Source organism: Janthinobacterium lividum (assembly GCF_034424625.1).
Taxonomy (GTDB): domain Bacteria; phylum Pseudomonadota; class Gammaproteobacteria; order Burkholderiales; family Burkholderiaceae_D; genus Janthinobacterium; species Janthinobacterium lividum.
This window is the reverse complement of record NZ_CP139976.1, coordinates 515,527-570,469: the sequence shown is the minus strand read 5'-3', so window position 1 is coordinate 570,469 and position 54,943 is coordinate 515,527. Positions and strand designations below refer to the sequence as shown.

Here is a 54,943-nt window from a genome sequence, read left to right as displayed (position 1 = left end):
ACCGCCAAAGTCGGCGAAAAAGTCGCTTTCCTGGTTGAAGGCAAGCAAGCCGGTATCTTCGAAGCACGCAACATTCCTGCTGATCAACTCGATCCGCTGCTGGGAATCGGCTGCCCGAACATCATCTACCCTTACCTGCGCGCCAACATCGCCGACGTGATCACCCGTGCCGGCTTCCCGCCAGTGCACCTGGCCGAGATCAACTTCGAAGTGTTCTACCAACAACGTCTGCAAGCTATTGCTGACGCCGCTGCCGCAGCTCCAGCAGCCAGCGAAACGCACTAAGCTCTTGCAAGACCCCGCCGGCCGTCAAGGCTGGCCTGACACGGCGGCCTGGCCGCCGTGTTTCGTTAAGGTTCAAAAATATCATGTTGAAAAGTGCGCTCTTGAGCAAGTTCCGCTGGATGGCCGGCGCCGTACTGCTGCTGGCGACCGCCGCCAGCCACGCCGTCGATTTCAAAACGGTGGGCGCGGCTCCCGTGATCCTGTACGACGCGCCATCCTCCAAGGGCGGCAAGCTGTACGTGGCGCCACGCGGCATGCCGCTGGAAGTCGTGCTCAGCTACGGCGAATGGGTCAAGGTACGCGACGCCAGCGGCGAAATGGCCTGGACGGAAGCCAAGGGCCTGTCGGCCAAGCGCAACGTCGTGGCACGCGCCGCGAACCTCAAGGTTCGCGCCAGCCCCGACGACACCGCCTCCGCCATCATCCTCGTCGACAAGGGCGTGCTGCTGGAAATGAGCGAGCAACCGACCTCCGGCTGGGTCAAGGTGCGCCACAAGGATGGCCAGAGCGGCTACGTCAAGACCAGCGAAGTGTGGGGCATGTAAGCACCACACCCGTTCCCCCTGCCCCATTGAGGTTGCATGCAAGTTTCTCCTGAAGTCACTCCCGATATCATTCCCACCGCCCGCAAGATCACCATCCTGGGCGCTGGCGCCTGGGGCACGGCCGTGGCGATGGCCCTGGCCGGCCGCCACGACGTGCTGCTGTGGGGCCGCAATGGCGAAGCCATGGCCGCCATGGCCGCCAGCGGTGAAAACAGCTATTTGCCAGGCTTCCCTTTGCCGCCGCAACTGCGCATCGGTGCCGATTTCGACGCCGCCGTCGCGCATGCCGACGGTGAACACGGCCTCTTGATCGCCGCCTGCCCCGTGGCAGGCTTGCGGCCCATGCTGCATCAATTGAAAGACAAGGCCATCGGCAACCTGGTGTGGCTGTGCAAAGGGTTTGAAGGCGGCACGGGCTTGCTGCCGCACCAGATCGTGCAGGAAGTGTTGGGCGACAATATCCCGGGCGGCGCCCTGTCCGGCCCTTCGTTCGCGCAGGAAGTGGCGCGCGGCTTGCCGTGCGCGCTGACCATCGCCTCGCACAGCGCCGCCTTGCGCGGCGCCGTCGTCTCGGCCTTGCATGGCGGCACCATCCGCGTGTATGCGAGCGAAGACCTGGTGGGCGTGGAAGTGGGCGGCGCCGTCAAGAACGTGCTGGCGATCGCCACCGGCGTGGCCGACGGCCTGGGCCTGGGCTTGAATGCGCGCGCCGCGCTGATCACGCGCGGCCTGGCGGAAATCACGCGCCTGGGCACGGCCCTGGGCGGCCAGACGGAAACGTTCATGGGCTTGACGGGCATGGGCGACTTGATTTTGACGTGCACGGGCGACCTGTCGCGCAACCGCCGCGTCGGCCTGGGCCTGGCGCAAGGCAAGGCGCTGGCCACCATCGTGGCCGAACTCGGTCATGTGGCAGAAGGCGTGCCCTGCGCCAAGGCCGTGCGCGAACTGGCGCGCCGCATGGGCGTCGACATGCCGATCACCAACGCGGTGGCCGGCGTGCTGTTCGACGGCGATCTGCCGCACGTGATGGTGCAGCAACTGCTGTCGCGCGATCCGCGCGCCGAGGCGGCTTGACAGGACTAGCGTCCCGCCTTGTGCATGAGTATGGTCAGCAACAATAAACTGTCTTCGCGCGCTTCCAGGGCGTGCGCCTGGCCGCCGAGCAGGTACAGCATCTGCCCCGGCCCCAGCAGCTGCACGCCGCCATGCGCCGTCACCGCCACCTGCCTCTGCAGGCACAGCAGGGTGATTTCACCGAGCACATGATGCTCGGGCATGGTCTTGCCCTTGGGCATGCACATGCGGATCAATTCCAGTTCGTCCGTCTTGGCCAGCGCAATGGCGGAAAACTGCGACAGGTCGTCGCCGTCCCTGCGCAGCACCTCGATCACCTGTCCTGAACTTGCGTGCTCCAGTGCCATCATGTGCTCCTTCCGCAATTACTCGGTGACTTCCTCCGGCTCTTTCGCGCCGCGCATCCACTCGACCAGCGGCCATGCATCCTTCAAGCCTTCCGCCAGGGTCGGCAGCAGTTTCTCGGGCTCGTTGACGGGCAGCGGCACTTCGGTCCAGACAAAAAAGCTTTTCAGCTTGATGAATTCGATATGTTCGGCATCCGCCTCGAAACCCTTGGGCGGGCGCTGCAATTTGCCCTCGTTCTGGATGGTGCCGAAGCGGGCCTTCAAGCGCTTATTCTTCAGCACTTTGGAGAAACCTGGCGCGTCGTTGACCATGTGTTCGCGCAGCGCCTTCAGGCGGCCCGGTGGCGGCATGTATTCGCCGGCGCCGAACAGCAGGTTGCCCTGGCCATCGATCTGCAGATAATACGTGGGGCCGCCCGCCTTGCTGGGACGGCGCATGTCGTTCGGCGCGATGGCGGCCGAAAAACGCGTCTTGTACGGGCTCTTGTCGTGCGCGAAACGCACGTCGCGGTTGATGCGGAACATCGCCTTCTTCGGATTGCAGTACTTCACGGCCGGGTCAAACTTGCCCAGCTCACCGATCAGGCTGGTGACCAGGGCGAGGAATTCCTCGCGCAGGATGTCGTAGCGGGGCTTGTTCATGACAAACCAGGGACGGTTGTTGTTGTCGCTCAGTTCACGTAAAAATTGGGTCAAATCACGCACATGCATGTGTCAAATTCCGATCAGCAACTATTTGGAAAGCTCTTTCGGGATGGGGCGCTTGCCCACCATCACGTCGAGCGCCGCTTCGCGATTCTTGCGCAGCACCGTCATTTTAGCTTTTCCGCCGGGCGGCAGTTGGGCGATCAGGTTCAGCATTTCCGTCGTGTCGCCCACGGGCTTGCCGTCCACCGTCAGCAGGATGTCGCCGGGCACGATGCCCGCCTTGTCGGCCGGCCCGTTGCGCACCACGCCGGCGATGATGGCGCCGCTGGTGCGCTGCAAGTTGAAGCTTTGCGCCAGCTCGGGGGTGATGTCCTGCGTTTCCACGCCGATCCAGCCACGCACCACGTGGCCATCCTTGATGATGGCTTCCATCACCGTTTTGGCCGTCGAGACGGGAATGGCGAAGCCGATGCCGACGGAACCGCCGCTTTGCGAGTAGATCGCCGTATTGATGCCGATCAGATTGCCGCGCGTATCGACCAGGGCGCCGCCCGAATTGCCGAAGTTGATGGCAGCATCCGTCTGGATGAAGTTTTCAAAGCTGTTGATGTGCAGGTTGTTGCGGCCCAGGGCCGAGATGATGCCCATGGTCACCGTCTGGCCCACGCCGAACGGGTTGCCGATGGCCAGCACCACGTCGCCCACGCGCGCCAGTTCCGACTGGCCCAGCACGATGACGGGCAGCTTGTCGAGGTCGATCTTGATGACAGCCAGGTCCGTTTCCGGGTCCAGGCCCACGACCTTGGCGGGCGCCTTGCGGCCATCGGTGAGCACGACTTCGATTTCGTCGGCGCCTTCGACCACGTGGTTATTCGTCAGAACATAGCCTTCATGGCTGACGATGACGCCCGAGCCGAGGCTGTTTTTCAAGTCCTCGCCATCCTCGCCGTCCGGGTCGCGGTCGCCGAAGAAACGTTTGAAGAAGGGATCGCGCGCCAGCGGATGGGCGCCGCGCTTGGGTACTTGCAGGGTGAGGATATTGACGACGGCGGGCATGGCGCGCGCCGCCGCGTCGCGGTAGGAACCGGGCGCCAGGCTGCTGGACGCCGTTTCCACCACGGGCACCGGTTTCGCAGGAGAGCCCAGCTGCTGTACCCGGCTGGCCGGGCGCAGCGCGCCGTACACAAAGTACAGCGCCAACGCGATCGTCACGGTTTGCGCAAACAATAACCAGAATCGTCGCATACAGTTCTCTGCCCAGGTCAGCCGGCCCGTGCCGGAACGACTTATTTTGCCAGATTGTTGCTGTTGCGTGCGTTCTGCTGCAGGGAGTCGCGGATTTCACGCAGCAGCACGATGTCTTCCGGCGTGGCCGGTGCCGGCGCCGGCGCGACCGGTTCGCTGCGGCGGGCCTTGTTCATCAGGCGCACCATCTGGAAGATGATGAAAGCCAGAATGACAAAATTGAGCAAAATGGTCAGGAAGTTACCGTAGGCCAGTACGGCGCCCGCCTTTTTCGCTTCCACCAGGGTCATCGTTGTCGCCTGGCCATTCAGGGGCAGATAGTAATTGGCGAAATCGAGGCCGCCGAAAATGCGGCCGATGGGCGGCATGATCACGTCTTGCACCAGGGAATCGACAATCTTGCCGAAGGCGCCGCCGATAATGACACCGACCGCCAGATCGACGACATTGCCTTTCATTGCAAATTCTTTAAATTCCTTCATCATTGCCATGAATTTCTCCTTCGGATAGATATAAAAACATGCCGATCATACTATTGATTCCTGGGGACACCAACTTGTGGTTGCCAGCAGGACCAATTCCGGCACAGCCGTGCGCATCTAGTTCGAAAGAACTAGCCACCTCCTGCAAAAGTATATAAATTATGGTACAAGCAACGTTTTTGTTTTATTCGTTGTTTGCTTCACTTATAATTTGCGGTTGCCAGAAGTGGCTTTTTCACTTCCGGATAATCAACAAGAAACTGGCACGGGCTGCGCCATTGGCCGAAGTTCCGCAGGGATGTTGCCACTTTACCGTACAAAGATGCGGGTTGCGGCAAACAGTGGGAAAGAGCTTCGGCGACGGGTTTTTCGCGGCTGCCACTCATAATAAAGATTCGCATTTTGACTGATTGGGGTTTGCATGAGTAACGAAAAGCAGGTCGATTCAGGCCGTCGCGGCTTGCTCGTCGCCACGTGCGCGGCGGGCAGTGTAGTTGGATTGGCAACCGCGGGAGCCTTGGTAAGCACCTTCCAGCCGTCGGAGCGCGCGAAAGCGGCTGGCGCGCCGGTCGAAGTAGACATCACCACCTTGCAACCCGGCGAAATGCGCACCGTCGAATGGCGCGGCAAGCCGGTCTGGATCCTCAAGCGCACGCCGGAAATGATCGCGTCGCTCAAGCAAACCGATGGCAAGGTCGCCGATGCCAATTCACAACGCAATCCCGCCGAATTCACGCCGCCGTACTGCATGAACGAGGCGCGCTCGATCAAGCCTGAAATTCTCGTCGCCGTCGGCATCTGCACCCACCTGGGCTGCTCCCCTTCCTCGAAATTTACCCCCGGCCCGCAACCGTCGCTGCCCGATGACTGGGAAGGCGGCTTCCTGTGCCCTTGCCACGGCTCCACCTTCGACATGGCAGGCCGCGTGTTCAAGAACAAGCCGGCGCCGGACAACCTGCAAGTGCCGCGCCATATGTACCTGAGCGACACTAAATTGCTGATAGGTAAAGACGAGAAAGGCGAGGCTTGATCATGGCTGCTTTCAAAGAAACGAAGTTCCCGGCAGACGCTCCCGTCGCCGAAAAAGCGCTGGGCTGGGTCGATGACCGCTTTCCCCTGACCAAGCTGTGGAACGATCAATGGGGCAAATACTACGCCCCGAAAAACTTCAACTTCTGGTACATCTTCGGTTCGCTGGCCATGCTGGTGCTGGTGCTGCAGATCGTCACCGGCATCTTCCTGACCATGCACTACAAACCGGATGCGGCCCTGGCCTTCAATTCCGTCGAGTACATCATGCGCGAAGTACCGTGGGGCTGGCTGGTGCGCTACATGCACTCGACGGGCGCCTCCGCCTTCTTCATCATCGTCTACCTGCACATGACGCGCGGCCTGCTGTACGGCTCGTACCGCAAGCCACGTGAACTGATCTGGCTGTTCGGTTTCGCCATCTTCCTGTGCCTGATGGCCGAAGCGTTCTTCGGTTACCTGTTGCCATGGGGCCAGATGTCATACTGGGGCGCACAAGTGATCGTCAACCTGTTCGGCGCCATCCCGCTGATCGGCCCTGACCTGTCGCTGTGGATCCGCGGCGATTACGTCGTTTCCGACGCCACCCTGAACCGCTTCTTCGCCTTCCACGTGATCGCCATCCCGCTGGTACTGCTGGGCTTGGTCGCAGCGCACTTGATCGCCCTGCATGAAGTGGGCTCCAGCAACCCGGACGGCATCGAAGTGAAGGAAAACCTGGGCGCCGACGGCCACCCCCTCGATTCGATCCCTTCGCATCCTTACTACACCGTGCATGACCTGTTCGGCGTATCGATCTTCCTCGTCATTTTCAGCGCCGTCGTCTTCTTCGCGCCGGAAATGGGCGGCTACTTCCTGGAATACAACAACTTCCTGCCGGGCGACTCGCTGAAGACCCCGCTGCACATCGCGCCAACCTGGTACTTCACGCCGTTCTACTCGGTGCTGCGCGCCACCACGGCCGACTTCATGTACGTCCTGATGGGTGTCGTGGCTGCCTACGTGGTGTTCATCTGGCTCAAGTCGCGCCTGTCGACGACCGTCAAATCCATCATCGCCGGCATCGCCATCGTCGCCATCATCGGCATGCTGCCGCAGGTGCTCGATGCGAAATTCTGGGGTGTGGTGTTCTTCGGCGGTTCCGTCGTGATCCTGGCCTTCCTGCCATGGTTAGACCATTCGCCCGTGAAATCGATCCGCTACCGTCCGACCTGGCACAAATACATCTATGCCATCTTCGGCCTGTCGTTCCTGATCCTCGGCTACCTCGGGACCCAGGCGCCAACGGATGCGAAGACCATCGTGTCGCAAGTGTGCACCCTGATTTACTTCAGCTTCTTCCTGTTGATGCCATGGTGGAGTGCAATGGGCCAGTTCAAGACCGTGCCGTCGCGTGTGACGTTTCACCCGCACTAAGCCGCTCTCACGCCACGCTCAAAGGACATACATCATATGAAGATTGCAAAAAAACTGCTCGCCATCCTGGCCCTCGTGCCTGCCATGGCTCTCGCCAGCGAAGGCGGCTTTCCGCTGGACAAGGCGCCTGACCGCCAGACCAACATGGCAGCGCTGCAACATGGCGCCAAATTGTTCGTCAATTATTGCCTGAATTGCCACGCCGCCGTGTCGATGCGCTACAACCGCCTGCGCGACCTGGGCTTGACGGAAATCCAGATCAAGGAGAATCTGTTGTTCTCCGGTGATAAAGTAGGCGACCTGATGACGACGGCCCTGGCACCGCAGGACGCCAAGGCCTTCTTTGGCGTCGTACCGCCGGATTTGTCGGTAATTTCGCGCGCGAAATCATCTTCCGCTGGCACAGGCGGCGACTACCTGTATACTTACCTGCGTACGTTCTATAAAGACGACACTCGTCCGACCGGCTGGAACAACATGGTCGTGCCGAATGTTGCCATGCCGCATGTATTATGGGAATTGCAAGGTGTCCAGACTGCCAAGTTCGTGGAAGAGAATGATCCGCACGAAGCTGGCAAGAAGATCCACAAATTTGCCGGCTTCGAGCAGGTCAAGCCAGGTACGTTGAACAAGATCGAGTATGACAATGCGGTAGCCGACCTGGTCGGCTACATGGAGTGGATGGCCGAACCGGCACAGCAAACACGCAAGCGCCTGGGCGTGTGGGTGCTGCTGTTCCTGTCGGTCTTTGCTCTGCTGGCATGGCGCCTTAACGCGTCGTTCTGGAAGGAAGTCAAATAAGTGAGGCGCCGGCCATAGGCCGGTTTATGCCTGTTTCTGCGTTGTCCGCATGAGTGGACAAGCGACCTGGGGTGAGCCGTTCGCGGCTTCACCCCCTTTGTTTCTAAGGAACTATAAAAAATGATGGTTCTCTATTCGGGTACAACCTGCCCATTTTCGCAACGCTGCCGCCTGGTCCTGTTTGAAAAAGGCATGGACTTCGAAGTGCGCGACGTCGACCTGTTCAACAAACCGGAAGACATTTCGACCATGAATCCGTACGGCCAGGTGCCTATCCTGGTTGAGCGCGAACTGATCCTGTATGAATCGAACATCATCAACGAGTACATCGATGAGCGCTTCCCGCATCCGCAACTGATGCCGGCCGATCCGCTGATGCGTGCCCGCGCGCGCCTGATGCTGTTCAATTTCGAAAAAGAACTGTTCGTGCACGTGCACGTGCTGGAAAGCGAACGCGCCAAGAGCAACGACAAGGCCCACGACAAGGCACGCGCGGAAATCCGCGACCGCCTGACGACCCTGGCGCCGCTGTTCCTGAAAAACAAGTACATGCTGGGCGACGAATTCTCGATGCTCGACGTGGCTGTCGCGCCGCTGCTGTGGCGCCTGGACCACTACGGCATCGAACTGTCGAAGACGGCCGCACCGCTGATGAAATACGCCGAACGCATCTTCTCGCGTCCAGCGTATATCGAGGCATTGACCCCTTCCGAAAAGGTCATGCGCCGTTAAGATATCCCCATAAAGCTACTGCGCAGCCCGCTCTCGACTTGGCGTTACTCGCCGTACTAAAGTACGGCTGCGTTACTGAAGCCGATATCGGGCTTGCTCGCTACGCTTTCTGGGGCATCTTGGGCCAATTGTCATTCTTTGTTCTTTTATTGATAGTTGTCCCATCGTTTCATTGAAATACCGGTGCGCCCGCCTTGCGGGGGCGCTCCCGCCTCATAGTGCCTACCATGTCTGAAATCTCAACCAAACCTTATATGCTGCGCGCCATCTACGAGTGGTGCACCGACAGCGGCTACACGCCGTATCTCGCGGTCAAAGTCGATTCGCGCACCACGGTACCGATGGAATACGTGAAAAAGGGCGAAATCGTGCTCAATATCAGCTTCGGCGCCACCAGCGGCCTGAAGATGGACAACGACGCCATCCGCTTCCACGCCCGCTTTGGCGGCGTCTCGCGCGAAATCTACGTACCGGTCGACAACGTGATGGCCATCTACGCCAACGAAAACGGCCAGGGCATGGCCTTCGAGCCCGTGCTGGGCAATGATGACCCGGACGCGCAACCGACGGACAGCCCGGCCTCGGCCGACGTCCCGCCACCGGTGCTCGCCCCCGCCGCCAGCGGTCCCACCCTGTCGTCCGTGCCGACCGGCTCCCCCGAACAACGCGACAACGCCACGCCCGGCGACGACGAGCCACCAAAAAAAGGCGGCCGCCCGACCCTGACACGCATTAAATAGCGTATAATTCGCAACGCGCAGTTTTTGCCGACTTAGCTCATTTGGTAGAGCAGTTGATTTGTAATCATCAGGTGGCCAGTTCGAAACCGGCAGTCGGCACCAGAATTCAGTAGGAAATCAAAGGGTTACCCGCTTCGGCTGGTAGCCCTTTTTTCTTTTCCCACGCCCGCGGAAGCCATCCGGAACACTGGCACGCATCGCCATCCAGGTTGACGCGTTGCTGCACCGCGCAATGACGTCCGGCACATTTAGGCGCAAGATGAGCACGTGCTTGCGCAATGCAGGCTCCCGATGTCTGGCTTGCCTACCTGGGGAAACATCATGTCCGCACACACTTACAAGCTGATCGAACTGGTTGGCACATCGACCGAGAGCAGCGATCAGGCGATACGCGATGCCGTTGCCAAGGCGGCGCTCACGGTCAAGCATATGGACTGGTATGAAGTGACCGAGTCGCGGGGACATATCGTCGACGGCAAGGTGGCGCACTTCCAGGTCACGCTCAAGGTCGGCTTCCGGCTCGAGTAAACGGATCGAGTAAGGCAGGCGGCGCATTCACCGCCGCGCGACCGCTCCCCGGCTTTCCAGCCACTCCCGGCCGCCGGCCTCCAGCGCGGTGTCGATGACCTTTTCCGGCAGGCTGTAGACGGTCGCCCAGCTGGCCCGACCATCCTGCGTGTTGGCGGGAAAACTGTGCGTCTCGATGGGCCAGTGATATTTGCGTTTCAATGCCTTGACGATGGCGGCCAGGGAGACGCGGCCTTGCAGCGGCTCGGCGCCGGACTGGTCGCGGTTCGACAGCAGCACGGCCAGGACCTGGCCGCGGCCCGTGCGCGCGCCGGGGAAAGTGGGGGTTTTGTTTGCCATGGCCTATTTTACCGGGCAATGATCGGACGAGATACGATGTGCCGCACCTTTGATATGGCGCAAGCGCCGCAGCGGTTTTGCGGCCACGATGGGTATTTCGCCAGGCGTGCCGGCGCCCCTCTGCCAGCCTGGGCCTATCATCATGGGGCACAGGAGCCTATCATGCACAGCCTGAACATCCACGCCATGCAATGGCAGCCCGTTGCCGATATTTCCGCCGTCGATCCGCTGCTGCCCGAGGATCTCGCCTGCTTTCGCGAACTGCGCGATGTGCTGCAACGCTATGGCGCGCTCGACCGCTTCGGCATTTCCCTGATCCACCGCCATTTCGACATCGCCAACGATGAGGAGCTGATGGAGTACACGGATGCGGCAGCACGCACCCTGACGGTAAAACCTGTCAAGAAAAGCGACATCGACTGGCAGCATACGACGATTACCAACTGGAAATTGACGGAGGGCGAGGAAGTGGCGCGCATCGGATGCGGCTGCGCACGCAATTCCGGTGGCCACCTCGGCTATCACCGGGGCACCTGAGGCTGGCTGGCGCCGCCCGCCAAGCGGCGTCGGCCTTTCTTACACTTTGCTTCCGCCAGCTCAGTCCGCTTTGCGCAAGCAATTGATTTCACGTGATTTTTTTGTGTGGCACGCAAGCTGCTTATCCCTGTCTACGAGATGAATCCAGGCAAGTCATCCTGGATTCTTTGTCCCCCGGATTTTTCGAGACTGACCACGATAAGAGGCTGCGATGAACGTCGATCACACACGAAGCAAGACCCTGGGCTGGCTGGGCGCACTGGCGGCGGCAAGCCTGCTGGCCAGCGGCCAGGCGCAGGCCGGCGCGTACGGCCTGGCCGTCAATGAGTTGAACAATTTCCGCATCACCACCAGCGCCGGCGCGCTGTCGCTGGCCGGCGCGAATCGCAATGCCAGCGACAGCGCGTTTTTCGAAGGCGGCGTAGCCGTCAATCCGCGTGCCGTCAATACAGGACCGGCCGCCAACGCCGACGTACTGCAAGTGTGCTCGGGTGGAGGCTGCAGCGGCTTGCCGCAAAACAATTACGCCCCCAGCCCCAGTTCCACCCTGGAGTTCGCCCGCGGCGATGCACATGCCTTCGGCAACATGCTCAATGGCGGCGCCACGGTGCGCGCCGTGGCGGAAGCCCAGCGCAACACGGTCGGTGCCGCCACATCCACGGCCGGCGACACGCTCACCGGCTCCGTCAACCTGACCCTGTCGAGCGCCGGCTTCATCACCTTCAGCTTCATGGGACGGCGCGACCTGCGCACCAGCGTGACGACCATGGGCGACAAGTCGAACGTGTCGATCATGGATATCTTCAATATCTCCTGCAACAGCGCCAGCCCCGTCGGCTGCCTGTCGAACGCGAATGCCGATGGCGTGATCTTCCAGTTCGCACCCGATGGCGATGCCAACAATGGCAGCGACGTCAACGGCAACCATACGGTCGGCAGCCTGGATCCGTTCAGCCTGAACATGACGGCCGGCACCAACGACCCCGCTACCGGGCGCGCCTTCACGAATGGCTTTGCGATGTTTTCCCTGACCTCGAATTTCGCCCTGCCGGCCGGCAGCTATACCTTGAACTTTTCCAAGTCCACGCGCACCGACATCGTCGTCATCGATCCCCTGGCCGTGCCGGAACCGGGCACCCTGTTCCTGCTGGGCATGGGACTGGCGGCCCTGGCTTTTACGCGGCGCCGCCAACCACAATCATCAGCAGCATGAAATAAAACGGCGCCTCATGGGCGCCGTTTCTTTTGCATCAACAGAGGCGTGTTAACCGAGCCGCGCCAGCGCCTGGCGCGCCAGCTGCAACTGCTGCAGATAATAGCGGTGCAGCATGGACGGATCGCTCAGGTCGCGCCCCAGTACCAGGCGCAGCTCGCTGACAGGACAATCGGCGGCCTGGGTCTGCACCTGGGTTTGTACCTGCATCCCCAACTGGCGGGCCAGCTGGCGCGCCGCCTGCTCCTGCGCGGGCCGGTATTCGACGCGCGTGCGCGCCACCTGGAAGCTGGTTTCATTGGCCAGGCGCACCACCTGCACGGGAGCGCCGGCCAGGCTGCGCGCCAGTGCGGCGGCCAGGCCAGGCACGCCATTGCCATTCACAATTTCCAGGCGCGGACGGGGTATGGCAACGGCAACGGGCACGCTGCGCACGGCTGCCGGCACACGCTGCAAGCGGGCCATGCCGTCGGTTTGCGTGATCTCGATGCGCGCCATGGCGGGCACATCCGGCACCGGCGCGGCCACGGGTACACCCTGCGGTGGCGCCGCGTTGCGCAAGACGGCCATGTCGCGCCGCAAATCGTGCTCCTGCAAGCTGGCCGCCTGGCGCCGCATGACGGCCGCGCGCGCGTGTTGCCCCAGCCGTTCGAGCACCTGCGCCAGATGCTGCCAGGCCAGCGCATTGAGCGGGTCGAGCAGACACGCCTGTTCCAGCGCGGGCAAGGCTTGCGCATCGCGTCCACTCAGATAATAAGCATGACCGAGATTGCTGAACAGATACGCCTGTTGCGGCTGCGGCGTGCCCGCCTCCTGCGTCAAGGCCAGCCAATGGGCAATCGCCGCATCGTGCTCGCCCCGCTGCGCGTGCAGCACGGCCAGGCCGTTGCGCGCATTCACATGGCGCGGCGCGGCGCGCAGGGCTTGCTCGTAGGCCGCTTGCGCGGCAGGCAGGTCGCCCGCATCAAAATACTGGCGTCCCGCGACATAGGCCGCATCGGCAGCGGCAGCGGGCGGCGCCGGCAGCCGCGGCGCGTGCGCCGTGTGGCTGGCGCACGCACCCAGGCCCAGACAGGCACAGGCGGCGGCCAGGCGGGAAATCGTCAAGCGCATGGTAGCTCCTTTCAGCGGCTGGCCATGGCCGGCACGAGCACGCGATACACTTCGATCACGGCCGGCCCCATGAGCACCAGCATGAGGGTGGGAAAAACGCAAAAGATCAGCGGGAACAGCAGTTTCAGGGCAATCTTCGCTGCCGCCTCCTCGGCCAGCAGGCTGCGCTTGCCGCGCAGGTTTTCCGAATGCACGCGCAGCGAATCGCCCATGCTGGTGCCGAAGCGTTCCGATTGAATCAACATGGCGACCAAGGTATCGACGTCTTCCACGCCGCTGCGCAGGGCCAGGTTGCGCAGCGCCTTTTCCTTGGAAAAGCCGGCGCGCATTTCCATCAGCACCAGCTGCAACTCCTGTGCCAGCACCACGCTCTTGATATGGATTTCGCCCGACACCTTCACCAGCGCGCGCTCCAGGCTCAAGCCCGCTTCCACGCACACGGTCAGCAAGTCGAGCGCATCCGGGATGTTTTCAAAGATGTCGCGCTGCCGCCGCTTGGCCGTGCTGGCCAGCACCAGGTTCGGCAGGTAATAGCCGATGGTGGCGCTGACGCACAGCAGCAGCAATAGCACGCTGCGCAGCTGCGCCGCCATGGCGCTGGCCGCATACAGACCCAGCACGGTGGGAAACAGCAGGGCCAGCACGCTTTTCGCGGCGAAGTACAGGGCCGGCGCGCTGGCCTGGCGCCAGCCCGCGTTCATGAAGCGCGTGCGCAGCGGCGAGCGCTCCCAGCCCTCTTCCGGCAGCGACAGCTTGCTGAACGGCTGCGCCACGCGCGCCACGCGCTCCACCCAGCCGTTTTCCGCCACTGCCTCGCTGGCGGCCGGCGCCATGGAACCGAACAGGCGCTGGCGCAAGGCACCGGGAAAGAAGATCAGCCATGCCAGCAGGGCCAGCGCCACCACCACGGCGAAGACAATCAACAGAAACAGCAGTTGCGAGCCAGTCATGGCATTTCCTCCGGTTGATCGACTGACAAAACGTTCAGGGCTAGGCGTGTCGCCGAAGGCAGTACGACAGTACGACAAGGCGACGCAACAACGCCATGGACTTTTTTCAGACGATCTCTTAGATGCGGATGCGGATCACGTTGCGCATCCACACGACACCCAGCGCCACCATGCCGGCCGCGTACCACAGCAGTTTGATGCCGCTGGGATCCGTCCACAGCAAGCTGATGTATTGCGGATTGACCAGCGCCATGACGCCGATCATCACCACCGGCATCAAGCCCAGCACCCAGGCCGACATGCGCCCCTCGGCCGACAGCACGCGCACCTGTCCCAGCAGTTTCAAGCGGGCACGGATGATGCGCGCGATGCTGACCAGCACTTCGGCCAGGTTCCCGCCCGATTCACGCTGCACCAGCACGGCGATGACGAGGTAGCGCAAGTCCGTCAACGGGATGCGCGCGGCCAGGTTTTGCAGCGCCTCGTTCATCGGCACGCCGTAATTGATCTCTTCGTGCGCCATCTTGAATTCGCCGCTGATCGGCTCATTGAGTTCATCGCCCACCATCTGCAGCACATTCGAAAACGAGTGTCCGGCGCGCAGCGCGCGGGCCAGGAAATCGGCCGCTTCCGGCAATTGCGCCTCGATCTTTTTCAGCCGCGCGGCGCGCGCGCGCAGCACGACCATGCACGGCCCGCCGCCTGCCACGCCCAGCAGCAGCAAAGCGCCAGGCAGCGGCATGGGCCAGATGGCCAGCCACAGCAGCGCCACCAGCAGCAAGCCGCCCGCGCCGCCCAGGAACTGCGCCACCGACCAGGACAAGCCCGATTGCAGCAGCAGGTGGTCGAGCCGTGCCGCCTGCGGCAGGCGCCGCAGCAAACGCTCGAGGCCGGGCGAGCGCGCATAGCGGCGCTGCTTGAGGATCGAGACCCGCTCGCCGCCCGCCTCGCCGCGCGCCGCCATCAGCCGCAAGCGCCGGTTGATGCGCCGCGCCGCGCTGCCGTGCGTGCCCGACCACCACAGCCAGGCGCCCTCCACCATCAGGATGCAGGCGGCGAACAGCAGCACGGCAAAGCCGTAGAACACCAGGTCCATGATTCCCCTCCTTATTCGTAGATGCGGTCGGGATCGAAGACAGTGTCCGGCACGGGCGCGCCAAACATGCGCAGGCGCTCCGTGAAGCGGGGCCGCACGCCCGTGGCGCAAAAGTGACCGAGCACCTTGCCGGCGGCATCGACGCCCGTCTGCTCGAAGCGGAAGATTTCATGCATGGCGATGATGTCGCCTTCCATACCCGTCACTTCCTGCAGGCTGACCAGCTTGCGCGCGCCATCCGTCAGGCGCGACACCTGCATCACCACCGTCACGGCCGAACAGATCTGCTGGCGCGTGGCGCGCGGCGTCAGGTTCACGCTGGCCATGCCGACCATGTTTTCCAGCCGCGCCAGCGCGTCGCGCGCCGTGTTCGAGTGGATGGTCGCCAGCGATCCTTCATGGCCCGTGTTCATCGCCTGCAGCATGTCGAGCGCCTCGGCGCCGCGCACCTCGCCCAGGATGATGCGGTCGGGCCGCATGCGCAGCGCGTTGCGCACCAGCGCGCGCTGGCTCACTTCTCCCTTGCCCTCGATATTCGGCGGGCGCGTTTCCAGGCGCACCACGTGCGGCTGGCGCAGCGCCAGTTCGGCCGCATCCTCGATGGTGACGATACGCTCGCTGCCGGGAATGAAGCCGGACAGCACGTTGAGCAGGGTCGTCTTGCCGCTGCCCGTGCCGCCCGAAATCAGGATGTTGACCTTGGCCTGCCCCAGCGCCTGCAGCACCTGCACCATGGGCGGCGTCAGGCTTTTGTAGTCGAGCAGGTTAGCGATCGTCAGCGGCTGCACGGCAAAGCGCCGGATCGACAGGATCGGGCCATCGACGGCCAGCGGCGGAATGATGGCATTGACCCTGGAACCGTCCGGCAGGCGCGCGTCGACCATCGGACTCGATTCGTCGACCCGCCGTCCCACGCGCGAGACGATCTTTTCGATGATCTTCATCAGGTGCGCATTGTCGTGGAAGGTCACGTCCGTCAACTGCAGCCGCCCGCCCCGCTCCACATACACCTTGTCGCAGGTATTGACGAGGATGTCGGACACGCTGGCATCGGCCAGCAACGGTTCCAGCGGGCCGAAGCCCAGCATCTCGTGCTGGATGTCGAGCACCAGGCTATGCCGCTCGTGCTGGTTCAGCACGATGCGCTCTTCCTCGATCACGCGCTGCACCAGCAGCGCCAGCTCGTGCTTGAACTGCTCGGCCGTCAGGCGCTTCAGGCGTTCCAGGTCGATACGGTCGAGTATCGTCTGGTGCATGGTTTTTTTCAGTTCCTGGTAGGCGTGCAGCGCCAGCGCACCTTGTGCGTTGGTGGCGGGGCGCACCGTTTCATTTGCCGCCAGGCGTTCGCGTAAAGTCATCTCGGCTCCCATGATGGCTCCCGGCGGGAGCCTTGACATCTCTTCCTGTCCTAAGCCTCGCTGCGGCTGAACAGGCGGTCGAACAGGCCGCGGCTTTCCGTCACGCGGCGCGCCGTCACCAGTTCCACCAGTTCGGCCAGGCTGCGCGCCACGGCGCTGGTGCGCGACAGCTGCAGCAGCGGGATGCCCTGGTTGACGGAATCGGTGGCGGCGATGTAATCGTTGGGCACCGTGTGCACCACTTCCGCGCCCAGCGCCTGCTCCAGGTCCGCCAGGCGCAGGCGGCCGCCCTTTTCATAGCGGTTGACGATCAGGCGCAGGCGCTCGCCCGGATAGCCGAGCGAGCGGAAGATGTCGAGCAGGCGGCGCCCGTCGCGGATGTCGGGCAAAGCCAGCTGCAGCACCGGATAGATGGCGTCGGCGTTGTCGAGCGCGCGCAGCGACAGCGCGTCGATCTGGCGCCCCACGTCGAGCACGATATAGTCGTAGTGCTGGCGCGCCACGGCCAGGATGCGGTCCATGTGCTCGGGCTGCATGTCGACCTTGTGCGCGGGATCGTCGGCCGCCGCCAGCACGCCGAAGTTCGGCGTCACGTGCACCAGGCACGAGGCGAGAAAGGCGCCGTCCATGCGCGCGATCTGCGCGCAGATATCGGACAAGGTCATGGCCGGCTTCTGGTCCGAGACATACAGGGTGGCGTCGCCGAACTGGCCGTGCAGGTCGATCAAGAGCACCTTGCAGCCGGCCAGTGTCGCCATCGCATAGGAAAAATTCGTCGACAAGAAGGTGGCGCCGCTGCCGCCCTTGCACGAGATGAAGGCGAGCACTTTGCCATCGCGCATCTGCGTCACGCCGGCCTGGATATCGACCCTGTCCATCGCCTCGTGAAAGGCCTTGTGCACCAGCGGCAGCTGCAGCACTTCGCGCATGCCGGCGCGCATGGCGCGTATCAGGACATCCTGCTGCTGGCCGCGCGTGAGCAGCATCAGCACGGCCAGCGGATACTGGCGCGCCAGGCGCTCGAGCAGGTCGGCTTCGTCGGCATCGATGCCGCTGGCGTCGACGATCACCAGTTCCGGCGCTTCGGCCAGCATGCGCTCGACGGCGTCGCGCAGGCCGCTGCGCCGCTCCAGCAGCCGCAGCACGGGCATGCGGGCCGCGCCTTGCGCCGCGATTTCATCGTGCAAGCTGGCGTCGCGGGTAATCACCAAGGCTTTCATCGCCCCTCCTTCATTCAAGGCAACACATTCGGCTGCGCCAGCGGAGCGGCGCTCATGGACAAAAACCGGGATTGTCCGGATAGCCCAGCGACTCGGCCACCGCCATGGTGGTCCCGCTGGGCAAACGTATGGCGCCTGCGCCGGAAGGAAACATCACCCCCAGCAGCGGCAGGATGGGCCGGTAGGGCACACCCTCGCAGCGCGCGCCGAGACCCGGCAGGCACAGGCGCGCGCGTACGAAGCGGATGCAGCTGGCGCCATGCGGATCGTCCAGGCAATTGATGCGGTTGCGTTGCGGGCAGCCCGGCAGCACCGTCACCGGCACTGCCGCCAGCGCGGCGCCGCCGCTGCTCTCCGACAAATAATCGATGCGCACATGCGCGTCGCCGATGCCGCCGCCCAGCGGAAGCGTGCCCGGCGTGGCGCGCAGCACGGCTTGCGTGCGCACGGCTTGCAAGGCGCCGGCATTGCTGAAATCGGTGACAGCGGCAGCGCGCGCCGCGCGCCGGGTGATCTCATGCACCATGTTCCACACGTACACGGCGCGCGCCATTTCCAGCATGGCAAACAGGAACAAAAAGAACAGCAGCGCCAGCATGGCGAATTCGACGGCGAAGACGCCGCCCTGGCGTTGCCGGCGGGAGGGCAGGTTAATTAACATAGCGCAATGTCGCATTGGCGCGCAGGGGAATCGGCTCCAGCTGCGGCAGCCACTTGCGGGTCAGCTCAGGCAGGAAATCCACCGGCATGTCCACGGTGACCTTGATGCGCACCTGCAGCGGCGCCGTCGCATAGCTGCCGCAGCCATAGGAATCGTCGGCATACACGCAGTCCACGTTGACCCTGGCGGCCTCCATGTCGGGCCAGCTTTCCGCCATCGCATCGACCACCATCTGCCGGGCCAGGGCGGCGCCCTGGTTCGCCGTGCCGATGCTGCCCATCTGCGGCAGCGGCATGGTCGCCATGTAGCGCGCCGCATCGTGCACGCTTTTTTGCAGGGCCGTGTACACCAGCAGCGCGCGGCCGAACAGCAGCACGAAGGGCAGCAGTCCCATGAAAAACAGCAGGATCAGCGCCAGCTCGATGGCGGCGACACCGCCCTGGCGGCCTGGCGCACGGCAGGCCGACTTCATTGCAGCAGCTCCGCCGGGCCGATCAGCGATCCCTCGGCTGCCAGGCCGGTAAATTCGGCGCTCAGCACGCCATTGCTGGCCGGCGCCGTCATGAAGAAGCGGCCGATGCCCAGCACCTGGGCCAGCACGTCGCTGCCGGCCGGCACGGGACAGGCGAGCAGCGCAATGTGCAGCAAACGCCGCTGCGCCAGGCCCGCGTTGCCGGTCGGCGCCGTCTGGTACGCCAGCGTCAGGTACGGCGACTTGTCGGTCGGATAGCTGGATTTGGCGGCCGGGGCGGCCGGCGTGGCCGGGTACAGCTTGGGCCAGTCGGTGGTGGCAAACGGCAGATAACCGCCCGCCGGCTTCGGGTTGCTGTACCTGGCCGCCCTGGAAAATGACCACAGCGGCCCGTAGCTGCCGACCGCCGGCGGCGTCGCATTCGACTCCGGATCGGCCACGGACAGCAGCGGATTGCCCGTGCTCAGCGCACTGGGCGCATCGGGCGCATTCGTCATCCACCAGTTCGCCGCCGTGTTCGGATAGGCGCGGATGTTCGTGTCGGACGGCGCCACCACCGGATGGCAGCCGCTGCCCGGATACTGGTTGAAGCGCGCATTGAAGGCCGTCCACAGCGCGGCGGGAAAAGGCCGGTGCACATGCACCTGGGCGCTGCCGATGCGCGGATACAGCACCGTGCCGCTGCAGACAAACGGCAGCACGTTCGATTCGCTGACCTGCTGCGACGGTCCCACCACGCCCGGCCGGCCCAGCGGATTGAGCACGAAATGTTCGGCCGCCGGGCCGTGCGGATTGAGCTTCAACAAGTTATACGCCACGCCGCGGCGAAAGCCATATTCGAGCAGTTCGACGGCCGGCAGCAGTGCCGCATTCGTGCGCGGGCTGGCGGCACTGGCCGACAGCGCGCAGACAGCCAGCGGCATCAGATTCAAGCTGCTGCGCCCCGCCACGGCGCGCGCGCCCGTGTCCAGGGTGCGCAGCGCCGGCGACCAGGCGCCGAGGAACGCCGTCGCCACCCGCCCCAGCGAGGGATCATTGGCCTGCGTATCGACGCGCACGAACAGCGCCGTGGCGGCGTCGGGCACGGCGCCCGCCGCATGCCATTCGCTGGCGGGCGCGTCGGGAGCACTGGCGAAGCGGATGCTGGCGTCCGACAAGGTCGCGCCTTCCATGCGGCGGCGCCATGCGCTGCGGTCGGCCGCACTGCTCTTGGCTTTCGTCACGGCGGCAAGCAAGCCCTCGGGCGTGCCCACCAGCTCCGCCGCCGCCGCCATCGCCGCGTTGTCGGCCAGGTTCTGCAGTTCCGTCTTGCGGCCGATGACTTGCCCCACGTCCAGCGCCAGGCCGATAAAGCCCAGCACCACGATGAGCAGGATGGAAAAGGCGATCAGCATCGCCCCGCGCTGGCGCCGGCGTCTATTTGCCATTGCCGCCTCCCAGCATGAATTGCACCGGCTGCGGCGCCTGGGCATTCGGTTCGGCAAACGAGGCGCGGTAGCGCTGCATGACGGCGTGCGCGCTGGGGCCGTCGAGGCCGTCTGCCGGCGTGCGATTGCCCGCACCGGCCGGATCGCGCACCTGCTGCGCCATGGACAGGCGCACGGCGTCGCCGAAGCGGCGGTCCAGCTGCGGCGTGCTGCCGTGCGCGCAGGCGGCCAGCTGCAAGGCCAGGGCCAGGGCGGCCAGGCACCGCAGCGACGTCAAGAGCGAGTTCGGCATGGCGTATCTCCCCGTCTCATTTCAACTCGAAACCGTTGGCCGCGCGCGGTGGCGGCACGGACGGCGGCGCCGAGGGCACAGGCCCTTCCATCTTGCCGCCCAACATCAAGTCCATGCGCGACGGCGGCGCCAGCTGCGCCGTCGGCAGCACGGCATCGGCCGGCAACGGTTTGACCAGGTGTGCGGTAATGACGAACAATAATTCCGTGCGGTCGTGCTGGAAATCCGTGCTGCGAAACAGCGCGCCGAGGATCGGTACTTCGCTCAGCCAGGGCAAGCCCGTGATGTTGCTCACCTGATTGTTCTTGATCAAGCCGCCGATGGCATAGCTCTGGCCGTCGTACAGCTGCACCGTGGTCGAGGCGCGCCGCGTGGTGATGACGGGCAAAATCGAGCGCCCGCTGACGCCGGCGGCGGAAATACCCACCCCCTCGCGCGACAGTTCCGACACTTCCGGCGCCACCTTCAGATTGATGCGCCCGCCCGACAGCACGGTCGGCGTAAAACGCAGGCCGACACCGTATTCGCGCTCTTCCAGCGTGATCTTGTTGTTGTCCTGGCCGACGGGAATGAAGATCTTGCCGCCGGCGAGAAAACTGCCCTCTTGCCCGCTGATCGCCATCACCGTCGGTTCGGCCAGGATGCGCACCAGGCCATCCTGTTTCTGCGCCTCGATGGTCAGCTGCTGGCCATTCGACTTGCGCACGTCGAGCAAGCCGTTGGCCGTGCCGCTCAAGAAATTCGACAGCAAGGTGGTGGCCCAGCTGCCGGAAGCAAAGCGCAGGGTGGCGCCCACTTCCAGCCGTTCCAGCAGCGACTTCGACACTTCCGCGATCTGCACGGCCAGCATCACTTGCTGCGGCGCACTGACGTCGAGCATGTTGATGATGCGGCTGTTCGCGCTGCCCGCGCCGCCAGCGGGCGCCGTGGCGGCGGGCGGCATGGCGGCGCCATCGGCGGGCTTGGGCAGCGCCAGCGGCACCGTGGCACGGCGCACGTACGCATGCGCCAGCTCGACGGCGCGCAGCACGGCGCCCGCGTCCTGCACCGTGCCCGACAGCACCAGGGTGTCGGCCACGGCCGTGACGCGGATGGCTTTTTCGTCCGGCATCAGCGCCGCCAGGGTTGCCTGCAAGCCGGCCGGGTCCATGCTGACGCTGACGTTCACCACGCTGCACACGCCGCTGCGTCCCTGGATGATCATGTTCGTGCTGCCCACGTCGACGCCGACCACATACAAGGTGTCGGGCGCCACCAGCATGGCTTGCACCACGGCAGGATTGCCGACGCTGCGGGCCAGCACCGCCTCGGGCAGGCGCAGCATGCTCGACTTGCCCACCTGCAACTGCAGGTTGCCGGGCGAGGCCGCTTCACCGCCGCAGCGCGGGCCAGGATCGGCCGCCGCGCCGGCAAGCGGCGACAGCAGGCAGCACAGTATCAGCAGGGCGCGGTTCATGAGCGTGTCCATGGTTGGCTAAAAACATTCGCGCGACTGGCGCGTTCCATCGATGAGGCCGCTGCACTGGCGCGTTGGCTCCGGCGGCGCCTTGGCCACGCGCACCGGACGCGGCGCTGCGGCCAGCACGGGTGCGGCGGCAGGAGCGGGCTCGTTCGCTTCGTGCGGCCCGCCCAGCAGGGTCAGCTTGGTGGCGCCCGCCGTCACGCCCGGCTGCGGGTCGACCTGGTTGCGCAGCACCAGCGACAGGCTGCCCACGCTGCGCGCCAGGTCCAGGTTTTCCGCCTGTTCCGGCGTCACTTCCAGGGTCACCGCATTGACCACGCGCGGCTTGGTCTCGTCGCGCCCCACTTCCTGCGCCACGGCCAGCACGAGGATGCGTTCGAGCACGATCTTGGAAATGTTGCGGCTTTGCGGAAAGGCGCGGTCGCCAGAATCCTGCTGCGTGCTCACGATGATGTCGACATAGTTGCCCGGCAAGGCGAAGCCGGCCACGCCGATCACATCGTTGACGCGCACGGTAATGGCGCGCCGCCCTTCCGTGATCAGGGCCGACAGGCCGCCCAGGGTGCCGGCCGGCGCCAGCTTGGCTTCGCTCAGCGGTTCGCCGCGCAGCACGCTGGTTTTCAGCACCCGTCCCGCCAGTTTTGCCGGGTCTTGCAGCGCGCCTTGCGGCAAGCTTTCCGCCGGCCACTCTGCCAGGCGCAGCATCTCGGGCGCCAGGCGCTGGCCCAGGTTGACATCGCTGGCGGCGACGACGATCTTGCCCTTGCCGGCCGGCGTCTGGCGCAACAGCCAGTGCGAGGCCAGCAGCACGGCCAACAGACCCAGCACGACCGCCAGGCCCATCATCAGGAGGGCGCGCCGGTTTTTCATACGATACGCTCGCACAGGCTGGCGGCCGGCATATCGCAGCTGGCAAACAGGCTGCCCCAGGCCTGTTCCAGGGCGCCCACCGTCAGGCGCGCTTCGCAGCCGGCAAAGCCGGCGAAGTCGCCTATGCGCGCCAGCAATTCCTGCGGATAACTGGCCAGCAGGGGCCGTCCCTGCGCGCCATGCAGGTGCAGCAGATGGTTCAGGGCCAGCTCGTCGATGGCCATGCCGGCCAGCCGGCATTGCTGGCGGAACAGCGCGCGATAGGCGCTCTCGGCCAGCGGCCCCACGTGCACCTTGTAGCCGATGCGGCGCAGCAAGGCGGCGTCAAACAGCTCGCCCGGCGGCACGTTCGTGGCCAGCACGAGGGCATTGTCGAACGGCACGCTGATCTGTACGCCGCCGGGCAAGCCCAGCTGGTCGCTGCCGTGCGCCAGCGGCTGCATCAGCCGCGTCAGCAATTCCGGCGCGCCCAGGCGCTGGCGGCCCAGGTCGTCGATGATCAGCATGCCATTGTTGGCGCGCACATGGGGCGGCGCATGGTAGCAGCCGCCGCTGGCGTCGAGCCGCAGTTCCAGCATGCCGGCGTCGAGCTCGGCGCCCACGTGGATCACGGGACGCTGGCACAGTACCCAGCGGATGTCCGTGCTGCGCCGCTCCAGCGCCTGGCGCGCATGGCTGACATGCTGCGGTGCGGGCGGCAAGTGCTGGGCCGGATCGTACAACTGGATGATGTCGTGGCCGACGATGACGGCGTACGGCACGGCGACCAGCCCGTGCAGCAATTGTCCCAGCTGCAGCGCCAGGGTCGACTTGCCGCTGCCGGGCGGACCGTACAGCAGCAGCGAGCGCCCCGAATGCAGGGCCGCGCCGACCACGTCGAGCATGCCCGGCCCCGCGTGGGCGCCACCCAGCACGGCAGCCAGGTCATCGCTGCCGACGCGCTGTTCCTGCGCCAGCCACGACTGGCGCGCCACCATGGCGCGGTACGCGTCCAGGGTAACGGGCGCGGCGCCGATATACGCGCAGCGCTCGAGGAAGGCGCTGGCGCGCTGCTTGCCGGCGCTCGTCAGCTGGTACTGCACGTCGATATCGGATTCCCCGCGCCAGGCCACTTCGGCCATCTGTTCCGTCACCATGAAATCGAGCACTTCGCGCAAGACATTGATCGACAGGCGCAAGCGCGTCGTCAGTGCGGACAGGTGCGTCTTGCCGCTCACAAACATCAGCTTGGCGATCAGTTCAACCACCAGGGGCCGCTCCAGTCCCGTTTCACGCAAGCTCTTCGGCTGCGGCGGCAAGGGCGGCATCAGGTTCGCATCGGCAGGGCGCGGCGCACTCTCGGTGCTCATGGAATAGTCGACCTCGGTCATGCTGCGCCTCCTAGCCGGTTAAGACTGCATTCAACAGAATTCATTCTAGCGAGCGGGGACCGGTGCCCATTGATCAAGAGCAATGAATACCAATCAGAAATAATGCCGCCCTTGCACCAGCAGGCAGCCCAGGGCAATGGCCAGTCCGTAGGGCATGTTGCCCACGCTGGCGCCGCTGCCCAGTGCGTTTGGCGCCAGGGGAATGCCGGCCATGCGCGCGATCATCGGCCACAGCAGTTGGCGCAGATTGCCGAGGCAGGCGCGCCACTTGCCCTGCCAGGTGATCATCAGCACGGCCATCAGGCCGCCCAGGACAAACGTGGCGAAACAGATCTGCAGCACGGGCCAGGGACCGGCAAAGGCGCCCGCCATGGCGATCAGCTTGACGTCGCCGGCAGCCATGCCGCGCAGCACGTACAGCGGTAGAAACAGGAAAAAGCCCGTGGCCATGCCGCCCAGCCACAGCGGCAGCACGTTTTGCGGCCACAGCCACATGTGCAGCACCAGGGCGGCAAGGATGCCGGACAACACCACACCATTCGGTATCTTGCGGCGGATCAAATCACTGACGGCGGCCCCCGTCACGAAGCACAGCAACAGCAGGTCGAATACGGCATAGGCAGGCATGCGACACCTCCTGAAAAAAACCCGCCACTGGCCGGCCAGCGGCGGGCACCCGCTTAGGGCGTCAACACCAGGTTCGACGAAATGTCGGTGAGGACGGCCAGCAAGTTGGTCTTGATCAGCAAGAAACCGGCCGTGATGGCGGTAGCCATCAACGCCGCAATCAAGCCGTATTCGATTGCCGTAATGCCATCCTCATCCTTGACAAACTGCTGTACTGCCGACAGGAAGGTATGCATGACAAGCTCCCAAAAGTGAATCACAAGTCCCTGGCGCAATCGGGTGTGAAACATTGCCCATTCCTGCTAATATGTTTCCTGCCGTAAATTTCTGCGCCATTGCATTGACTATAAAGCGTCCACGTTTTGGCAAATTGACGCGCCACAAGTTTCCATATGGAAATTATCAAACCCTGTTGAAATGCCGGCTGGCGCAAACAAATGTTGCGATCCGGATTGAAAGCCTTCGTCAGGGCAAGTTTTTTGCAATGCAGTGCATGAATCTCATGTATTTACATGAAATATTGCATACGTTAATTGCCTATTAGGCAAAAAGACATTATCCTGCTTAGCTCTTCTTTGGAAAGGCCTCTCGCCCGGCGGTAAAGAGCGTCATGCCACCAAATAAATCTTGGCTTCTTGTAGACGGACGCGAACATGCTCTTGCTTGATGCAATGCTGGTATGACGACACTTGTGTGACTACTTTCCAGAGATCGACAATGGATTCCCTACTGAAACACATGGTGGACATGACCGGGCACCGCGACCACACGATGCTCGACATCTCCGTGATCTCGGCCGTCCAGGAACTCGCTGCCGCGTCGCAGACCCGTGTGCTGGCCCTGACCACCGTGCGTGGCCAGGTGTTTGTGCGGTCGCGGGCCATCATCGTGGCGGGCAGCGTGGCCCGCATGGAAGAGCATTACGACCCGACTCTGCCAGGCGAACCGCTGTCGGACTACCCGGCCCTGGCCGCCTGCATCAAGCGCCATGAAGCAAGCGCCGACACCCTGTGCGCCGACGGCCGCCACCTGCTGTGGCTGCCCATCTGGATCGGCGACCAGGTCACCACCTGCCTGGAAATCACCAACCCCACGCCGTACACGGGCGCCACCATCCAGGTGATCGGCGGCATCGTCAGCGTGTACCGCAATTTCCAGAACCTGCTCGACTACAGCGAACGCGATTCGCTCACCGGCTTGTTGAACCGCAAGACCTTCGACGACCAGCTGGCGAAAATCCTGCAAAGCCGCGGCGAACCGGAGGCGGAAAAGCCGCTTCCCGTCGATGCAGAACGGCGCCACCATACGGACACGGAACGGCAATGGCTGGCCGTGATCGACGTCGATCATTTCAAACTGGTCAATGATAAATTTGGCCACCTGTATGGCGATGAAGTGCTGATCCTGATCGCCAACCAGCTGCAATCGTCGTTCCGCTCGCAAGACCGCATCTTCCGCTTCGGCGGCGAGGAATTCGTCGTGCTGCTGCGCTCGATCACCCTGGAAAATGCGCAGAAAATCATCGACCGCTTCCGCACCAATGTCGAAGCGCACGACTTCCCGCAAGTGGGCAGAGTGACCGTCAGCGTGGGCTTCGTCAGCATCAACGCCTACGAGGCGCCCGTCATCATCCTCGGCCGCGCCGACCAAGCCTTGTATTACGCCAAGAGCCATGGCCGCAACCTGGCTTGCCATTACGACGAGCTCGTCGCCAAGGGCTTGCTGACCACCATCACCTCGAACGATACGGCGGAGTTCTTCTAAGCATCCGCGAGGGAAAGAAATCGCATGGGATCGACCTGCCACTTGGCGGCCGACTCGTGGCCGACGATCTTGTCGCCGCCGCCGAAACCGAAGCCGCGCGACAGGTCGACCGTTTCCGGCTTGATGTAGGTCTTGCTCTTCGTACTGAAAAACACATTCACTTTCGGCGCCAGCAGATTGCTTTCGTGCGCCTCGATGACGACGGCCAGGCGGCCCGATTCCAGCATCACCATGGTGCCGACCGGATAGATGCCCACGCAGCGCATGAAATCCTGGGCGAACACGGGGTTGAAATGGAATTTGCTCCACTCATAGATCTTGCGCAGGGCTTCGGCGGCGGCGATGCCCTTGTGATAGCTGCGGTCGGACGTCAGCGCGTCATACACGTCGACGATGGCGGCCATCTGCGCCAGTTCGCTGATGGCGTCGCCGGCCAGCTGGTCCGGGTAGCCGCTGCCATCGCGCCGTTCGTGGTGGTGCAGGGCAATGTCGAGGGGAATCGCGCCCACCTCGGGCGACTGGCGCAGGATGTCGTAGCCGTCGCGCGGATGGCGCTTGATCAGGGCAAATTCTTCCGGCGTGAGGGGGCCCGGCTTGTTGAGCACGCTGTCGGGCACCAGGGCCTTGCCCGTGTCGTGCAGCAAGCCACCGAGGCCAGCCTGGTGCGTGGTGGCCGCATCGATGCCGCGCGAGCGGCAAAACGCCACCAGCAGCGCGCACACGCTGACGGAATGCAAAAAGGTGTAGTCATCCTTGGTCTTGATGCGCAACAAGCCGACGAGGGCACCGGGATTGCGCAGGATCGATTCGGTGATGTCCTGCACCGTGTGCTGCACGCGGTCCAGCTCGACAGCCTTGCCCAGGCGCACATCAGCCATCACCGTGCGCACCAGGCTGGCCGCCTGCCGCCGCACTTGCGTGGCGCGCGCCAGTTCCATGCCCAGCGACACGCGCGTGACCACTTGCGGCGCCGCGGCGATCTGCACCAGTTCGCGCTCGGTGGTGGCCTGTGCCTGCGCCACGGTAGGCGCATCCTGCACGTCGAGGCCCTTGCCGCTGTCGATCACCACGTCGTGGATGCCGGCTTGCATGATCTTGCGGATTTCATCGTCGCTGCGCAACAGGAAACGGTTGCGCACGAATGGATGCGTCATCCAGTCGCAGCTGAGGTCATGAATGTACATGCCCACTTTTAATTGAGACGAATCAACTTTCTTGAGCATGCTGTCATCCCACAAATACGCGGCTGGAGCACCGAAGGCGCTAGAATGAGTATAACAAAATTGTTATTCTGCTGGCCGCGTTCGGCGCTGCGGCGCAACACCGTGTTTTTTCCGCTCAACGCACCGCTTCTGGGACCCATGGAACTGCGCCAATTACGCTACTTTGTTGCCATCGTCGACCACGGCTCGCTGTCGCGCGCGGCCCTGATCCTGCACGTGGCCCAGCCGGCCCTGACACAGCAGCTGCGCCAGCTGGAAGAGGAACTGGGCGTGCAGCTGCTGCACCGCTCGGCCCAGGGCGTGCTCAGCACGGATGCGGGCAAGGTGTTTTACGAACATGCGCAAGCGATCCTGAAACAGGTGGCCGACGCCCGCTCGGCCGTCACGCAAAGCGCCACGCGGCCGTCCGGCAATGTCACCCTGGGCTTGCCGCACAGCATCTCCGGTGCCCTGGCCCTGCCCCTGCTGCTGGCCGCGCGCGAACGCTATCCCGAAATCACCCTGCAATTGACGGAAGAAATCACGGGCAACCTCAATGAACAGCTCAAATCGGGCCGCATCAACCTGGCCGTGCTGTTCGACGATGGCCAGCTCACGCCGTTTGCCTGCAGCCCGCTGGTGGAAGAAGAGATGCGTTTCATCTGCCGCAGCGATTCGCCATTCGCCCCCGCCGGCCATGCCGTGTCGTTCCAGCAAGCCTTGAGCGCCACCCTGATCCTTCCCGGCCTGCAGCATGGCGTGCGCCCGCGCATCGACAGCCGCGCGCGCGAACTGGGCCTGGAAACGGCCAACGTGATCGAGATCAACTCGATCGCCATCCTGAAATCGGCCATCCTGGCCGGCATGGGAGCCACCATCCTGCCCGCCGCCCCCCTGCTGGCCGAGCTGGACAGCGGCGCCATGCGCAGCTACGCCATCCACAGCCCCGTGCTGTCGCGCACAGTGGCCCTGTGCGCCTCGAAAAACATTCCCCTCACCAATGCGGGCAACGCCGTGAAAAACCTCGTGCTGCAAGTGGCCGCCGAACTGTGCGGCAGCGGGCGCTGGGTGGGGGCGAATGTACTCTCGCCCATGGCATAAGTATTTCTTATACCCCCATCGGCAAAGCGTATTTGCCCCCTTTCCTGACTCGTTCTACACTGACCACATTAACTATTTTAAATTTAAAATGGTTATGTGCCGCCCACACGCGGCCATCCCGTCTGCACAGTGCGCGCCTTACCGGGCGCGCCACTTGTACAGCCGTCATCTGAAACACCCTTTTGGAGACAGCCATGTCCGTGACCACGGAAAACGGCTCCGCAGCGTTCGCTAGAAACGCCGGTGCCGCGCCATCTACGCCCCCCGACACTTCCCGTTTGACCACCGTCAGCCTCGACGACAAATACACGGCCACTTCCGGCGCCATCTTCCTGTCCGGCATCCAGGCCCTCGTGCGCCTGCCCATGATGCAGCGCCTGCGCGACCAGGCCGCCGGCCTCAACACGGCCGGCTTCATTTCCGGCTACCGGGGCTCGCCCCTGGGCGGCCTCGACGAAAACCTGTGGAAAGCCAAGAAACAGCTGGAAGCGCACCACGTGCAATTCGTCCCCGGCGTCAACGAAGACTTGGCCGCCACGGCCGTCTGGGGTTCGCAGCAAGTCGACCTGATCGGCCCGGCCAAGTACGACGGCGTGTTTGCCATGTGGTACGGCAAGGGCCCCGGCGTGGACCGCTGCGGCGATGTCTTCAAGCACATGAACCACGCGGGCACCTCCAAATTGGGCGGCGTGCTGCTGGTGGCCGGCGACGACCATGGCGCGTATTCCTCGACCCTGCCGCACCAGTCCGACCACCTGTTCTCCGCCTCGATGATTCCCGTCCTGTATCCGTGCAACGTGCAGGAATACCTGGACCTGGGCATCCACGGCTGGGCCATGTCGCGCTTTTCCGGCTGCACCGTGGCTTTCAAGGCGCTGGCCGACACGGTCGAATCGTCGGCTTCCATCGATGCCGATCCATTCCGCGTGGAAGTCAAGATTCCGCAGGACTTCGTCATGCCCGAAGGCGGCTTGAACGCGCGCCTGTCGAGCATCCCGCTGGGCCAGCAGGCGCGCAACCAGGAAGCGCTGATGCAGGATTACAAGATCTACGCGGCCCTGGCTTACGCGCGCGAAAACAAGCTCAACCACACCACCATCGACAGCCCGAACGCCAAGCTGGGCATCATTGCCTCCGGCAAATCCTATCTGGACGTGCTGGAAGCGCTGGAAGAGCTGGGCATCGACGAGCAGATGGCGGCCGACGTCGGCATGCGCCTGTTCAAGGTGGCCATGCCGTGGCCGCTGGAGCCGGACAGCGTGCGCGAATTCGCGCAAGGCCTCGATGAAATTCTCGTCGTCGAAGAAAAACGGCAGATCGTCGAATACCAGCTCAAGGAACAGCTGTACAACTGGCGCGACGACGTGCGCCCGCGTGTCATCGGCAAATTCGACGAAAAGGGCGAGTGGGTGGCGCCGCGCGGCGAATGGCTGCTCACCTCGAAGGCGGATTTTTCCGTCTCGCAAGTGGCGCGTGTCATCGCCAGCCGCATCGCGCGCCTGATTTCCGATCCCGTCACCTGCGACCTGATCAAGGCGAGATTAAGTTTCCTCGACGCCAAGGATGCGGTATTGAAGAAAGCCGTGAACACGCCGTTCCGCCCCGCCTTCTACTGCTCCGGCTGCCCACATAACACGTCGACCAAGGTGCCGGACGGCAGCCTGGCCCTGGCCGGCATCGGCTGCCACGTGATGGCCACGTCGATCTACCCGGAAATGAACAAGCTGACCACGCACATGGGCGGCGAAGGCGCGCCGTGGATCGGACAAGCCGCGTTTTCCGAGCTGCCGCACGTGTTCCAGAACCTGGGCGACGGCACCTACTTTCATTCCGGCTACCTGGCCATCCGCGCCGCGCAGGCCGCCAAGGTCAACATCACCTACAAGATTCTGTACAACGACGCCGTCGCCATGACGGGCGGCCAGCCCGTGGACGGGTTGATCACCGTGCCCATGATGGCGCAGCAAGTGGCGGCCGAAGGCATCGCGCGCATCGCGCTGGTGACGGAAGACCTGTCGCGCTACAGCGACCGCAGCAACCTGCCCGCCCACGTAACCTTGCACGACCGCAAGGATATGGATGCCGTGCAGCGCGAATTGCGCGAAGTGCAAGGCGTATCCGTGCTGATCTACGACCAGACGTGCGCGGCCGAGAAACGCCGGCGCAGGAAAAAGGGCGAATACCCTGACCTGGCCAAACGCATGGTCATCAACGACGCGGTCTGCGAAGGCTGCGGCGACTGCGGCGTGCAATCGAACTGCGTGTCGATCCTGCCGAAGGAAACGGAATTTGGCCGCAAGCGCACCATCGACCAATCCTCGTGCAACAAGGATTATTCGTGCGCCAAGGGTTTCTGCCCCAGCTTCGTCACGGTCGAGGGCGGCAGCCTGAAAAAGACCAAGACGGGTGCCAGCAAAGCGGGCGAGACGGACAACTTCGGCCCGCTGCCGGAACCGGTCCTGCCCGCCTGCGACGCGCCGTACAATATCCTGATCAACGGCATCGGCGGCACGGGCGTCATCACCGTGGGCGCCCTGATGGGCATGGCGGCCCACCTGGAAGGCAAGGGCGCGTCCGTGCTGGACATGACGGGCATGTCGCAAAAGAACGGTTCCGTCACCTCGCACGTGAAAATCGCCAGGTCTCCCGCGCACATCCGCGCCCAGCGCATCGCCACGGGCGAAGCGGACCTGATTTTAGGCTGCGACATGCTGACGGCCGGCGCGCAGGACGCCGTGTCGAAAATGCGTCCGGGCCGCAGCCTGGCCGTCGTCAACCTGCATGAGCAGCCGCCAGGCACGTTTGCGCAAAATGCCGACTGGCAATATCCAACGGCGGAAGTGCGCCAGCTGATCGAGGAATCCGTCGGCGGCGCCGAGGCAGCCGACTTTATCGATGCTACAAAACTGGCCACCGCGCTGATGGGCGACTCGATCGCCGCCAACCTGTTCATGCTCGGCTACGCCTGGCAAAAGGGGCGTATCCCGTTGACGGAAGCGGCCTTGCTGCGCGCCATCGAATTGAATGGCGTGGGCATCGAATCGAACAAGAAAAGTTTCCTGTGGGGCCGCCGCGCCGCCGTCGACGTGCGCCGTGTCACGCAGATCGCCACGCCCACGCAAGCGATCATCGTGCAAATGCCGCAAAGCCTCGATAGCGTCATCAAGAAGCGCGTGGAGTTCCTCACGGCCTACCAGAACGCCGCATATGCGGATGGTTATGTGACTCTGCTCAAGCAGGTACGCGACCGCGAAAACACCCTGGGATTGGGCCAGAAGCTGTCGATGGCTATTGCCAAGAGCTATTTCAAATTGCTGGCCTACAAGGACGAGTATGAAGTGGCGCGCCTGTACACGGATGGCCGTTTCGTGGAGCAATTGCAGCAGCAGTTCGAGGGGAATTTCTCCGTGAAATTCAACCTGGCGCCGCCGCTGTTCGCGAAAAAAGATGCGAAAGGCCACCTCGTGAAAGCGGAGTTCGGTTCCTGGATGTGGCGCGCCTTCAAGCTGCTGGCGAAAGCCAAGGGGCTGCGCGGCGGTACCTTCGACGTCTTCGGTTATACGGCCGAGCGCAAGATGGAACGCGCGCTGATCGTCGAATACCGCGAACTGCTGGCGGGACTGCTGGTCAACCTGACGGCGGAGAACCTGGCCACCTGCGTGGAACTGGCGTCGCTGCCCGAGAAAATCCGCGGCTTCGGCCACGTCAAGGAAGCGGCCGTTGCCACGTATCGCCAGGACAAGGCGAGATTGCTGGCCAAGCTGGCGGACGGCAGCAAGCACGCGGCATAAGCCGGTCAGCTGGGCTTGACATGACAACGCAGAGCCTCGGCTCTGCGTTTTTTTTCATTCAGGACAGCGCCCCACCGTCGCCCCCGGCAACAGCACCGGTTGCCAGATTTCCTGCAGCCGTTCCGGCGGCGTGCCGGCCAGCAGGGATTGCAGCATCTCCACCATCTTGGCGCCGGCGCGGCGCAGGTCGGGCTGGTCGATGGTGGTGACGTTGATGCCGATCAAGGTATCTTCCACATTACCCCAGACAATGACGGAGATTTCCTTGCCGATCTCGATGCCCGCATCCATCAGTGCGCGCACCACGCCCACGCCGGACAAGTGGTTGTCGACGATGACGGCCGTGGGACGGGGCGAGCAGGCCAGCAATTGCTGCATGGCCTGGTAACCGCTGCGGCGATCAAAAGTATTGTCGAGCAGATAGGCGGGATCGACCGGCAAGCCCGCTTGCGCCATGCAGCGGATAAAGCTTTCCTTGCGTTCATACGCGAAGTGCAGATCCAGCGGTGCGCTCAGCAGGGCAATGCGCTGGTGGCCGTGTGCCGCCAGGAAAGACACGGCCAGGTCGATACCCGTATCGTTGTCGTAGTCAAAATACGCATACGGCGCATCGATGCGCGTGCGGCCGTTCGCCACAAAAGGAAAGCCGACCTTCGTCAGGTAGGCGATGCGCTCGTCGACCACCTTGGTGCGGCCCACCACCAGGCCATCGACCTGGCGTCCGCGCACCATGGTTTCATACGAGGGCTGTTCGTTCTGCGGCGAAACGGGAGCGATGATCAAACTCATCTTCGATGCTTCCACGGCGTCCGACATGCCATTCACCACGGAAAGAAAGACGCTGTCGCCCAGGTCGCTCGGCAGCAGGGGATAGATCATGCCCAGCACATTCGTGCGGCCGACGGCCAGGCTGCGCGCCAGCGGGTTGGGCCGGTAGCCGACTTTCTTGGCGGCGGCCAGGACGATTTCACGGGTGCGGGAATTGACTTCCGGATAGCCGTTCAACGCCCTGCTGACTGTCGTTTTCGACATGCCGAGGGCAATTGCGAGGCTCTTGAGATTCATGTTAACTACCTGTCTGTATGGCAAAAGAAACCAACTCTGACCGTCAATTATAGCCCAGAGCGCCAAACAGGCCGCGCATTAGCGTGCGCAGACATGGTATAAAAACAACAATACATTGACTATTTAAAAAGCAACGTTTTGAATGCGAGCACTTCCACCCTCTCCGTAGCGCCACATCGGCGCTAGCAGTCAAGACAAGGTAAGAAGCGACAGCGGGTACTCACTTTGATTAGTGCGGCAGCAACTTAAGGATGCCGGCTTGGGCATGCAAGGCGCGCACGTTAGCATTATCAAGAAAACATAATTTACTGGAACTGTGCGAGAATTTGTCCTACTCTTGATGCAGGTAAAGATTACCGCCTGGCATGTTCGAACAATGATGCCTGGCGCAGCACATCCGCCCGGGCTTCCCCCATCCCTGCACGCCTGGACATACTTTCAAAGGTGAACAATGTGGTCACGCTAACGTCCGTCAACAACTTGCAAGCCTCGCTGGCCACGGCGCAACGCCGGGTCGAGCAAGGCCAGAATCAGGTACAGCGCGACAGTGAACAGCTGGCGCAAAGCCGCCAGTTGCTGGCACGGGAACAGGAATCGCTGAGCCAGACGCAACGCAACAGCCAGCAAGCCCAGGCAGATGCTCCCACCGCCATCAAGGCGCCGCAGCTGGACCACGCGATCAAGCTGGCCGTGCCGCAGCAAGCGGTCCCCGCCGCGCCGAAAAGCACGCCCCAGCTGAACAGCTATGGTCAGACCCTGGGACGCCTGATCGACGTGACGGCGTAAATTACCGAATCATCTCCTCTTCCAGCATCGCCAGCCACCACTTATTGCCCTTCTTCGGCTGCGCCAGGTCAACTGCCTCACCCATCTGCGGCGTGGCCAGGTTCACGCCCTGCTTGGCCGCCAGCCCCGTGATGCGGTCAAACGGTTCATGCCAGGCGTGCAGCCCCAGGTCGAAGGTGCCGTTATGCACGGGCATCAGCCACTTGCCGCGCAAGTCCAGGTGGGCTTGCAAGGTCTGTTCCGGCTGCATGTGCACGTCCGGCCACAGCTTGTCATACGCGCCCGTCTCGATCATGGTCACGTCGAACGGGCCGTACTTGTCGCCGATCTGCTTGAAACCGTCGAAATAGCCGGAGTCGCCGCTGAAAAACACGCGCACGTCCGGTGCGTCGATGACCCACGATGCCCACAGGGTGTGATTGCCGTCAAACAAGCCACGTCCCGAAAAATGCTGCGATGGCGTGGCGACAAGTTTCACGCCAGCAATCGTCGCGCCCTGCCACCAGTCGAATTGCTGCACCTTGTCTTTCGGCACGCCCCATTCGACCAAGGTGTCACCCACGCCCAGCGGCGTGACGAAGTGTTCCGTCTTGGCGGCCAGTTGCAGCACGGCTGCATGGTCGAGGTGGTCGTAATGATCGTGCGACAGGATGACGGCCTTGATCGGCGGCAAGTCAGCGATGCTGATGGGCGGCTGATGGAAACGTTTTGGTCCTGCCCACTGCACCGGCGAGGCGCGCTCGGAAAACACGGGATCGGTGAGGAAAAATTCATTGTTCAGTTTCAGCAACAGGGTCGAATGGCCGAGGCGAAACAGGCTGTTGTCGGGTGCGGCCAGCAGTTGCGCCCGGGTCAAGGCTTGCACGGGCACAGCCGCGGCCGGCACCGTGCTGTCGGGTTTGTCAAAGAAAAATGTCCACATCAGCTTGAGCGTCGCTGCCGTGCCCAGCTTGTGCATCTGCACGGGATTGCGGAACTTGCCTTCGTGACGTTGGGGCGATTCTATCGGTGCGGCAGGCGCGGCGCGCAAGGTGCAAGAACTCATGATGATCAGGACTCCCAGAAAGAAGAGACGACGTGCGACCCGGTGCAAGTGCATATGCGGCCCGGCAAAGAATTAACAAGGATTAAATTACACTACACAGTGTAGTTCCTATTTCTGGCAAAGTAAACCAAGAGGTGTAAAATATTGTTTTCAAAGGAGATTTCCCGCCATGGCCGCACCGCAACGCCTCACCGACCGCAAGCGCGTCGCCATCGTCGATGCCGCCATCGCCGAGTTTCGCGAGCACGGTTTTGATGCGACCAGCATGGACAGGATCGCCGCCACGGCTGCTGTATCCAAGCGCACCGTGTACAACCATTTCCCCAGCAAGGACGAGCTGTTCGCGGAAATCCTGCAGCGCATGTGGGAAAGCAGCATGGCCCAGCCTGCCGTGCCCTATGTTGCCGACCAGCCCTTGCGGCCCCAGGTGCTGGCCCTGGTCGAGCAGAAAATGGACTTGCTGTGCGATCCGGCCTTCATCGACCTGGCGCGCGTGATCTTTGGCGAAACCATCCACTCTCCCGAGCGGGCGCAAGCGATGGTGACGCGCCTGAATGAAAAGGAAACGGGCTTGAATATCTGGATCCGCGCGGCGCAGCAAGACGGGCGCATCAAGGCGGGCGAGACGCTGGAAGTGGCGCACCTGCTGATGTCGCCTTTAAAAACCTTTGCCTTCTGGCCGCAGATCACCCTCGGTGAGCCTCTGCTGGGTCCGGCACGCCGGCGCGAGGTGACGGCACTGGCCGTCGATATCTTCCTGTGCTACTACGGCGTGGCAAAACAGACGGCATAAACGGGCGGCAAGTGGGCAGAGATGGTCTGCCAATGCTCGCCCCCGTCGCCGGAAAACCAGGCGCCGCCCGTCGTCGACGCCATCAACAGACTGCGCCCATCGTCGGCCAGCGCCAGCCCGTGACGGTAGACCAGGTCATAGCAATGCTGCTGCGGCAATCCCGCGCGCAACACCTCGAAAGTTTTTCCGCCATCGCGCGTGCGCGTGACGGCCAGCGCGCCATCGATGGGAATGCGCAGCACATCCGCCTGCGCCGGCACGAACCAGGCCGTGTCGCCATCGCGCGGATGCACGGCCACGGCAAAGCCGAAATGCGACAGCGGCGCCGTCGTCACTTCCTGCCAGTGCCAGCCGGCATCGTGCGAGCGCCAGATGCCGTTATGGTGCTGGCACCACAGCGCGTCCGGCGTGCCGGCGCTGCGCACGATGCGGTGCGGATCTTGCACGGCTTCGTTTTCATCGAGCTCGGGCGGCATGTAGTCGGCCCGCATGCCCGTCGCGCTCAAGGCCCAGCTGGCGCCGCCGTCCAACGTTTGCCACACGCCGCCGCAGGACACGCCGACCAGCACGGTATGGCTGTCGCGCGGGTCGACGCAAATGCTGTGGATGCCGGGCACGTCATAGCCGCCGCCAAACCACTGCGCCCGCTGCGGCACGTGCCACAAGGATTCCACCAGCTGCCAGCTGTCGCCGCGGTCGCTGGAACGGAACAGGCCGCCAGGCAGGGTGCCCGCCCACAAGACGCCCGGCTGGTCAGGGCCGCCGGCCGCCAGCGACCAGATCTGCTGCAAGGTCCAGTCCACGGTATCGGTGCTGTCTTCCGGCTTGGCGGGATAGGCGGGCACGGCGACTTCCTGCCACGCGCTGGCGCCCCCGTCGCGTCGGTGCAGCTTGGCGCCGAAGTGCCCCAGGTTCAGGGCCGCATACAAGGTGCCGTCGCGGCCATCGTGCAGCAGCATGGAGACGGGGTCGCCGGCAAACTGCACCAGTGCCAGCTGCCAGGCGCCGGCCGCATCGACATCGAACTGGAACAAGCCCTTGCGGGTGCCGAGATACGCGCGTTGTGCCATGCCTTGTCCCATGATTAACCTCCGGAAAGTGCCTGCAAGATATACACCTGGCTGTCGGGCAGCAAGGCGTCGTCCAGCACGCGCCGCTCGCGGCAGCGGGCGCCATCGATGAAGATCACCACATTCGGGCGCAGGGCGCCCTGCTCGTCGAGCACGTAACCGCGCAGGCGCGGCTGCCGGGCAAAGGCGGCATCGAGGGCGGCGCGCAGCCGTGGCGCGGCCACCTCCACCGTAGGAACGTCCAGGTAGCGTGCCAGTTGTTGCGTAAAATGCAAATGCGCCATGCTGCCCTTCGACGTCGTCGGCCTCGACTCATTCTAGTCCCCTTTGCGGCCAATACAATTAAAATAGCGGCAAGCACACAAGGAGGCCAGGCATGACGATTACCCCGGAAGAACTAGCGGTGCTGATGCAGGAAGTGGAAGTGGCCGATCCCATCGATTTTGCCGACCTGCCCTTCGACGAGCAGGAATTGCGCGGGCTGATCGCCAACCACCTGTGCGAGATGGCCGACGCGATGGAAAGTTTCAGCCCGGAAGACCGCAACCTGGCCCTGCTGGCCGTGGCGGCCAAGCTGGTGCTGGAAAATCTGGTCTTGCACGTGCAGCTGCTGCGCCGCCACGGCTTGCCCGTCAGCGACAGCGTGGACGCCCTGCTGCAGAGGCTGAAGGGCGGCAAGCCGTCGTGAATTAATTGCCCGTGCGCACGGCGCGCGCCTGGATGGTGACATCGCTGTCCGCCACGGCCACGCAGGGCAGGATGTAGCCGTCGAGCCGTTCATCGGGGCTGATGCCGGGCCAGTCCACCGTGTAGCGTATCTTTCCCTCGGGCATGTGGCAGATGCACGTGCGGCACGTGCCGTTGCGGCAGGAACTGAGCAGGCGGATACCGGCCAGTTCGGCGGCAGCCAGCACGGTGGTGCCCGCCTCGGCCGGGAATTGCCAGCCTTGCGGGACGATGGTGATGGTAAAGGTGGTGATAATAAAGGGCGCACTCATGCGCGCAGTGTAACAGTCAGCTTGCCAAGGTTGTCCAGCTCGCGCCATCCGCATGGCTGCGCAGCACGGCTTCCGCAAAGGCCAGGCCCGCCACGCCATCGGTGACAGTCGGCAGCCAGCCCGCTTCCTTGGGCACGGGCAAGCCCGCCTGCAAGGCGCGAATGCGCAAGGCCGCATCCAGGTACAGCTGGGCGAACGCTTCCAGATAACCCTCCGGATGGCCGGCCGGCACCCGCGTGGCGTGGCGCGCGGCGGCGCTGTCGACCCGGCCCGGGCGCAGCAGCTGGCGGTTGCCGCCCTGCGGCGTAAACCACAGTGCATTCGGTTGTTCCTGGTCAAAGTCCAGCTGTGCCTTGCTGCCGAACAGGCGCAAGCGCACCGTGTTTTCGCAACCGGTCGCCACCTGGCTGGCCCACAGGGTGCCTTTCGCCCCGTTGGCGTAGCGCAGCATGACCTGCACGTGGTCGTCCAAGGTGCGGTGTGGTACAAAGGTCGACAGCTCCGCCAGCACGGCATGCGGCGTCAGTCCGCTGACGAATTGCGCCAGGTGATACGCATGCAGCCCCACGTCGAGCAGGACGCCGCCCGGCCCCGCCTTCTGCGGATCGTTATGCCAGTTGCCCTCGTTCATGCCGCCGGCAGCAATCGAATCGGCCAGCCAGTCCTGCGAATATTCCACCTGCACGAGGCGCAATTCGCCGATGTCGCCCGCCTCGACCATGGCTTTCGCATGGCGCAGCAGCGGGTAGCCGCTATAGGTGTGCGTGAGCGCAAACAGCAGGTTTTTCCGCTCGGCCAGCGCCGCCAGCGCCTGGCCTTCCGCCAGAGATATTCCCAGCGGCTTGTCGCAGATCACATGGATGCCTGCTTCCATGAACGCCGTGGCGACGGGCGCGTGCAAGTGATTCGGCGTGACGATGGCCACGGCCTCGATGCCGTCCGCGCGCGCGGCCTCCATCTGCGCCATGGCGCGGTAATCGCTGTAGCAGCGTTCGGGCGCCAGGTGCAGCGCGGCGCCGCTTGCACGCGCGCGATCCGGGTCGGACGACAAGGCGCCCGCCACCAGCTCGTACTGGTCGTCGATGCGCGCCGCGATGCGGTGCACGGCGCCGATGAACGCGCCCTGCCCGCCCCCCACCATGCCCAGTCGTAAGCGTCGCTGCATGTCGTCTCCTTATTTCAAGCCAAGCAAGTGATGAATTTGATCCTGGTCAACCGCACTGCCCGCGAAATCGTCGAACGCGTGTTCGGCCACGTGGATGATGTGCTCGCGGATGAATCGCGCGCCCTCGACCGCGCCATCTTCCGGGTGTTTCAGACAGCATTCCCATTCCAGCACGGCCCAGCCCGGAAAGTCGTACTGCGCCATCTTGGAAAAGATCGCCTTGAAGTCGATCTGCCCGTCGCCCAGCGAGCGGAAGCGCCCGGCCCGGTCTTGCCAGTCGCCATAGCCGCCATACACGCCCTGGCGCCCGTTCGGCCGGAACTCCGCGTCCTTGACATGGAAGGCCTTGATGCGCGCATGATAAATATCGATGAACGCCAGGTAATCGAGCTGCTGCAGCACGAAGTGGCTGGGATCGTACAAGATGGACGCGCGCGGGTGATCGTTGACGGCGGCCAGGAAGCGTTCGAACGTCACGCCATCGTGCAAGTCCTCGCCCGGATGCAGTTCATAACAGAGGTCCACGCCCGCTGCATCGAACGCGTCGAGGATGGGCAGCCAGCGTTTCGCCAGTTCCGCGAACGCCGTCTCCACCAGGCCGGCGGGGCGCTGCGGCCATGGATACAGATACGGCCAGGCCAGCGCGCCGGAAAACGTCACGTGCGCCTGCAATCCCAGGCGTTGCGAGGCGGTGGCCGCCCACAGCAATTGCTGCGTGGCCCAGGCCGTGCGGGCGGCGGGATCGCCGCGCACGTGCTCGGGCGCAAAGCCATCGAACAGGGCGTCGTAAGCGGGATGCACGGCGATCAGCTGGCCCTGCAAATGCGTCGACAATTCCGTCACCTGCAAGCCGTGGCGCGCCAGCAAGGCCTTCACGTCGTCGCAATACTGCTGGCTGCTGGCCGCCTGTTCCAGGTCAAACAATCGCGGCGCCGTCGGCAGCTGCAAGCCCTTGTAACCGAGGCCGGCCGCCCATTGCGCCAGGTGCTCGAGCGAGTCGAACGGCGGCTCGTCGCCGAGAAACTGGGCCAGGAAAATGGCCGGACCCTGGATGGTTTTCATGGAAATTCCTTAAAATCAAATTGGAAGGTCGGTCCCTGCGGGAGCGGAAGGCGCCCCATTGGGACGCCTTCCCCCGTCAGGGTACGACCCCAATCCTTGTTTTGGGATGTCGTTAAAAAGGCGAGTTCGGAAAGTAGAACTGCTTGGCGTTCTCGCGCGTGATCAGCACCGACGGGATGATGGTGTTGGCCGGCAATTTATCACCTTTCAGGCGCGCTTCCGTCGTCAGCTTGATGGCGTCGTACATGAACTTCGGCGAGTACGACACGTCGGCCACGATCAGCGGGTCGGAGCCATCCATGATCTTTTTCACGGCGCCCTTCGCGCCCGCGCCGCCGAACACTTGCTTGATGTCCGTGCGCTTGGCTTGCGCGATGGCTTTTTGCACGCCGATGGCCATGTCGTCATCGGCGGCCCAGACGGCGTCGATATGCTTGAAGCGGGTCAGGTAATCCTGCATGACCTTGAAGGCATCGTCGCGGTTCCAGTTGCCGTACTTGGCATCGAGCACCTTGATCTCGGGATGGCCTTTCATGACGGCACTAAATGCATCGTAGCGCTCGTTGTCCAGGGTGGTCGGCATGCCGCGCAGCACGACGATATTGCCCTTGCCATTCAGGCTCTTCGCCAGGTATTCGGCCGGCAGCTTGCCGAAAGCCGTGTTGTCGCCCGCGATGTACGCATCCTGCGACTGCGTGTTCGTCAAGCCGCGGTCGACCACGGTCACGTACACGCCCTTGTTTTTGACTTGCGCCACGGGCTGCGTCAGCGAGGCCGATTCGATGGGGAAGATCACCAGGGTATTGATCTTGTTCACCGTCAACATGTCCTGCAGCTGGTTCGCCTGCTCGGGCGCCGTGGCGGCCGTCTTGACGATGATTTTCAGGCCAGGATGGGCTTTTTCCAGCTCCGCCTTGGCCTGGTTCGCCCACCACACGATGCCCGACGTGAAACTGTGCGTGGCTGTGGGAATGGCCACGCCCACCACCAGCTTCTCGGCCGCCTGCGCCGGTCCCATCGGCAGCGCCCATGCCTGCATCACCAGCACTGCCATCCCTGCTACCCGTATAAAGCTCTTCATGCTGCTCTCCTCCAAGGTTGTGGGCGCCCGTTGGCCGCCCTTTCAGAACGCCGCTCTTGTTTTATTTGCGGCCTCGCTGCAGGAAGGCGACGGCGATGATCACCACGCCTTGCACTGCGGCATTCAGGTAGACACTGATGATGCTGGTCAAATTCAGGATATTGCTGATCACGGACAAGAGGATGGCGCCGATCACGGTGCCGACGATACGTCCCTCGCCTCCCTTCAGCGCCGTGCCGCCCACGACAACGGCGGCAATGGCTTCGAGTTCCCACAGCAAGCCCGTGGTCGGCGTGGCCGAACCCAGGCGCGGCACGTACAGCACCGTGGCGATGCCCACGCAGACGCCCAGCAGCATGTAGGTGGCGATCTTGACTCTATCAACATTGATGGCCGCATAGCGCGCCACTTGCTCGTTGGAACCGATCGCCTGCACGTGGCGGCCAAACGTCGTGCGGTTGAGGATGATGGCGCCGGCCGCCGCGACGAACAGGAAAATCCAGATCGGTATCGGCGCGCCCAGCACGCTCGTGTAGTACACGGGGCTGTACAGCTCGGACAGGGTGGCGTCCAGGGTCAGCGCGCCGCCATCGGCCAGGTACGTCAATACGGCGCGGAAGATGCCGAGGGTGCCCAGCGTCACGATGAACGGCTCGATATTGCCCTTGCTGATGAGCAAGCCATGCATCAGGCCAAAGCCCGCGCCAAGGATCAGCGCCATGGCGATGCCCAGCACCAGCATGGTGATCGGCGCCAGATTTCCTCCCGCACCTTGCGCCAGCGCATTCATGAAATAGATCATGCAGCCGGCGATCAGGGCCGCCATCGAGCCAACGGACAGGTCGATGCCGCCAGAGATAATCACGAAAGTCATGCCGACGGCGATGATGCCGATGAAGGCCGTGCGCGTGAGCACGTTCATCAAGTTGTCCAAGGTGGCGAAATCGCCATTGAGCAAGGTGCCCGCGATGCACAGGGCCAGCAGGCCCAGCACAGGGCCAAAGCCCTTGATGCGCGCGCCGAATCGAGCAATAGGGGATACGGTGGTATCAGTGCGTGCCGGTTGCATGGGCAATCAACTCCTCTTCAGTCAGGTGGTCAGCAGACAGGGTGGCTTGCAAGGTGCCGGCGCGCATCACGGCGACTCTGTGGCACAGGCCAATCAATTCGATCAGTTCGGATGAAATCACGATCACGGCGCGCCCTTCGGCGGCCAGGCGGTGTATCAAAAAGTAAATGTCGCGCTTGGCGCCCACGTCCACGCCGCGGCTCGGTTCATCGAGCACGACGACGCGCGGGTCGGAATGCAGGTATTTCGCCAGCGCCAGCTTTTGCTGGTTGCCCCCCGACAGCATGCGCGCGCGGCTGTCCAGGTCGCCCGTGCGGATATTGAAGTCAAGCACCGCCTTGGCCAGCGCCCCCTTTTCCGCTTTCAAATTCAGCCACGGCCGCGCATAGCGCTCCATCGTCATCATGGTGAGGTTTTCGCGCAAGCCCAGGTTCACATGCAGACCTTTGCCCTTGCGGTCTTCGCTCAAATACGTCATGCCGTGCTGCATCGCTTGCTTGGGCGTGCGGATATCCACCGGCTGGCCATTGAGCTCGATCGTGCCCGCGCTGCGCGGGCGTAAGCCCAGCAAGGCCTCGAACAATTCCGTGCGCCCCGCGCCCACCAGGCCCGCAAAGCCCAGCACTTCGCCGGCGCGCACCTCGAACGACAGGTCTTTCGACCAGCCGGGCACGCTCAAGCCATCGACCTTCAGCAGGATCGGGGCATCCGGCGCCAGTGGCACTTTGGCGGGGAACATGTCGGACAATTCGCGCCCCACCATCAGGTTCGCCATCTGCTGGCGCGTCAGGCTGGCCGTCGGTTCGCGCGTGACGAAACGCCCGTCGCGCATGACGATGACTTCGTCCGTGTTGCGCTCGACTTCGTCGAGCTTGTGGGAAATATACAAAATGGTCACGCCGTCCGCTTTCAGCTGGGCCATGACGGTAAACAATCGTTGGGTTTCCGACGACGTCAGGGTGGCCGTCGGTTCGTCCATGATCAGGAAGCGGGCGCGGCGCGACAGGGCCTTGGCGATTTCCACAAGTTGCTTCTCAGCCACGATCAGGTCGCTGATTTTCGTGTCGGGCGAGACGTCCAGGCCCACCTGTTTCAGGTAGCGCGAGGCTTCTTCCTGCATGGCGGCCTCGTCGAGCAGCCAGCCGCGCGTCTTTTCGTGGCCGAGGAACATATTTTGCGCCACCGTCAGGTGTTCGGCCAGGTTGAATTCCTGGTGGATCAGCACGATGCCGGCGCTCTCCGCCGCGCGCGAGCTGCTAAAGCGCCGGGGCTGGCCATCGATCAGCAACTGCCCTTCGCTCACGGCCTCGTAGCCGGCGAGGATTTTCATCAGGGTCGACTTGCCGGCGCCATTTTCGCCCAGCAAGCCATACACGCGTCCTGGCGACAGGTTGAAACTGACGCCATGCAAGACACGCACGGGGCCGAAATCCTTGCAGACCCCCTCGAAACCGACGGCAACGCTCACTATGCACTCCCTCGCAGAATTAATCGGTGTTGCAGCAGCACGCCCGGCACACTGGCTGCCGGGTCCGCCAGACGCTGCAGCAATAATCGCGCCGCCGTCTCGCCCAGTTCGCGCATCGGCTGGGCGATGGTGGTGAGGCCCGGATCGATCTGCGCGGCGATGGCAATATCATCGAAGCCGATGACGGCCACGTCTTCGGGCACCCTTTTTTTCAGCTGGCGCAGCGCACTCAGCACGCCGATGGCCAGGGTGTCGGAGACGGCAAAGATGGCCGTGGGCGCATCCGGTCCCGCCATCATCCGCAAGGTGGCGGCCGTGCCCGCTTCGTAATCGAGGCTTTGCACTGTGTGCACCCACTGCGGCTGTACGGGCAGGCCGGCCGCCGCCAGGGCGTCCAGGTAGCCTTGCTGGCGTTGCCGCGCATACAGATAGCGCTCGTCGGAGTTGATCAGGCCGATGCGCGTATGGCCGCGCGACAGCAGATGCGCGACGGCGTCGGAGGCGGCGCGGTGGTTGTCGATGCCGACATAGGGTACGGCCACGGCGGGATCGAATTCGCAGCACGCCACCCACGGCAGGCTGACGGATTCATGCGACAGGGCATGCTGCACCGTGTCCGGATCGAGGCAGATGGCGCCATCGGCGCGGTGCATGCGCAGCAAGTCGAAATACGAGCGCTCGCGGCCCGCATCGGCGCCCGTGTCGCACAGCAGCACAAAATAACCGTGTTCGCGCGCCACCGTATCGATGCCGCGCACGATCTGCGCATAGAAGGGGTTGCCCACGTCGGGCACCATGGTCAGCAGCATGCGGCTCTCGGCCGTGCGCAGGCTGCGCGCCAGATGATTCATGCGGTAGCCGAGCGCGGCCACGGACGCCAGCACCTTGTCCCGCGTGGGCGCCCGCACCCCGGACTGCTCGTTCATCACGCGCGAGACGGTGGCCACCGACACGCCCGCATGCGCGGCGACGGCGCTGATGGAGACGGTTTCTGTCGGCAATGGAGAAGGAACGGCTGCTGGCATGGCGCTTTTCAATAAAATGTAATCGATTACATTTATAAGCCAGTCGCGCGCCCGATGCAAACAATATCGATGCTGCAATGCGCAAAAAAGAGGCAGGAAGGCGGCACAAGAGTGGCCCTGCGCGGGCCGCCGCAAGCGGCTATTTCTGTGGCGGCGAGGTATTCTGCTGCACGGCAAAACGCCGTGTCGCAGATCAGCGAGCACTTATTTCATCATCGCGCAAAACGTCTCGGGATTGCCGTCAAGAATGACGCCGCTGGGCCAGCGGTGGCTGCGCTGCTGGGCGCGCAGCAAGGACGCGGCCAGGGCCGAGTCGCCATCGACGGCGTAGACGAAGACGGGCATGTTCAGGCTGGCGGCGTCCATCAGCAGATTCGGATTGGCGTCCAGGCTGCGCGCATCCACGTGCACGCCGGTGGGCATGCCGATCTGCCGCTGCACGCGCTGCAGCCACGGCTTGTCCAGCTTGGGCGGGCGGGCATTTTTCGCGATATAGCGGCTGACCCGGTTGGCGCCGGCCGCCTGGGCATTGCGCGCGTCAAACACGAGCAAGCCCAGATAACCCTGCGGGTCGGCGCGGCGCGCACACGCCAGGTTGTTCGGCACGCCTGACGTCAAGAACCAGTTGCCGTGCTTGATGTTCGTACGCAACTGCGCCACCAGGGTGGCGATCGGCGCGCACGACGATACGACATCCTTGATTTCCGCATTCAGGGTTTTCGCCGGGAAAGCCGTGGCCAGGTCGGCGACGTCGCTGACGAACGGCGGCGTTTCCGGCGTGGCCACGCCACGGTTCTTCATGCTGGCGGCGCGCCAGTCGTCGGCCGTCATCTGCTTGACGGTGCGCGGCGATCCCGTGTCGACCACCCGGCCAGTCAACAGATCGTGGTGCACCACCCAGCTGCCGTCGCCCAGCAGCTGCAAATCCGTCTCGACGCCGTCCCAGGTGCCGAAATACGTGTTACGCAGCGCGCTCAGCGAGTTTTCCGGCGCATTGCCGGCGCCGCGGTGGGCGTGCACCTTCATGCCCAGGCAGTCGGCCTGTACCAACGTGCAGAACGTGCTGAGCAGCAATGCCAGCGCGGCCGCCTTATTTTTGTTGCGCGTGATAGCCATAGTGAATTCCCTGCAAAACGTGGATGCGGATCGCTTCGTTGACGGGGTAACTGTAGCCCTGCCCCACCGCCACGACGTGCGTGATATTGGCCAGCAAGCCCTTGCCGGCGATTTGCCAGCGCGTGCTGTCGGGCTCGGGCTGGCGCGTCCAGTCCAGCATTTGCCCGAACAGCTCGCTGCGCGTGACGTTGTTGTCGAGAATGGACAGCATGCCCCAGCTGCCCGCAAAGGCCGTCGCCAGCACACCTGTGGCGATCCAGGCGGACCGGCGGCTCAGCTGTCCATCGGCACCCGCCTGCTCGCCACGGCGCATGGCCAGCAGCAATAATACGACGGTGGCGACCAGGTACAGCAATTTGGAAAAGTGGCCGATGGCGCCCAGCAGCGAGAAGAACAGGGCCACGGGCGGCACGATGGCGGCGCGCGCCGCTTCCTTGCCTTCATGGAAGAACCTGCCACCCGCTTCAAAGTCGGTGCGGCTGGCGCGGTATTCCACCAGTTTTTCCGCCGTCTGGCGATCGAGGAACTGCTCGAACAGGCGCCCGAACTCGGCAGGACTGGCATACGCTGGCTGCACCGTGGCGCCTGCAGGCAGTTTCAACGCTTCGCGCAATTCCGCCTGCACGCCAGGGCGCGCGACAAAGGCGGCAAACGGCAAGCCCGGCGGGATGCGTTCACCGCGCACGGTGACGCCCTTGCTGGCCGCCTCGGCTGTGTAGCGGCGCTTGACGGCGGCGCGGAAGCCCCGCTCGTCGTCGGTACGCCAGTTGGCGGGCACGGGGACTTTCTTGCGCACATTATTGACGACGGCCGCCTGGCGCCGCATCGGCACGGAATGCGGCTGCCAGCCACGCCGCGACAGGCTGCTCACGTATTCCTGCCACGAGGATTGCTGCTTGGCACGCAAACCGGCATCGCTGTCGGGAATGATGCCCGCATACAGCTCCCACTTGCCGGCCAGCTCGCGCATGGCTTCCTGATATTTGTCATAGTAACCGGACGGGCCGCCCGCCACCTGACGCACGTTAGCGCGCACCAGCTGCTCCTTGGCCGGCCCCATGCGCTCGTCAAGATGCCGCACCGACACGGCCAGGAAGGGGAACAGGGCCAAAAAGGACTTGCCTTCCGGCTTGGCGAACAGGGTCGGATCGTCGACCAGGCCTTGCAGTTGCAGGCTGCCGCCTACCAGCGAGCGCTGCAGCAAGGTGGTGTTGAAGGCCATGCGGCGAAATTCCGCGTCGCGCGTGTTGACCAGCACATTCACCGTGGTCTTCAGCACCCCGAAGACGACGCCGGCCGTGACCAGGCAGCAAACGATGATTTTTACCCAGCCAGGGCCGCTGCCATTGTTCTTCAGCCGGCGGCGCCACATCAGCTGCAGCACCACCAGCGCGGCGGCGATGCCGGACAGGCTGCGGCCATAGAATTCCACCCCTTCCACGTCTTCCGGCTTGACGTTGCCGCCCACCACGTCGAGCAGGCGGGCATTGAAGCCCAGCTCGAAGCACAGGTAAATGATCGTCAGGACGATCAGAATCAGGGTCTGCCGGATCTGCAGACTGCGCAAACTCGCGGCCATCTTATTTCCTCAAATCGATGACGACAGGCTTGATCTCTTCAGCCTGGAAGATCATCGGCGCCGCCGGGGCTGCCGCTGCGGCACGCGGCGCGGGCAGGCTGATGGACGCGGGCGCCGCCGCCCTGGCCGGGGTGTCCTGGCGGCGCGCCTTGGCGCTGGCGCGGCTGCCCGCTTTCGGCGCGGCGGCAGGGGCCGGGGCCGATGCCGGGGCAGGTGGCGCCGGGATCACGCGGCCGCTGTCGCTGCCGGGCATGGTGGCGATGGCGGGACCGGTGGCGCGCAAGGCGTCATCGGCAAACGGCTGCGCGCGCGTATCGACGCCGGGCGGCACGGCCACGCTGGCGTTGAGCAGGCGGTTGTCCGTGTAGATCATGCGCGACAGGCGGTTGTAGTTGGGGAAATCGATATTCAGCGATTTGGCGTCCGCCGCCAGCTCCACGCGGGGGCGGTCCTTGCAATTGCCGACCGTCCACTGCAGCACGTCCGTGCCCTGGAAGGCCAGCACTTCATAGCGGTAGGCGCAGCCGCGCTCCTGGGTTTCCACGATCACGACGGTGCGCTCGCCCACGTTTTCCACGCGCGCCACGCGGGCCGTGATGGCCTTGTCCAGCGGTACGACGCGGAACGCCTGCGACAGCTTGATCGAATACTTGCCCTTCGGATCCTTGCGCAAGGTGCCTTCCGTGCCGTCGCGCAGGCGGAAGGTGGAAATCGGCGTGCCGAACAGCTCGGCCGTATCCAGCCCCACCAGCACGCCGCCACGGCCATTCGGCGTCATGGCGCAGCCCGTCAACAGGACGCCGGCAGCCAGGCCTAGGGCCAGTTTGCGCCAGTGCGCGGATGCAAAGTTCTTATACATTGTCATGCTCGATAACTTTCTCTTATTTCGGGGTCAGGGATTGATCACGGCCAGCGGATTGCCCGGGCCTGGCGGCGGCAAGACTTTCTGGCGGTCGCGCGACAGCAGGGTGAAGGCGCCCAGGGTGTCCGGCCCGGCGACGATTTCCAGCTGCTCGCGCTGCAGCCAGGTGCGGATTTCCGCCTCCGTGGCCTCGGCGCGGAACAGCACGCGCATGCGCACGCCCTTCTCGACGCCGCTGCCGCCATTGCGGAACTCCGCATGGTCGACGATGGCGCCCTCTTTCGGCAGGAACAGCCAGGCCGATTGCACCACCATCACGCTGGCGGCCACGGCCGTGACGATCTTCAGCCAGCGGTTCGCATTGGCTGCCTGCACAGGCCTCGATATCGGTGCCGTCGTTTGGGATGCGGCCGCATCGGCCGAAGCGATCTGCAATTGCTGCAGCCCCTGGCGCAGCAATTGCCGGTACGCCACGCGGCCATCCTTGCCCAGCTCGCTAGACAGCGGCGTGCCCGTCAAGACGTAATCGTCGCCGGGCAAGGCCACGCGGGCGATCACACCCGGTGCCGCAGCTACCCCCGCCCCGTTCGCCCGGCCATGCGTTTCCAGCCAGCGCGCCGCCTGCAGGCGTTCCTGGCTGAACACGCCCAGGCAGGCACCCAGGTCCGTCACGGCCAGGGTCACCGGCATGTCGCACAGCACCAGGCCGGCGCGCGGATCAGCGGGCGCGTCGCGCTCCTCGACCACCAGGCCGCAGGCATCCGCATACGCCGTATCGGGCGTGACGAGCCAGCCGCGCCAGCACTGCCGCGTGCTGTCCCAGGCGTCGAGCAGCACGGCGCCGAAGCCGGGACGGCGCGCCAGCAGGTGAATCTGTCCACCGGCGATGGGCCTTGCTGCCAGCGGTGCGGCGTCGCTGCGGCGCGCGAAGCGTTGCATCACGTGTTCCGGCACGGGAATGTCGCGCCAGTCGGGGGTATCGCCCGCCACCTCGTCGTCCAGCATGTCGATGGAAGACGGTGGCGACGGCAGGCGCGCGGCAACGATGGCCAGTGTGGGCGTCAATGCAGTCATGCCGATGGCCTTTCATCAGTATTCGGGTGGGTGGACACGGGGTCCATGTGCAGGGATAACGCGGCCACACATAAAATATCCAAAACTATTTGCGCCGCCTGCATGTCGCGCGCGGCCAAGGAGTCCCCCACGCGCAGCTTGAGCAGGCTCAAGACCCAGCTGCCCAGCAAGGTGGCGCGGTGGGCCGGCTCGACAATCTGGCGTCCCGCGCTGGCAGGATCGTCCTTCTGCCTGTGCACCAGGCCCAGCTTGCCGCCGTGGTAATGCGCGGAAGCGATCTGCTCGGCCAGTTCCTTGACCGGCATGCCGCCGCAACCGCAATGGCGCAGCAGCAAGATCAAGTCACGCGGCAAGGTGGTGATAAAACTGTCTGCCGCCTCGCGCACCTGCTGTGGCGTGAGCCGGTAATCGCGCAGCGCTTCCGCATAGGCGTCGGGTGCGCGCAGTTCGCAGCCTTCTTGCGCATCGGCATCCTCCTCGATGCGCTGCTTGCGCAGCTGGTCGATGATGAAGCGCTTGAAGTACAAAAACAGGGCGCCGACGTGGTGAGGCGCCGCGTCACTATCGCTGTGGAGGACTTTTTCAATAAAGAACTGGTGGCGCAAGTCGGCCAGTGAATCGCCCAGCGACGCCGCCTCGCGCGGGCGGCATGGCGTCAGCGCGGCGATGACACGCTGGTAAAACTCGCCCAGTTCGCCTTGTGTCAGCTGCGGGCGGCGGGTCCAGAAAGCATGAATCCGTTCAAATTGTTCCGATTGCACAGCCGGTCCGATCGTGTGTTGGGGCGGCGCGCGCCACTGGCCGGGAGCGAGGCTGGCCGGTAAAGAGGAAATACGCTGGACAACAAGACAAACTTGTCAGTCAGGTAAAATGCATTTAGGCAATTTTCTCATACCGTACTGGAAATCGCTAACTTTTGTTACTCACACGACAATCCCCGAGACCCCGATGCATCGCCTGATTCCCCTGTTTTTGAGCCTCATCTTTTTACTCTGCGGCAATGTCGTGCAAGCGGCCGTGGGGACCGCCGCCAGCGGTTCCGGCAAGCGCATCGCCCTGGTGATCGGCAACGCTGCCTATCCGCAACCCTTGCTGAACCCCGTGAACGATGCACGCGCCATGGCCGAGCGCTTGCGCCGCCTGGGCTTTGAAGTGCTGTTGCGCACGGACATCAATGCGGCACAGCTGCAAAAGGCCTCGGCCGAGTTTTCCACACAGGCGCGCGGCGCCGATATCGCCCTCGTGTTTTACGCGGGCCACGGCGCGCAGGCGGGCGAAGCCAATTATGTGCTGCCGCTGGGCGCGAACATGAATGCGCTCAGTGCGGCCGCCATTGCCGCGCAGGGCGTGTCCGTTTCCAGCCTGGCGGGCGACTTGCAGCGCACGGGCGCGCGCGGCGCCGTGCTGATCCTTGACGCTTGCCGCCAGGAATATACGCGCGGCGGCGCCGCAGTGGTTCCCGGCGGCGGCAATGCGGCCAGCCATGGCTTTGCCGACACGCAAGCGCCACGCGGCGTGGTGATCGCCTATTCAGCCGGTCCCGGTGCCCTGGCGCGCGATTTCTGGTCGCCTGATTCGCGCAACAGTCCCTATACGAGCGCCCTGCTCGACGCGCTCGACGCACCGGGCCTGTCCATGGGCGACGTATTTTCGCAAGTGGCGGCACGCGTCGCCGCCATGACGCACGACGTGCAAAAGCCCCGCGTGTCGTTTGGCGAAACGTCGGCACGGCTGGTACTGAACATGGGCAGCGGCAAGGGCGTCAGCCCGCCGGCGCCGGGCGTACTGGCATCGGGCAACAACGGCATGCGGGCGCCTGCCCCGACGGTGGAGAAGCCTGCCGCATCCGGTGCCAAGGTGTGGCCAGGCAACGTGCTGCAAGACATCAACTATGAAATCCGCATGCAGATCGCGGCCCGTCCGTTTCCCCGCCAGCAACTGGAAAAGCGCGCGCGCGGCGGGGACCTGGTGGCGCTGACGGCCCTCGGCTATGGCATCGGCGGCGGCGACGCGGGCATCAAACAGCCGAAGGCGGGCATGCAGTGGCTGGAAAAAGCCGCCGCGAAAGACTTTCCCATCGCCCAGACCTATCTGGCGGAATTGCTGATGGTCAAAGGTGACCCAGCCTCGCTGAAACGGGCGGGCGTGCTGCTGGACGCCGCCTCGCAGGCCGGCTACACGGCCGCGCACGCGTATAAATTCGACCTGGCGCGGCGCACGGGCGCGCCGCCGCAGGATGCTGCCCGGCATTTGCAGGACGCCTTCATGGGCTTGATGAAGGATTACCAGGGCGCCGCCAAGGACCTGATGCAGCCGCCGAAAAAATAATTCCAAATAATTTTGGATTTCCCTGAACTGCCCCCGTTATCCGTGGGTACATGCAATACAGCATGACAGTGACCAGGGAAATCCCATGCAACCATCCAGCCCAGCAGCAATCACCACCGGCCAACGGGGCCGCATCCTCGCCTACCAAGCAAGCGGACAAGGTTCCGTCAGCGTGGCCGGCATTCAACATGCCTTCGACGTGGCCACGCATTGGCGTTCGGACGTGGCGCCCGCCATCAATGCCGTCGTCGACGTGCGCTTCGATGACGCAGGCGGCCTCGCCACCGTCAGCGCCGTGGCAACGCAGCAACTGGCGCAGGAAGAGATGGCCGGCGCGGCGAAACTGGCGCGCGACAAGGGCCAGCAGCTGTGGGGTCAGGCCGTGTCCGCCCTGGGCATCAAGGTGCTGGCCAGCCTGGGCGTCTTGATCGCCGGCGCCTTTGTCTTCAACACCATCGGCATCCGCCTGTTCGCCTCCGTTTCTCGCACCTATTGGCAGCTGCTGGGCCTGTCCGCCGACAGCCTGGAAAGCTTTGCCCGCGATGGCGGCGGCGGTTTTACCTCGGCACAATTCTTCTTCCTGCTGGCCATTGCCGCCTGCTGCGCCACCATGGCCAGCAGCCACCCGAAAGCGGCGCTGGGCAAGTGCGCGCCGCTGCTGTTCGTCGTCATCCACAGCAGCTTGCTGTTCCTCAAGATCAAGGGCGCCGTCAGCGACGCGGGCAACGCCATGGGCGGCATCATGGGCTCGCGCGCGGCCCGCATGGCAGAGCAGATGGCCAGCGAAATGCTGGGGCAGGTCTGGCAGGGACTCTCGTTCGGCATCGGCTTTTACCTGGTGCTGGCCGCCAGCATTGTCCTGGCCGCTTACGGTTATGGCGAATACAAACGCAAAACCGTCGGCTAAGTCACCTCTTACACATCCATACTGAAGGAAATACCATGAACCGCACTTTCTCCGCCCTTCTCGCCATCGCCGTGCTCCTGTCCGCCTGCGGCAAGAACGACACCGCCACACCAGCCGCCTCTGCCCCCGTCGCCGCGAATGTCGCGGACCTGGCCGCCAAGGCGCAGGTAAAAGCGGCCGCCGCCAGCCTGCCGCAAGCGGACGCCGCCACGCCAAGCGCCAGCTATGTCGACATCACCAGCGGCAACCAGTTGATGTACAGCTACATCGCCCTGTCCGGCGTGCCGCCCGACTATGCGGCCGTGGCGCAGCGCATCTCGCGCGAATATGCGGGCAGCAACGATGCCTTCCGCAAGCAGGAAGTGCTCGACGCCCTGAAACCGCAGATCGACGCCAAGGTCAGCGAAGCGAAAACCAGGCGCTACCTGCGCTACCAGATCAATGGCCAGGGCGCGCTGTCCCCGTACGCCATGGACAAGGCCGCCTTCCCCGCCAAGTTCGCCGAAGCGGGCACGTATTACTACATGTACGACAACGGCGACTACAAGCTGGCATTCACGAATGGCGACGGTTATTCGCTGCTGAAGGTGGGCCAGGAGGCGGCGCGCAAGATCGAGGCGGCGCGCAGCGGCTACAAGGACTTCGCCATCGTCGTGTACGCCTACGCCCAGGAAGCGGACATGGCCAGCCATCAGGTCAAGGCGCAGATCGTCAAGGTGGCGATCAAGCTGAACGGAGAAGAAATTCCCGTCAGCCAGGCGCAGTAGAACGGGCTCGGTTACACTGTTCGCCACACTGCATCGGGATAGCGACATGGGCGAACAGACACTGGCGGAACAACATCTGGCAAACGGGCAACGGCTGCAGCAGGCGGGCAAGCTGATCGAGGCGATCAACGCCTACCAGGCCGCCCATAAACTGAACCCGGCCCTGGCCGAAGCACAGCATTTCCAGGGCCTGGCGATGCTGGAACTGGGTCAGGGCACCATCGGCCTGGGCCTGTTAAAACTGTCGCTCAAGCAACAGCCCGACAATGCCCTGTTCCACTACAACCTCGGTAATGTGTTGCGCGGCACGGACAACGAGGCGGCGCTGGCCAGCTACGCCACGGCGGCGCGGCTGGCGCCGCACGAACACGATTTCGCCATCAGCCATGCCGAATTGCTGATGGGCAAACAGCAGCTGGCGGACACCATCGCCGAGCTGGAACGGGCCCATGCCCTGCGTCCGCAGCGCTGGCAAACCCTGCAGGGACTGGCCGAGCTGTACTACCGCACGGGACAGCAGGAACTGGCGCTGGCCCGCTACGCGCAAGGCCTGGCGCTGCATCCTGCGCTGGCGCAAACGTGCTGCATCGGCTTTGCCAGTCCGCAAGCGGAACAGGCAGAGACATTGACGCCGCTCAATGTCGCGGACACCCTGCACGATTTTATCCGCGAAACGGACTTGCACATCCTCGACGATTTCCTGCCCGACCCGGCCGCCTGGCGCGCGCAGGCGCTGGCGTTGCCATTCGAGCAGCAGCGCTATGCGGGACAAAACTATCCGGGCAGCCAGACGGCGGGCCAGCCCAGTCAAGCCATCATGGAGCGCATCGCCACGGCACTGGGCCGCCCCATCCGTTTCATTTCGCCCGACAATGGCTCGTACCGCCTCAGCTATGCGGACGCGATGGCGCGCACGGATATCCACGTGGACAATGAGACGGGC

Annotated in this window: 57 protein-coding genes and 1 tRNA gene (2 of these 58 running past the window's edge); 22 read left to right on the top strand and 36 right to left on the bottom strand. The window is 63.8% G+C overall.

Annotation, left to right across the window (positions count from 1 at the left end; genetic code table 11):
• The 3 genes from secB to U0004_RS02500 all read left to right on the top strand — a co-directional run.
• On the top strand, nt 1-285 hold the 3' portion of the coding sequence (gene secB, locus U0004_RS02510; RefSeq protein WP_034783580.1) for a protein-export chaperone SecB. The gene continues 189 nt to the left of window position 1, outside the view; only the last 285 of its 474 coding nucleotides appear in the window; its start codon lies off the left edge, out of view; the stop codon is at nt 283-285.
• Nucleotides 286-368: 83 nt separating this feature from the next.
• Nucleotides 369-830, top strand: coding sequence for an SH3 domain-containing protein (locus U0004_RS02505; RefSeq protein ID WP_070258539.1), 462 nt, complete (start codon nt 369-371; stop codon nt 828-830).
• 36 nt (nt 831-866) lie between these two features.
• On the top strand, nt 867-1,907 hold the full coding sequence (locus tag U0004_RS02500) for an NAD(P)H-dependent glycerol-3-phosphate dehydrogenase (RefSeq protein ID WP_070258537.1): 1,041 nt from the start codon (nt 867-869) through the stop codon (nt 1,905-1,907).
• Nucleotides 1,908-1,912: 5 nt separating this feature from the next.
• Here the strand turns inward: U0004_RS02500 and U0004_RS02495 are convergent, their stop codons facing one another.
• The 4 genes from U0004_RS02495 to mscL are packed head-to-tail and all read right to left on the bottom strand — an operon-like array spanning nt 1,913 to nt 4,638.
• Nucleotides 1,913-2,257: a cupin domain-containing protein gene (locus tag U0004_RS02495; RefSeq protein WP_231958479.1), complete on the bottom strand. Its 345-nt coding sequence runs from the start codon at nt 2,255-2,257 to the stop codon at nt 1,913-1,915.
• Between the two features lie 15 nt (nt 2,258-2,272).
• On the bottom strand, nt 2,273-2,965 hold the full coding sequence (locus U0004_RS02490; protein WP_070258534.1) for a DUF2461 domain-containing protein: 693 nt from the start codon (nt 2,963-2,965) through the stop codon (nt 2,273-2,275).
• A gap of 21 nt (nt 2,966-2,986) precedes the next feature.
• Complete coding sequence (locus tag U0004_RS02485) at nt 2,987-4,147, bottom strand: Do family serine endopeptidase (protein ID WP_070258533.1); 1,161 nt, start codon at nt 4,145-4,147, stop codon at nt 2,987-2,989.
• 41 nt (nt 4,148-4,188) lie between these two features.
• Nucleotides 4,189-4,638, bottom strand: coding sequence for a large conductance mechanosensitive channel protein MscL (mscL, locus tag U0004_RS02480; RefSeq protein WP_070258531.1), 450 nt, complete (start codon nt 4,636-4,638; stop codon nt 4,189-4,191).
• Between the two features lie 412 nt (nt 4,639-5,050).
• Here mscL and petA point away from each other — a divergent pair, with 412 nt between their 5' ends.
• From petA to U0004_RS02445, 7 genes are all read left to right on the top strand, one after another.
• Entirely contained in the window at nt 5,051-5,659 is a 609-nt protein-coding gene (petA, locus tag U0004_RS02475; protein WP_070258529.1) for a ubiquinol-cytochrome c reductase iron-sulfur subunit, read from the top strand.
• Between the two features lie 2 nt (nt 5,660-5,661).
• Nucleotides 5,662-7,074: a cytochrome b gene (locus U0004_RS02470; RefSeq protein ID WP_070258642.1), complete on the top strand. Its 1,413-nt coding sequence runs from the start codon at nt 5,662-5,664 to the stop codon at nt 7,072-7,074.
• 36 nt (nt 7,075-7,110) lie between these two features.
• Nucleotides 7,111-7,875, top strand: coding sequence for a cytochrome c1 (locus U0004_RS02465; RefSeq protein WP_070258527.1), 765 nt, complete (start codon nt 7,111-7,113; stop codon nt 7,873-7,875).
• Nucleotides 7,876-7,995: 120 nt separating this feature from the next.
• Entirely contained in the window at nt 7,996-8,607 is a 612-nt protein-coding gene (locus U0004_RS02460) for a glutathione S-transferase N-terminal domain-containing protein (protein ID WP_010394154.1), read from the top strand.
• A gap of 227 nt (nt 8,608-8,834) precedes the next feature.
• Entirely contained in the window at nt 8,835-9,347 is a 513-nt protein-coding gene (locus U0004_RS02455; protein ID WP_070258525.1) for a ClpXP protease specificity-enhancing factor, read from the top strand.
• 26 nt (nt 9,348-9,373) lie between these two features.
• A tRNA-Thr gene (locus U0004_RS02450) sits at nt 9,374-9,449 on the top strand.
• Between the two features lie 219 nt (nt 9,450-9,668).
• Complete coding sequence (locus tag U0004_RS02445) at nt 9,669-9,875, top strand: dodecin (RefSeq protein ID WP_070258640.1); 207 nt, start codon at nt 9,669-9,671, stop codon at nt 9,873-9,875.
• A gap of 27 nt (nt 9,876-9,902) precedes the next feature.
• Here the strand turns inward: U0004_RS02445 and U0004_RS02440 are convergent, their stop codons facing one another.
• On the bottom strand, nt 9,903-10,214 hold the full coding sequence (locus U0004_RS02440) for a hypothetical protein (RefSeq protein ID WP_070258523.1): 312 nt from the start codon (nt 10,212-10,214) through the stop codon (nt 9,903-9,905).
• Nucleotides 10,215-10,376: 162 nt separating this feature from the next.
• On the opposite strand from U0004_RS02440, the gene U0004_RS02435 reads away from it, so the two are divergent.
• The gene (locus tag U0004_RS02435; protein ID WP_070258521.1) at nt 10,377-10,751 is read left to right on the top strand and encodes a hypothetical protein; all 375 of its coding nucleotides are present in this window, start codon (nt 10,377-10,379) and stop codon (nt 10,749-10,751) included.
• A gap of 211 nt (nt 10,752-10,962) precedes the next feature.
• Entirely contained in the window at nt 10,963-11,964 is a 1,002-nt protein-coding gene (locus U0004_RS02430; protein WP_070258518.1) for an EDSAP-1 family PEP-CTERM protein, read from the top strand.
• 51 nt (nt 11,965-12,015) lie between these two features.
• Here U0004_RS02430 and U0004_RS02425 read toward each other — a convergent pair whose 3' ends face one another.
• From U0004_RS02425 to U0004_RS02360, 14 genes are all read right to left on the bottom strand, one after another.
• Nucleotides 12,016-13,077, bottom strand: coding sequence for a LytR C-terminal domain-containing protein (locus tag U0004_RS02425; protein WP_070258516.1), 1,062 nt, complete (start codon nt 13,075-13,077; stop codon nt 12,016-12,018).
• A gap of 11 nt (nt 13,078-13,088) precedes the next feature.
• Nucleotides 13,089-14,027 (bottom strand): type II secretion system F family protein, encoded by a 939-nt coding sequence (locus U0004_RS02420; RefSeq protein WP_034783626.1) that lies wholly within the window; start codon nt 14,025-14,027, stop codon nt 13,089-13,091.
• Nucleotides 14,028-14,145: 118 nt separating this feature from the next.
• Nucleotides 14,146-15,123, bottom strand: a complete 978-nt coding sequence (locus U0004_RS02415) for a type II secretion system F family protein (RefSeq protein ID WP_034783627.1) — start codon at nt 15,121-15,123, stop codon at nt 14,146-14,148.
• An 11-nt stretch (nt 15,124-15,134) separates the two neighbouring features.
• Nucleotides 15,135-16,481 carry a CpaF family protein gene (locus tag U0004_RS02410; RefSeq protein ID WP_170846399.1) on the bottom strand — a complete coding sequence of 449 codons (1,347 nt, stop codon included), beginning with the start codon at nt 16,479-16,481 and terminating at the stop codon, nt 15,135-15,137.
• Nucleotides 16,482-16,531: 50 nt separating this feature from the next.
• The gene (locus tag U0004_RS02405; RefSeq protein ID WP_070258512.1) at nt 16,532-17,701 is read right to left on the bottom strand and encodes an AAA family ATPase; all 1,170 of its coding nucleotides are present in this window, start codon (nt 17,699-17,701) and stop codon (nt 16,532-16,534) included.
• 52 nt (nt 17,702-17,753) lie between these two features.
• Nucleotides 17,754-18,362: a TadE/TadG family type IV pilus assembly protein gene (locus tag U0004_RS02400; protein WP_070258510.1), complete on the bottom strand. Its 609-nt coding sequence runs from the start codon at nt 18,360-18,362 to the stop codon at nt 17,754-17,756.
• Complete coding sequence (locus U0004_RS02395) at nt 18,352-18,834, bottom strand: TadE/TadG family type IV pilus assembly protein (protein ID WP_070258507.1); 483 nt, start codon at nt 18,832-18,834, stop codon at nt 18,352-18,354. Before U0004_RS02395 ends, U0004_RS02400 begins: the two co-directional genes overlap by 11 nt.
• The gene (locus U0004_RS02390) at nt 18,831-20,261 is read right to left on the bottom strand and encodes a pilus assembly protein TadG-related protein (protein WP_070258506.1); all 1,431 of its coding nucleotides are present in this window, start codon (nt 20,259-20,261) and stop codon (nt 18,831-18,833) included. The genes U0004_RS02395 and U0004_RS02390 overlap by 4 nt, the downstream gene beginning before the upstream one ends.
• Nucleotides 20,251-20,553, bottom strand: a complete 303-nt coding sequence (locus U0004_RS02385) for a hypothetical protein (protein WP_081345809.1) — start codon at nt 20,551-20,553, stop codon at nt 20,251-20,253. The genes U0004_RS02390 and U0004_RS02385 overlap by 11 nt, the downstream gene beginning before the upstream one ends.
• Before the next feature lie 16 nt (nt 20,554-20,569).
• Nucleotides 20,570-22,009, bottom strand: a complete 1,440-nt coding sequence (locus tag U0004_RS02380) for a type II and III secretion system protein family protein (protein ID WP_070258636.1) — start codon at nt 22,007-22,009, stop codon at nt 20,570-20,572.
• A gap of 18 nt (nt 22,010-22,027) precedes the next feature.
• Nucleotides 22,028-22,885 carry a Flp pilus assembly protein CpaB gene (gene cpaB / locus U0004_RS02375; protein ID WP_070258504.1) on the bottom strand — a complete coding sequence of 286 codons (858 nt, stop codon included), beginning with the start codon at nt 22,883-22,885 and terminating at the stop codon, nt 22,028-22,030.
• Nucleotides 22,882-24,255, bottom strand: coding sequence for an ATP-binding protein (locus tag U0004_RS02370; RefSeq protein WP_081345808.1), 1,374 nt, complete (start codon nt 24,253-24,255; stop codon nt 22,882-22,884). Before U0004_RS02370 ends, cpaB begins: the two co-directional genes overlap by 4 nt.
• A gap of 93 nt (nt 24,256-24,348) precedes the next feature.
• Entirely contained in the window at nt 24,349-24,882 is a 534-nt protein-coding gene (locus U0004_RS02365; protein ID WP_070258503.1) for an A24 family peptidase, read from the bottom strand.
• Between the two features lie 53 nt (nt 24,883-24,935).
• Entirely contained in the window at nt 24,936-25,118 is a 183-nt protein-coding gene (locus U0004_RS02360; protein WP_034752975.1) for a Flp family type IVb pilin, read from the bottom strand.
• Nucleotides 25,119-25,599: 481 nt separating this feature from the next.
• On the opposite strand from U0004_RS02360, the gene U0004_RS02355 reads away from it, so the two are divergent.
• Nucleotides 25,600-26,646, top strand: a complete 1,047-nt coding sequence (locus U0004_RS02355; protein WP_070258500.1) for a GGDEF domain-containing protein — start codon at nt 25,600-25,602, stop codon at nt 26,644-26,646.
• Here the strand turns inward: U0004_RS02355 and U0004_RS02350 are convergent.
• The gene (locus U0004_RS02350) at nt 26,643-27,869 is read right to left on the bottom strand and encodes an HD-GYP domain-containing protein (RefSeq protein ID WP_070258632.1); all 1,227 of its coding nucleotides are present in this window, start codon (nt 27,867-27,869) and stop codon (nt 26,643-26,645) included. The two genes, U0004_RS02355 and U0004_RS02350, sit on opposite strands and share 4 nt — an antisense overlap.
• 138 nt (nt 27,870-28,007) lie before the next feature.
• On the opposite strand from U0004_RS02350, the gene U0004_RS02345 reads away from it, so the two are divergent.
• Nucleotides 28,008-28,949, top strand: coding sequence for a LysR substrate-binding domain-containing protein (locus U0004_RS02345; protein WP_070258630.1), 942 nt, complete (start codon nt 28,008-28,010; stop codon nt 28,947-28,949).
• A gap of 194 nt (nt 28,950-29,143) precedes the next feature.
• Nucleotides 29,144-32,740, top strand: a complete 3,597-nt coding sequence (locus U0004_RS02340; protein WP_070258498.1) for an indolepyruvate ferredoxin oxidoreductase family protein — start codon at nt 29,144-29,146, stop codon at nt 32,738-32,740.
• Nucleotides 32,741-32,794: 54 nt separating this feature from the next.
• Here U0004_RS02340 and U0004_RS02335 read toward each other — a convergent pair whose 3' ends face one another.
• Nucleotides 32,795-33,805, bottom strand: a complete 1,011-nt coding sequence (locus U0004_RS02335; RefSeq protein ID WP_034783651.1) for a substrate-binding domain-containing protein — start codon at nt 33,803-33,805, stop codon at nt 32,795-32,797.
• A 453-nt stretch (nt 33,806-34,258) separates the two neighbouring features.
• On the opposite strand from U0004_RS02335, the gene U0004_RS02330 reads away from it, so the two are divergent.
• Nucleotides 34,259-34,591 carry a hypothetical protein gene (locus U0004_RS02330; protein ID WP_070258628.1) on the top strand — a complete coding sequence of 111 codons (333 nt, stop codon included), beginning with the start codon at nt 34,259-34,261 and terminating at the stop codon, nt 34,589-34,591.
• A 1-nt stretch (nt 34,592) separates the two neighbouring features.
• Here U0004_RS02330 and U0004_RS02325 read toward each other — a convergent pair whose 3' ends face one another.
• Nucleotides 34,593-35,636, bottom strand: a complete 1,044-nt coding sequence (locus U0004_RS02325; RefSeq protein WP_070258496.1) for an MBL fold metallo-hydrolase — start codon at nt 35,634-35,636, stop codon at nt 34,593-34,595.
• Nucleotides 35,637-35,805: 169 nt separating this feature from the next.
• Here U0004_RS02325 and U0004_RS02320 point away from each other — a divergent pair, with 169 nt between their 5' ends.
• Nucleotides 35,806-36,429, top strand: a complete 624-nt coding sequence (locus tag U0004_RS02320; protein ID WP_070258493.1) for a TetR/AcrR family transcriptional regulator — start codon at nt 35,806-35,808, stop codon at nt 36,427-36,429.
• Here U0004_RS02320 and U0004_RS02315 read toward each other — a convergent pair.
• The gene (locus U0004_RS02315) at nt 36,402-37,499 is read right to left on the bottom strand and encodes a WD40/YVTN/BNR-like repeat-containing protein (RefSeq protein ID WP_070258626.1); all 1,098 of its coding nucleotides are present in this window, start codon (nt 37,497-37,499) and stop codon (nt 36,402-36,404) included. The two genes, U0004_RS02320 and U0004_RS02315, sit on opposite strands and share 28 nt — an antisense overlap.
• Nucleotides 37,500-37,513: 14 nt before the next feature.
• Nucleotides 37,514-37,783: a MoaD/ThiS family protein gene (locus tag U0004_RS02310; RefSeq protein ID WP_034783656.1), complete on the bottom strand. Its 270-nt coding sequence runs from the start codon at nt 37,781-37,783 to the stop codon at nt 37,514-37,516.
• 92 nt (nt 37,784-37,875) lie between these two features.
• Between U0004_RS02310 and U0004_RS02305 the strand changes: the two genes are divergently transcribed.
• Complete coding sequence (locus U0004_RS02305) at nt 37,876-38,187, top strand: hypothetical protein (RefSeq protein ID WP_070258491.1); 312 nt, start codon at nt 37,876-37,878, stop codon at nt 38,185-38,187.
• Nucleotide 38,188: 1 nt separating this feature from the next.
• Here U0004_RS02305 and U0004_RS02300 read toward each other — a convergent pair whose 3' ends face one another.
• The 12 genes from U0004_RS02300 to U0004_RS02245 form a co-directional block, all read right to left on the bottom strand.
• Nucleotides 38,189-38,497, bottom strand: coding sequence for a 2Fe-2S iron-sulfur cluster-binding protein (locus U0004_RS02300; RefSeq protein WP_070258489.1), 309 nt, complete (start codon nt 38,495-38,497; stop codon nt 38,189-38,191).
• Between the two features lie 16 nt (nt 38,498-38,513).
• Nucleotides 38,514-39,662 carry a Gfo/Idh/MocA family protein gene (locus U0004_RS02295; RefSeq protein ID WP_070258487.1) on the bottom strand — a complete coding sequence of 383 codons (1,149 nt, stop codon included), beginning with the start codon at nt 39,660-39,662 and terminating at the stop codon, nt 38,514-38,516.
• A gap of 9 nt (nt 39,663-39,671) precedes the next feature.
• Nucleotides 39,672-40,724 (bottom strand): sugar phosphate isomerase/epimerase family protein, encoded by a 1,053-nt coding sequence (locus U0004_RS02290; RefSeq protein ID WP_070258485.1) that lies wholly within the window; start codon nt 40,722-40,724, stop codon nt 39,672-39,674.
• A gap of 112 nt (nt 40,725-40,836) precedes the next feature.
• Nucleotides 40,837-41,763: a substrate-binding domain-containing protein gene (locus tag U0004_RS02285; protein ID WP_370452836.1), complete on the bottom strand. Its 927-nt coding sequence runs from the start codon at nt 41,761-41,763 to the stop codon at nt 40,837-40,839.
• Between the two features lie 103 nt (nt 41,764-41,866).
• Complete coding sequence (locus tag U0004_RS02280) at nt 41,867-42,874, bottom strand: ABC transporter permease (protein ID WP_070258483.1); 1,008 nt, start codon at nt 42,872-42,874, stop codon at nt 41,867-41,869.
• The gene (locus U0004_RS02275) at nt 42,855-44,342 is read right to left on the bottom strand and encodes a sugar ABC transporter ATP-binding protein (protein WP_070258481.1); all 1,488 of its coding nucleotides are present in this window, start codon (nt 44,340-44,342) and stop codon (nt 42,855-42,857) included. Before U0004_RS02275 ends, U0004_RS02280 begins: the two co-directional genes overlap by 20 nt.
• Nucleotides 44,342-45,367 (bottom strand): LacI family DNA-binding transcriptional regulator, encoded by a 1,026-nt coding sequence (locus tag U0004_RS02270; protein WP_081345806.1) that lies wholly within the window; start codon nt 45,365-45,367, stop codon nt 44,342-44,344. Before U0004_RS02270 ends, U0004_RS02275 begins: the two co-directional genes overlap by 1 nt.
• A 204-nt stretch (nt 45,368-45,571) precedes the next feature.
• Nucleotides 45,572-46,483, bottom strand: a complete 912-nt coding sequence (locus tag U0004_RS02265; RefSeq protein WP_070258478.1) for a glycerophosphodiester phosphodiesterase — start codon at nt 46,481-46,483, stop codon at nt 45,572-45,574.
• Nucleotides 46,458-48,062 carry a hypothetical protein gene (locus tag U0004_RS02260; RefSeq protein WP_231958477.1) on the bottom strand — a complete coding sequence of 535 codons (1,605 nt, stop codon included), beginning with the start codon at nt 48,060-48,062 and terminating at the stop codon, nt 46,458-46,460. The genes U0004_RS02265 and U0004_RS02260 overlap by 26 nt, the downstream gene beginning before the upstream one ends.
• 1 nt (nt 48,063) lies before the next feature.
• Entirely contained in the window at nt 48,064-48,921 is an 858-nt protein-coding gene (locus U0004_RS02255) for a hypothetical protein (protein WP_070258476.1), read from the bottom strand.
• A 33-nt stretch (nt 48,922-48,954) separates the two neighbouring features.
• Nucleotides 48,955-49,998: a hypothetical protein gene (locus U0004_RS02250; RefSeq protein ID WP_070258474.1), complete on the bottom strand. Its 1,044-nt coding sequence runs from the start codon at nt 49,996-49,998 to the stop codon at nt 48,955-48,957.
• The gene (locus tag U0004_RS02245) at nt 49,995-50,759 is read right to left on the bottom strand and encodes a hypothetical protein (protein WP_070258472.1); all 765 of its coding nucleotides are present in this window, start codon (nt 50,757-50,759) and stop codon (nt 49,995-49,997) included. Before U0004_RS02245 ends, U0004_RS02250 begins: the two co-directional genes overlap by 4 nt.
• Before the next feature lie 187 nt (nt 50,760-50,946).
• Here U0004_RS02245 and U0004_RS02240 point away from each other — a divergent pair, with 187 nt between their 5' ends.
• The 4 genes from U0004_RS02240 to U0004_RS02225 form a co-directional block, all read left to right on the top strand.
• Entirely contained in the window at nt 50,947-52,326 is a 1,380-nt protein-coding gene (locus U0004_RS02240) for a caspase family protein (protein ID WP_070258469.1), read from the top strand.
• 85 nt (nt 52,327-52,411) lie between these two features.
• Nucleotides 52,412-53,233, top strand: coding sequence for a hypothetical protein (locus U0004_RS02235; protein WP_070258467.1), 822 nt, complete (start codon nt 52,412-52,414; stop codon nt 53,231-53,233).
• Nucleotides 53,234-53,268: 35 nt separating this feature from the next.
• Nucleotides 53,269-54,000 (top strand): hypothetical protein, encoded by a 732-nt coding sequence (locus U0004_RS02230; RefSeq protein WP_070258465.1) that lies wholly within the window; start codon nt 53,269-53,271, stop codon nt 53,998-54,000.
• A gap of 46 nt (nt 54,001-54,046) precedes the next feature.
• Nucleotides 54,047-54,943: the 5' portion of a DUF6445 family protein gene (locus U0004_RS02225; RefSeq protein ID WP_070258463.1), read on the top strand. The gene runs 369 nt beyond the window's last position; the window shows 897 of its 1,266 coding nt (coding positions 1-897); it begins with the start codon at nt 54,047-54,049; its stop codon lies off the right edge, out of view.

What these genes read in the sequence shown, in the direction of transcription:
- U0004_RS02405 (WP_070258512.1), bottom strand. Translation starts at nt 17,701, where the DNA reads ATGAAAGCCTTGGTGATTACCCGCGACGCCAGCTTGCACGATGAAATC.
- petA (WP_070258529.1), top strand. Translation starts at nt 5,051, where the DNA reads ATGAGTAACGAAAAGCAGGTCGATTCAGGCCGTCGCGGCTTGCTCGTC.
- U0004_RS02465 (WP_070258527.1), top strand. Translation starts at nt 7,111, where the DNA reads ATGAAGATTGCAAAAAAACTGCTCGCCATCCTGGCCCTCGTGCCTGCC.
- U0004_RS02230 (WP_070258465.1), top strand. Translation starts at nt 53,269, where the DNA reads ATGAACCGCACTTTCTCCGCCCTTCTCGCCATCGCCGTGCTCCTGTCC.
- U0004_RS02490 (WP_070258534.1), bottom strand. Translation starts at nt 2,965, where the DNA reads ATGCATGTGCGTGATTTGACCCAATTTTTACGTGAACTGAGCGACAAC.
- U0004_RS02420 (WP_034783626.1), bottom strand. Translation starts at nt 14,027, where the DNA reads ATGACTGGCTCGCAACTGCTGTTTCTGTTGATTGTCTTCGCCGTGGTG.
- U0004_RS02365 (WP_070258503.1), bottom strand. Translation starts at nt 24,882, where the DNA reads ATGCCTGCCTATGCCGTATTCGACCTGCTGTTGCTGTGCTTCGTGACG.
- U0004_RS02380 (WP_070258636.1), bottom strand. Translation starts at nt 22,009, where the DNA reads ATGAACCGCGCCCTGCTGATACTGTGCTGCCTGCTGTCGCCGCTTGCC.
- U0004_RS02300 (WP_070258489.1), bottom strand. Translation starts at nt 38,497, where the DNA reads ATGAGTGCGCCCTTTATTATCACCACCTTTACCATCACCATCGTCCCG.
- U0004_RS02265 (WP_070258478.1), bottom strand. Translation starts at nt 46,483, where the DNA reads ATGGCTATCACGCGCAACAAAAATAAGGCGGCCGCGCTGGCATTGCTG.
- U0004_RS02370 (WP_081345808.1), bottom strand. Translation starts at nt 24,255, where the DNA reads ATGACCGAGGTCGACTATTCCATGAGCACCGAGAGTGCGCCGCGCCCT.
- U0004_RS02360 (WP_034752975.1), bottom strand. Translation starts at nt 25,118, where the DNA reads ATGCATACCTTCCTGTCGGCAGTACAGCAGTTTGTCAAGGATGAGGAT.
- U0004_RS02290 (WP_070258485.1), bottom strand. Translation starts at nt 40,724, where the DNA reads ATGAAAACCATCCAGGGTCCGGCCATTTTCCTGGCCCAGTTTCTCGGC.
- U0004_RS02385 (WP_081345809.1), bottom strand. Translation starts at nt 20,553, where the DNA reads ATGCCGAACTCGCTCTTGACGTCGCTGCGGTGCCTGGCCGCCCTGGCC.
- U0004_RS02445 (WP_070258640.1), top strand. Translation starts at nt 9,669, where the DNA reads ATGTCCGCACACACTTACAAGCTGATCGAACTGGTTGGCACATCGACC.
- U0004_RS02500 (WP_070258537.1), top strand. Translation starts at nt 867, where the DNA reads ATGCAAGTTTCTCCTGAAGTCACTCCCGATATCATTCCCACCGCCCGC.
- mscL (WP_070258531.1), bottom strand. Translation starts at nt 4,638, where the DNA reads ATGGCAATGATGAAGGAATTTAAAGAATTTGCAATGAAAGGCAATGTC.
- U0004_RS02310 (WP_034783656.1), bottom strand. Translation starts at nt 37,783, where the DNA reads ATGGCGCATTTGCATTTTACGCAACAACTGGCACGCTACCTGGACGTT.
- U0004_RS02335 (WP_034783651.1), bottom strand. Translation starts at nt 33,805, where the DNA reads ATGAATCTCAAGAGCCTCGCAATTGCCCTCGGCATGTCGAAAACGACA.
- U0004_RS02250 (WP_070258474.1), bottom strand. Translation starts at nt 49,998, where the DNA reads ATGACTGCATTGACGCCCACACTGGCCATCGTTGCCGCGCGCCTGCCG.
- U0004_RS02425 (WP_070258516.1), bottom strand. Translation starts at nt 13,077, where the DNA reads ATGCGCTTGACGATTTCCCGCCTGGCCGCCGCCTGTGCCTGTCTGGGC.
- U0004_RS02320 (WP_070258493.1), top strand. Translation starts at nt 35,806, where the DNA reads ATGGCCGCACCGCAACGCCTCACCGACCGCAAGCGCGTCGCCATCGTC.
- U0004_RS02350 (WP_070258632.1), bottom strand. Translation starts at nt 27,869, where the DNA reads ATGCTCAAGAAAGTTGATTCGTCTCAATTAAAAGTGGGCATGTACATT.
- U0004_RS02345 (WP_070258630.1), top strand. Translation starts at nt 28,008, where the DNA reads ATGGAACTGCGCCAATTACGCTACTTTGTTGCCATCGTCGACCACGGC.
- U0004_RS02355 (WP_070258500.1), top strand. Translation starts at nt 25,600, where the DNA reads ATGGATTCCCTACTGAAACACATGGTGGACATGACCGGGCACCGCGAC.
- U0004_RS02315 (WP_070258626.1), bottom strand. Translation starts at nt 37,499, where the DNA reads ATGGCACAACGCGCGTATCTCGGCACCCGCAAGGGCTTGTTCCAGTTC.
- U0004_RS02390 (WP_070258506.1), bottom strand. Translation starts at nt 20,261, where the DNA reads ATGGCAAATAGACGCCGGCGCCAGCGCGGGGCGATGCTGATCGCCTTT.
- U0004_RS02340 (WP_070258498.1), top strand. Translation starts at nt 29,144, where the DNA reads ATGTCCGTGACCACGGAAAACGGCTCCGCAGCGTTCGCTAGAAACGCC.
- U0004_RS02455 (WP_070258525.1), top strand. Translation starts at nt 8,835, where the DNA reads ATGTCTGAAATCTCAACCAAACCTTATATGCTGCGCGCCATCTACGAG.
- U0004_RS02470 (WP_070258642.1), top strand. Translation starts at nt 5,662, where the DNA reads ATGGCTGCTTTCAAAGAAACGAAGTTCCCGGCAGACGCTCCCGTCGCC.
- U0004_RS02410 (WP_170846399.1), bottom strand. Translation starts at nt 16,481, where the DNA reads ATGACTTTACGCGAACGCCTGGCGGCAAATGAAACGGTGCGCCCCGCC.
- U0004_RS02415 (WP_034783627.1), bottom strand. Translation starts at nt 15,123, where the DNA reads ATGGACCTGGTGTTCTACGGCTTTGCCGTGCTGCTGTTCGCCGCCTGC.
- U0004_RS02255 (WP_070258476.1), bottom strand. Translation starts at nt 48,921, where the DNA reads ATGTATAAGAACTTTGCATCCGCGCACTGGCGCAAACTGGCCCTAGGC.
- U0004_RS02325 (WP_070258496.1), bottom strand. Translation starts at nt 35,636, where the DNA reads ATGAGTTCTTGCACCTTGCGCGCCGCGCCTGCCGCACCGATAGAATCG.
- U0004_RS02440 (WP_070258523.1), bottom strand. Translation starts at nt 10,214, where the DNA reads ATGGCAAACAAAACCCCCACTTTCCCCGGCGCGCGCACGGGCCGCGGC.
- U0004_RS02435 (WP_070258521.1), top strand. Translation starts at nt 10,377, where the DNA reads ATGCACAGCCTGAACATCCACGCCATGCAATGGCAGCCCGTTGCCGAT.
- U0004_RS02460 (WP_010394154.1), top strand. Translation starts at nt 7,996, where the DNA reads ATGATGGTTCTCTATTCGGGTACAACCTGCCCATTTTCGCAACGCTGC.
- U0004_RS02430 (WP_070258518.1), top strand. Translation starts at nt 10,963, where the DNA reads ATGAACGTCGATCACACACGAAGCAAGACCCTGGGCTGGCTGGGCGCA.
- U0004_RS02285 (WP_370452836.1), bottom strand. Translation starts at nt 41,763, where the DNA reads ATGCAGGCATGGGCGCTGCCGATGGGACCGGCGCAGGCGGCCGAGAAG.
- U0004_RS02280 (WP_070258483.1), bottom strand. Translation starts at nt 42,874, where the DNA reads ATGCAACCGGCACGCACTGATACCACCGTATCCCCTATTGCTCGATTC.
- U0004_RS02295 (WP_070258487.1), bottom strand. Translation starts at nt 39,662, where the DNA reads ATGCAGCGACGCTTACGACTGGGCATGGTGGGGGGCGGGCAGGGCGCG.
- U0004_RS02270 (WP_081345806.1), bottom strand. Translation starts at nt 45,367, where the DNA reads ATGCCAGCAGCCGTTCCTTCTCCATTGCCGACAGAAACCGTCTCCATC.
- U0004_RS02485 (WP_070258533.1), bottom strand. Translation starts at nt 4,147, where the DNA reads ATGCGACGATTCTGGTTATTGTTTGCGCAAACCGTGACGATCGCGTTG.
- U0004_RS02260 (WP_231958477.1), bottom strand. Translation starts at nt 48,062, where the DNA reads ATGGCCGCGAGTTTGCGCAGTCTGCAGATCCGGCAGACCCTGATTCTG.
- U0004_RS02495 (WP_231958479.1), bottom strand. Translation starts at nt 2,257, where the DNA reads ATGATGGCACTGGAGCACGCAAGTTCAGGACAGGTGATCGAGGTGCTG.
- cpaB (WP_070258504.1), bottom strand. Translation starts at nt 22,885, where the DNA reads ATGAAAAACCGGCGCGCCCTCCTGATGATGGGCCTGGCGGTCGTGCTG.
- U0004_RS02505 (WP_070258539.1), top strand. Translation starts at nt 369, where the DNA reads ATGTTGAAAAGTGCGCTCTTGAGCAAGTTCCGCTGGATGGCCGGCGCC.
- U0004_RS02235 (WP_070258467.1), top strand. Translation starts at nt 52,412, where the DNA reads ATGCAACCATCCAGCCCAGCAGCAATCACCACCGGCCAACGGGGCCGC.
- U0004_RS02400 (WP_070258510.1), bottom strand. Translation starts at nt 18,362, where the DNA reads ATGTTAATTAACCTGCCCTCCCGCCGGCAACGCCAGGGCGGCGTCTTC.
- U0004_RS02395 (WP_070258507.1), bottom strand. Translation starts at nt 18,834, where the DNA reads ATGAAGTCGGCCTGCCGTGCGCCAGGCCGCCAGGGCGGTGTCGCCGCC.
- U0004_RS02240 (WP_070258469.1), top strand. Translation starts at nt 50,947, where the DNA reads ATGCATCGCCTGATTCCCCTGTTTTTGAGCCTCATCTTTTTACTCTGC.
- U0004_RS02305 (WP_070258491.1), top strand. Translation starts at nt 37,876, where the DNA reads ATGACGATTACCCCGGAAGAACTAGCGGTGCTGATGCAGGAAGTGGAA.